Below are 56,232 nucleotides of genomic sequence, written 5' to 3'. Positions count from 1 at the left end.
GACGGCCCGTCCCATCCGCGAGCACGCGCCGGGCGCTGGCTGGCGTGGTGCAATTGACCGGATGGCCGAAGCTTTTCGTATGGCGGGCGCGGCAATATGGGCGCACAAGATGCGCTCGCTTCTGACCATGCTCGGCATCATCATCGGTATCGCCTCAGTGGCGGCTATCTCGGCACTGGGAGCCGGTTCGCAGCAACAAATCCTGAGTAGTATCAGTTCGCTTGGCACCAACACGATCGAGTTGCGGGCCGGTAAAGGCTTCGGCGATCTGGAAGCGGACAAGATACGGACCCTGGTTCCCGCCGATGCAGAAGCGCTGGTGAACCAGCCCTATGTCGACAGCGTGACACCAGCCGTCACGACGAGCGTAACTGTCAAGCGCGCCGCCGTGGCCGTCAATGCGTCAGTCACCGGCGTTGGCGCCGACTTCTTTCGTGTACGGGGTCTTGAGCTGGCGCATGGACAACTGTTCGACGCCCAGGACGTTACTGCCTACAGCCAGAATGTAGTGATCGATGCAAACGCCGCGCGAGACCTGTTTCCAGACCGGGTAAACCCGGTGGGGCAGGTCATCCTTCTGGGCACAATGCCGGCGAGGGTCGTAGGTGTGACGAAACGGGAAAATTCCTTCGGCCCGGCGGTTGATACGTTGACCGTTTATGCGCCTTACACAACCGTCATGGGCCGCATGCTGGGTCGTCCGAACGTCGACGGCATAACGGTCCGTATCAGAGACGATGTCGACCCGGGCAATGTCGAGGCCGCAGTTTCACGCCTTATCGAGCGTCGGCATGGCGCGAAAGACTTCTTCCTCACCAACTCGGCGACCATTCGCGAGACTATCGAGACCACCACGCAAACCCTGACGCTGCTGATTTCGTCAGTCGCCGTGATCTCGCTGATTGTCGGCGGCATCGGCGTGATGAATATCATGCTGGTTTCCGTGACCGAGCGCACCAGGGAGATCGGCGTTCGTGTGGCCGTTGGCGCGCGCCGCAGCGACATCCTTTCCCAGTTCCTGATCGAGGCCGTCATGGTCTGCCTTGTCGGCGGCTTCATGGGAGTGATGCTCGCCCTCGGGATCAGCGCTCTTTTTAATTTGCTGAGCCCCGACTTCAAAATGATCTTCTCTTCTGGCTCCATCATTGTGGCCTTCGCCTGCTCCACCCTGATCGGAATTGTCTTCGGCTTCCTTCCCGCCCGCAACGCGGCAAAGCTGGACCCGATAGAAGCCTTGGCACGCGAATGATGGCTGGAAAGCATGTGTGATGGCGTAGTGAAGAATAGCAGTGGGTATTGCCGTTTTGGAATTCCAATTGGAAATCAGCCTCGCAAGCAGCTGGAGAACTGACTGCTTCTGAGTTCACGGCCTGATGATCGGCGGAGTTCACAGTATGATCGAACGACACTTCTGAATCAAACCGCTGCCTCCGATTCATTTCCTTCCCCGGTCAAGATCCGGGTCGGCACGGTCGCATCGCGCTGAGACTGTAGCGGGTGCCAAACCGCAGGCAACGGAGGGTCCTTTCGGTTTGCCATAAATCGTCCGCTTTGGGCTGTCATCGAGAAACCTGCAAAGCAGACGTCCGGCGCGACCTGACCTATTGACCAAGATCAGCCCGAAGTGGCCATTTCATCGATCCGGCGCACGTTCGCTAGGCTGAACCGTCAGATAGCTGGTTGGAGTATGGCTGGTAACCACAGCCGGCCACTCCGGTTCTCTTGGATCGTAAAACAGACGACTGACCGAGTCATAGAGCAGGAAATGGTCCTCATCGACGTGGACGACGGCCACACCTTGAATATCACTCCAATCGCTGGTTCTTATCGGCGTGCCGATAGGCCAGCCGAGCGACCTCATCATAGGTCATGCCAGTGAGCATTTGCAGGACGCGAACCCCACAGCCGTCGTCCCTTGCCAATTGTGAGTGAAAGGGAAATCGAACTTGGCCGGGCTGGCGCAGTGACATGGTTGAACTCCTTCATTCACGAATCTCAGCATATTGCCTCTCGGTCCATGCCCCTTTTTCCTCCAGTCGGAGCAGGCCGAACGTGCAGATCCGCACCCGGCCGACTTTCTCCGTGGTGACGAGGCTCGCTTGCTCTGGACGCCGACGTGCTTTTTTCATGCCCGTGAGGGTAATGTGGAATTTCTCGGCAAGCTCCGTGATCGAAGCGTTGTGACGTCCAAGCTGCTCCAGGATGCCGCCGGGTGGCCTCCCAAAGCGCGGCGAAAGGGCGGCGAGTCCGCCGCTGTGACTCGATTCCCAGCGAGACGGGCCGATCCGCTCTTGAAAGACATGCGACCTACACTCCGTTCGACCACGCTATGATGGGTGCATAGTGGAATGAGAAAGGAGAGCTAGTAGGTGGTATTATCCAGTTAGCTCCCACTCTCCTATGTTTAAATCGTGGACCCGCGGGAGTGTGTTCAGGTCAGCGTGCCGCCATCAACGGTCAGGATGGTTCCGGTGATTTGTCGGGCCGCGCCGGATGCGAGGAAGGTTACCGCAGCCGCGACATCCTCCGGCTCGCCGTACCGGCCGAGCGGTATTAGGGCACGCTGGAAATCTCCGAACTCACCCTCGGCCGGGTTCATTTCCGTGTTGGTTGATCCTGGCTGAATGAGATTGACAGTGATGTCACGGGGGCCAAGTTCTCGCGCCAGACCGCGGGTAAACGATTGAAGTGCCGATTTGGTCATTGAATAAACAGTCGATGGTCCGACAATGCGTTCTGCGCCTGCGGAGCCGATTGTGACGATCCGGCCACCTTTGCCAAGATAAGGCATAGCGGCTTGCGATGCCAGGATCGGGGAGCGAGCGTTGACAGCGAAAAGAGCATCGATCTCGGCAACGGTGAAATCCGCCACATCCTTGTAGATCGCGATAGCCGCATTGTTCACCAAGATGTCGAGGCCACCCAACGCTTGCGCCGCTTGATCAACCGACCGCTTGACCGCCTCTGGGTCCATGCTATCAGCCTGGATAGCCAACGCCTTGCGGCCTTTGCCTTTGATCGTTGCGACAACTTGCGCTGCCCGATCAGCGGCGCGTTCGTACGTGATCGCAACGTCGGCGCCTTGTTCTGCCAGAGCTATCGCTATCGCGGCGCCAATGCCGCGGGACGCTCCAGTCACGAGCGCACGTTTACCTGCTAGTTCACTCATCGATCATTCCTTTCATTATCGATAGGGGAAATGTTCGCCCGGCCGAATTGCGGAGGGCATCGTGCGGCCTGCCGCTGTACGATTATTTTCGGTTCAAGCGATCAGGACCGGCAGACCGCTCAAGCGGCGCTTGTCCATGTCGTCATGCGCTCGGGCTATCTCATTAAACGGATAGCGGGTGGTTTCGAGATCATCGAAAATCCCTGAGCGCAGCGCATCCCATAGCTGGGAAGTTGCGGTTTGGACTGCTGGTCCCCTGACATATTGAGGGGTTCCACCACTACGGACATCTACCCCCCGTCGCACAAGATCGGGGGCCGGCGCTGGCTGACCCGTTGCGGCTCCAATCGCGGCAATCACGCCACCATCCCGGACACTCGACACGCCCAGGGCAAAGGTCGCCCGGCCGACCAAATCATAGACGACGTCGACACCGTCAGGTGCGATCGCACGGATCTTGGCGGCGATGTCTGGCTCGCCAGCGTGGAAGGCATGCGTGGCACCGGCCGCGACCTTGTCGAACTTGTCCGGCGATCCGGCAACGCCGATCACTGTTGCGCCCAGCGACTTTGCCCAGCGAGACAGGATAGCGCCTACGCTTCCCGATGCCCCAAGTACCAGCACCGTCTCGGCGGATTTGAGATCGTGGAGACCACGCATCCCCATCCAGGCCGTCCCGCCCTTCGCCAGGAAGGTCGCCGCAGTCTCGTTCGAGATATCGGCGGGCAGGCGGATGAGCGGCGCTGTCGGAATGATCCTCTCGGTAGCATAGGCGCCTTCCGAAAAGAAGTAAGCGACCCGATCGCCGGCCGACAGCCCTTCGACGCCGGATCCGACTTCGGTAATCGTCCCGGCCGCTTCAAAACCGGGAACCGCAGGCAACGCCATCGGATACTGGCCTTTCCGTATCATCGTGTCGACGAAGTTGAGGCCGATCGCGTCTTGAATGAGCCTAACCTCGCCGGCACGTGGCGCGCGCAGGTCTTTCTCGATAACCTGCAAAACCGACGGTCCGCCCGCCGACTGCATTTGAATGAACCTTGTCACAATATTGTCTCCGGGTTTCAGATGGTGCGCGGCGCTCGATTGCAGACGGATGGAGCGCAGCGATGTTCAGTCGAACTTGACGAGATTGAGAGCGGGCAGGGGACCGCCTGGGAACTGAAGCAGCTGGCTGCCGACCGCAAGCCCCCCGAGATCGATCCCGAAGAAGCCGAGGCGATTAACGATGGCGGCGACCTCAGCCTTCGCCCTCATATCGTCGCCTGAGTAAAACAGGACGCGCCTGCCCCCTTCCGATTGGGGGTCGCCCGACAGTTGCTTTGGCATCAGATGGTTGAACGCCTTGACGACGCGCGCGCCTGGCACAAGGGCGGTGAAAATATCCGTAGAGGTGCGGCCGCCAAGGTCCGCCGGCCTGTAAAGCGGCGCTTCGATGGAGTTGTTGGCGTCGATTACGATCCTGTCGCCGAAGTTCAAACCGGCGAGCGCGCCAGGTATCTTTGACCACGGGACTGCCACGAGAACGATGGCTTGCGCCGCGGCCTCTTGGACGCTTCCAGCCCGGATTGTGCTTCCAAGTTTTGAAACAAGCGCTGTGAGGCTTTCCGGTCCTCGGCTGTTTGCGATCACGGCTTCGATTCCTGCCTTGCCGAGCGCAGTGGCAAATGCGCCCCCGATATTGCCGGCTCCGATAATTCCAACTGTCATCACCCACTCCTTTACGGTTCGTGAGAACTCTGTCTGCGACGATCGGTTTTCCCGCTACATCCTGGGCCTGATGCCGTTGGCGTTGCAGAAATCCGCTTTTGCTGTTGACTGGAATATGGCTGGCAAATACACGCAGCATAAGTCATAGATGAATTGTTTTAGTTTCAATCAATGCTTGAAGGTTACGTTTTATGGAGACACTGGCAAACCTCGAAGCGTTCGTTCGAAGCGCAGAAGCGAGCAGCTTTTCTGGGGCTGCACGGCGTCTCTCGATCACCCCGGCCGCAGTCAGCCGGAATGTTGCAATGCTGGAACGCAACCTCGGTATACGGCTGTTTCACCGCTCAACGCGGAAGTTGACCCTGACCGAGGCGGGGGAGTCGTTTCTGGCAAGCATAGGGGACAGCCTGAACCACCTTCAGGGGGCAATCGACGGGGCATCACAAACGAAGGGCGAGCCCGTCGGCGTTTTGAAGCTCAGCATGAGTTTGTCGTTCGCCATGGGATACGTTCTCCCTGCACTGCCCGACTTTCTGGCCCGTTATCCAGGCGTCAGACCTGACTGGCATTTCGACAGCCGCAAGGTCGATCTTATCGCCGAGGGTTTCGACGCCGCGATCGGCGGTGGTTTCGAACTCAATCCTGGCATCGTTTCCACGACGCTCGCACCCGTGCACGTTATCGCGGTCGCATCGCCCAGCTATTTTGCTGCACGTCGCCGGCCGGCTAGCCCTGCCGATCTGGCCGATCATGCCGGAATCTTGATGCGGTCCTCGAATTCGGGCCGGATCAGGCAGTGGATGATGCGGGACGCTCAAGGACGTGAAGAGCGCGCGCTCCTCAACGAGACGATTGTGATGAGCGACGCCGCGCCCATGGTGCAGGCGGCAATCGCGGGGTTGGGCATTGCATTGTTGGCCGTACCCGATGTGCTGCCGCATATGGAACGTGGCGCGCTCGAACGTATCCTTCCGAAGTGGTATGCCGATGCCGGATCTATCTCGCTCTACTACTCTGGCCGAGTGCTCCAACCGCTAAAAACACGCGCTTTCATCGACTTCTATACTGAATATTTCCGTCGCGAGCGCCTCAGTGCCCGGTTTGCAGGCAGTCTCGGCTAATGTCCACACGTTCCGTTAGCTTCTTTGAAAACCGTGGTCGTTTGACTGCATCGAATACCCCATATTCAACACATGCTTGAAGATGATCCAACCGATATGATGCTAATATTCTAAGACAGGGATGGGCAAATATATCACTCCACAGACACGTAAAAGGAGTGAAAAAATGACTGAATTAACCTCGTCTCGATATCTTCAACTGAGCGGAAAGATCGCACTTGTCACCGGTGGATCGCGATCTATCGGCGCATCAATCGCCCAGCGTCTCGCAGCGGATGGCGCTCAGGTTGCCTTCACCTATCGTGGATCACCTGCGAAGGCTGAGGAAGTTGCTGTTGCCATAGAAAAAACGGGCGCGCGCGCGCTGGCTATTGCCGCGGATGCCGCTGATCCGGACGCGATACGCGCTGCCGTTGCCGCGACGGTCGATAAGTTCGGCGGCCTCGACATTTTGGTGAACAATGCCGGTATTGCCTTTGCCGGTCCGATCGACGAAATCGCCTTCAATGACTATCAGGCAATGCTCGCAATCAACGTAACTGGCGTTTTCGTTGCCACGCAGGAGGCCGTACGCCATATGAAGGATGGCGGCCGGATCATACATATTGGCAGTTCGATCACGAAATATGCCGGGGTGCCTGGGCTGTCAGCATACGGCCTCACCAAAGGAGCCGTCGCCGGTTTCAACCGGAGTTTGGCTCATGACCTCGGGCCACGCGGCATCACAGTCAACACGGTGCATCCAGGCCCAACCGACACTGACATGAACCCTGTTGATGGCGAGTTTGCCGCTATGCAAATCTCGCGTATCGCGGCGGGCCGCTATGGAAAGCCCCAGGAAATTGCGAGCGTGGTCGCATTCCTTGCAAGTCCGGAAGCCTCGTTTGTAACAGGTGCCGACATCCGGGCCGATGGTGGTTTCACATCCTGAAAATGCCGGGGCGAAATGCAAAATTCGCTTCGCCAGCCGCAGCGATTTCGACGCCTCACCAACAATCAACGGCTCAAGGCGGGCTTGACCGACACGGTTGCAAGACGCCGTCGCGGCTCGGCACGATCAAAAACAAGGGGTCGCCTTCGGTAGTTTCACCGTTGCGATCTCGATCTGGAATGCGTGCGCAGCGCCGCCGTTCAAGCCCAAAACCGCACGGTTTCACATGAACTCGTATTCGCGCGCGCATCGGAACCGGACAATAATCACGTATCATCGACGGTGATCGAGGATGTTTTCCAGCCCTTTATCCCAGTAGGGTTGATTGCCGAACCGATTGACAAGCCAGTCGATGAACACTCTCACTTTCGGTGCCAGTTCGCGAGAACTTGGATACAGCGCCCAAAGCGTCTGGGTTGAGATCAGCGGATACTTCGGAAGGACCGGCACCAGCGCGCCGGACTGTAGCTCTTCCGATGCGCACCACGTGGCCATCAGCGCAATGCCCAGCCCGGCGGAAGCGGCATCGCGCACTGCAGTGCCGTCATTGATGCGGAGACTCGGAATAACACGTCGTTCGATCACCACCGAACCTTCCCCTCGAAATGTCCAAAGATCCAGCGTGCCGACGACGAGGCAGGTATGTTCCGCCAGGTCGTCGGGCGTGCTGGGCCGGCCGTGTTTTTCGAGATATTCGGGCGACGCGACCAGCACCCGATTGTCGGGAGCAAGCCGCCGCGCGACAAAGGATGAATCGCTGAGCTCGGTATAACGAACCGCCACATCGAAGGCACCCTCGACCAGATCAACGATGCTGTCCGAAATGCGCAAATCAAGTGCCAAGTCGGGATATTGCCTGCAGAAGTCAGCCAGACCCGGCACAATATGCATTCGCGCGAACGAGGCGGGGGCCGCTATTCGTAATGTGCCGCGAGGCGCCGCCTGCTGTCGCCCAAGTGCCGCTCGGGCGGCCTCCGCAGCGCCGACAATATGTTCCGCATGCGGCAGGAACGCTAGACCGTCTTCAGTCAAAGTTGCTTGCCGTGTGGTGCGATGGACGAGCCTTGCACTGAGTTTTCGCTCGAGAACCAGCAGTTTGGCGCTAGCGCCAGCAGGCGTCAGACCTAAGTCGCGAGCTGCGGCACTGATGCTGCGCAGTTGAGCAATCCGTACGAAGAGATTTAATTCGTCCACGTCCATTAGCCAACTTTCAAATTTTTTTTGAAGGTGATCCTTAATCTTGGCCACTACCGAAAGCAATCGCGATAAATCACATAGGAGCTATCGAAACGGCGGCGGACGCTTCGAGGCCGGGAATGCTCCGACGGCGGAGCATGTTGCTCGTCCCACGCCGACGCCAGCGACCAGAATCATTACCTTCGATAGAAGAGGAGCCTGAAATGAAAGCGATGTCACTCAAATCCTTTGGCGGTCCAGAAGCCTTTGATCTCGTCGAAGTTCCAAAGCCTCTTCCGAAGGCGGGGCAGGTTTTGGTACGGGTCCATGCCACATCGATCAATCCCCTCGACTACCAAGTTCGGCGAGGCGACTATCGCGACCTGGTACCGTTGCCGGCAATTACCGGTCATGACGTATCGGGCGTTGTCGAAGCTACCGGTCCGGGGGTAACAATGTTCGCTCCAGGGGACGAGGTCTGGTACACGCCACAGATCTTCGACGGGCCAGGCAGTTATGCCGAATACCACGTTGCCAACGAAAACATCATCGGGCGCAAACCCAGCTCGCTGACCCATCTTGAGGCTGCGAGCCTCAGCCTGGTTGGCGGAACCGCCTGGGAAGCGCTTGTTTCGCGTGCTGCCCTGAGGGTGGGAGAAAGCATATTGATCCATGGCGGCGCGGGAGGGGTAGGGCATGTGGCTATCCAAGTTGCGAAAGCCATCGGAGCAAAGGTCTACACGACCGTCCGCGAAGAAAACTTCGAGTTTGCGCGAAGTGTCGGAGCTGACGTCGTCATTGATTACAGGAAAGAGGATTATGTCGCCGCCATCATGCGGGAGACTGAAGGCCTCGGAGTAGACGTCGTGTTTGACACCCTCGGAGGTGAAACATTGTCCCAAAGCACGAAGGCGCTTGCACAACTCGGTCGCGTCGTCTCAATCGTGGACATCGCACAGCCGCAGAATCTCATTGAGGCATGGGGCAAGAATGCGAGCTACCACTTCGTCTTCACGAGGCAGAACCAAGGCAAGCTCAACGAGCTGAGCATTTTGGTGGAACGCGGTCAACTGAGGCCGCACGTGGGAGCCGTCTATTCGCTCGCCGACCTTCCGCTTGCCCATGCACTGCTCGAGAAACCAAACAACGGTTTGCGCGGTAAGATCGCGATTGCCATTGACCCGCAGGCCGACACAAAGGTGCAATCATGATTTATGAGATCGCTATGCTGCCTGTCCAAAAGGACAAGATCAGCGAGTTCAGGCAAGCGTTCGGAGACGTTGTTCCTCTGCTCACGCGTGCGCGGGGTTATCGCGGTCATGTCCTCGCCCAGGGGATCGAAACGCCGGAGGTATTCAATCTGATCGTGCGATGGCGGTCGCTTGACGATCATACTCCGGGTTTCGAAGCAAGCGAAGATCACGAGCCGTTCATGGGAGGCATACAGGAATACTTGTCTGGGGAACCGAGGGTCTATCATCTCGAGGGCGACAACACCGGCTGGCGTGACTATCGTCGTGGGAAAAGCGGCGCGGGTTAGAGCGCACAACGGCAAGGGTTCCGCTAATAGCAACGCCGGGTTTCTCTGACGCCGACTTCCGCGATGCCGCCATTTCCCTATTCTCTTGACAACGACAACCAGGAGATCGTGACATGCCTGCAGTCCTCGTCCACGGCGTACCCGACACCCACCGGCTCTGGGACACCGTTCGCTCTCATCTTGAGCGCAGTGACATCATCACGATCGATCTTCCCGGCTTTGGTAATCCGTTGCCGACGGATTTCAGGTCAACAAAGGAAGAGTATCTCGACTGGCTGATCAACCGGATCGATGAGATCGGCGAACCCGTAGATCTGGTCGGTCATGACTGGGGCTGCCTGCTGACAGGCCGTCTGACGTCGATCCGGCCGGATCTGGTGCGGACCTGGACCGGCATCAGTGGGCCGATTGATCCGGAATATCCGTGGCACTATCTCGCCAAGATCTGGCAGACGCCAGGTGAGGGCGAGCAATGGATGAAGGAACTCGACCTCGAGGAATTTGCGGCGAAACTCGTTGAGGCGCAGATGCCGAAAGATGCGGCGGATGAATCGGTTCGGCATCTCGATGCCACTATGCGGGCAAGCATTCTCGCACTTTACCGTTCCGCAATCGAGGTCGGGGCGCAGTGGAAACCGGGTCTGAGCAGCATAACCGCGCCAGCGCTGGTGATCTGGGGCCTGGACGATCCGTTTCTGCCGCACCGCTTCGCCGACGAGCTCGGCAATGCCAGACACGCACGCGCCGTCGTGAAGCTCCGCGCCTCGCATTGGCCGATGATAGAGCGTCCGGCCGATGTCGCGCGCGAACTCGAGGCCCATTGGACACACGCTTAACTCCCTGCGCTTGCGTCACTTGGGCTCAACCCACGCAGCCGCAACGTGAACGGCATGCTTGGTCACTCGCTATGCGCCCAAGCATTTGTCCGGAAACGAAACCATGTGCAGCAAGGCGAGCATTGCCGGGGTGCATCAGACAGGAGTACGCCTACATGACCAATTCACCAAACTCCCGGATCGGCGTCGGCATCGTCGGCGCCAGTGCCGATCGAGGCTGGGGCGGAATTGCGCACGTCCCGGCACTGCGGGCGCTCGATGCGTTCCAGATCCGCGCCGTCAGCACGACGCGTATGGAAAGTGCGAACGCGACCGCTAGCCGACTGGGCGCTGATCTCGCCTTTGACACACATCAGGCACTGGTCGTGCGGCCGGAGGTCGACTTGGTCGTGGTTGCGGTCAAGGTGCCGGATCACAAGCAGATCGTTTCCGACGCGCTCGCCGCGGGCAAGATGGTCTATTGCGAATGGCCGCTCGCGCGAATTCTATCGGAAGTCGAAGCGCTGGAGGGGCTTGCCCGCGAACGGCGGCTGCGCACGGTTATCGGTTTGCAGGGCGGCCTGCACCCGCCGATCCGCTACCTCCGCTACCTCGTCCGGCAGGGCGTGATCGGCATGCCGCTCAGCACGAGCATCCGCGCGCGTCTGAACGACGATATGTGGGTCGGCCGATACGGCCCGCCATTCGAATACATGGCTCGCGCAGAGAATGGCGCGACGCTTCAAAGCATCATGCTCGGCCACGCGCTCCAACCACTGGCGCACGTACTCGGCGCATTCGAGAGCCTGTCCGCCATCGTCGCCAATCAGCGCGGCGACGGCGTCCGCCTCTCGGATGGCTCGTCCCTCCCGAAGGATGCGCCGGACGAGATCATCGTCGCCGGCGTTCTCGAAGGCGGGATCGTCACTTCGCTGCATTACAGTGCCGGACAGTCCGCCGGCTTGGTGTGGGAGATCCAGGGTACGGAAGGCAGTCTGCGCGTGGAGACGGCGTCGGGCTACATCCACTTCGGTGATATGACCATCACGTTGCGCCGCGGCAGCGAACCTGTCCAGCAGCTACAGGTCCCAACAGCATACGCGGCTCCCGACCTGCAACTCGAAGCGCCCGCCGCGGGTGTCGCCCGGCTCTACGCCCAACTCGCCGCCGACCTCCGCGACGGAACCGCAGATGCGCCAGACTTCGCGGTCGCGCTCGATCGTCACCGGGTGCTCGAGGCGATCACACAGGCCAATTTAACGGGTCATCGCCAGCATCTGTCCCTCCGCGATATAGGCAACCCCAATCCCTAAAAACCCAGGAAGGGCTCTAGCTCGCGTGCTGTCGGTCATCTCTGCGCGTGCAACCGAAAGGCCGAGCAACCGCGTAATCACCCGGCCTGCTTTCGCAGTACGCTCCAGGTCGACGTGTTGGACGCCCCGGCAATGCAATCGAAGTCTGACTTCGGTACAGTTGTGTGGTCGGGTTCCAGCGTGTGTCTGGCGTTAGAAAGCGGCTTCAACACGTCGCGGGCCTTTATGGAATACGAAGATCAGATCCAATTGAGGCACCGTTTTCCGATATTGTGGCTTCGACCAGATCCGGTTTACATAAAGGGGCGCATCATTGGTGAGAGGCTGGGCGCAAACGTCTCCGCTCGAGCCTCACACCGAATTCGGAACTAGTCTCGTCGTCTCTCTCTTCTCATACGCTCATGCTGCCGGCGTGCATCTTCTGCCATGATCTGGCTTAGCCTTGCTGACTCAAGGGTCCGTAGTTGCGCGTCGTCACGACGCTGCTGCTGCTGGAGCATGCATGCGGTATGAGACGATGATCCGTATCGTGCGCCCATTCCCGAGCAGGTGTCGAGATCGGCGTAGCGTTCCTGTTCCGGTGTCTGGCAACCGGTCAGGATAAGGAGGCCTGCGAACATTGTTCCGGCAAACAGGCGTCGGATGACGATGTGAACTTGGGAGGCTTTGCTCATTTGATGTACCTTCTTTTTAGACAAGTCATTCAATTGCGAGAGCGAAGCGCGATCCCGCCAAAGTGATATGGAATCTCACAGTTACGCAGAAATTACGTGATTCCGGACCAAGCTGGCTTTCACGGTTGACCCCGACGCGACGTCATAGTTCAGGCAGTGTGTCGATATTGTTGGAGTGTGGTGGCCCGCGATGGCGCCGTCGACGATGCGAGGTTCGACATGACTGCAACTGATCTCATCCCGATTGAAACGCTTTTTGGAATGCCAGAATTTTCGCGGGCGCATATTTCGCCCGATGGCCGGCTGGTGGCCTATCTGGCGCCTTGGCGTGGGCGGTTGAATATCTGGGTGCGGCCAGTCGGACAAGGCACGGCGCGGCGACTGACGGCCGATGACACGCGCAATATCGACGGCTTTAGTTGGACGCGTGATGCTCGCTACATTCTCTTCGTACAAGACACCCAGGGCGACGAGAACTGGCACCTTCATCGTGTGGAGGTGGACGGGGCAGAGACGGTGGGCGGGAAGGCTAGGACAGTCGACTTGACGCCTTATTCCGGCGTGCGGGTAATGGGACTGGACTTGTCCGCCGCGTTTCCAGGTAAGGCTTTCGTGCAGATGAACCTTAGAAGTCCGGGTCTGATTGACCTGTACGAGGTCGATATCGAAAGCGCTGAAACCAGGGTCGCTGCCTTGAATCCTGGTCGGTTCGTACGCTGGATCGTTACGCCGAACGGACCGATGCATGCCTTCATCATCAACGACGCGGGCGACCACGAACTGGCTCGTTACGAGAATGGTGTTTTCACCACGTTGGCGAACCTGAGCGGACGCGACCAGCCAATCGGGCCGATGCCGCTGATGGTTGCGGCGGATGGAAAGAGCGTCTTGGTTGGCTGCAACGCGGGCAGCGACCACACCTATCTTGCTGCCATTGACCTTGCGACGGGCAAGCACAGGGTAGTCGACAGCCAGCCCGATTACAGCCTCGATACGCCGCGGCCAGAGGCCGATCCGCGCTTTCCCTCCAGCCTGATCAGCAATCCTGTGACAGGCGAGCTGCTGGGACTACGTTATCTTGGCAAAAGACAGCAGATACGGCCTCTGAACCCGCATTTTGCCGCCGTGCTAGACAGCTTACAGCGGCTGTCAGACGGTGAAATAGGGTACATTTCCTGCGATGCCGATGGGCGACAATGGGTGGCAGAATTTTGGGATGACCGGCATCCCGGCACGACATGGTTTTACGAACATGAGAGCGGCGAAGCGTACGTGCTTGGCGAGCGATTTTCTCAGCTCTCAGCCGAGCGGCTGGCGAGCGTGCGACCCATCGATGTGATGTCGCGCGACGGATTGACCTTGCCGTGCCATGTGACGCTGCCCATCGGGTTCGATGCCAAGGATGAGCCGCGTGCGCTGCCGACCGTGCTTCTGGTACATGGCGGGCCGTGGTATCGCGACGCCTGCTTTTATGATCCTGAAGTGCAGTTCCTCGCCAACCGCGGCTATGCCGTGCTGCAGGTGAATTTTCGCGGCTCGACCGGCTATGGCAAGGCGTTCATGCAAGCCGCGATAGGGGAGTTCTCCGGGCGTATGCATGACGACCTGATCGATGGGCTCGACTGGCTAATACGTCAGGGTATTGCCGACCCGGCGCGGGTAGCGATCTACGGTTGCTCCTATGGCGGTTACGCCGCGCTGGTGGGCGCCAGCTTCACGCCGGAGCGCTTCGCCGCCACCATCTCCTACTCCGGCATGTCCGATCTCCGGCTGCTGGTGGATGGAGTCGTCTCGTTCATACGGCCTGCATTAATCAACACCTACCTTTCTTACATGGGCGATCCAGACATCGAGACGCAGGCCCGGGACATGCTTGCGCGCTCGCCGGCAAGCCGGCTTGATTGCATTTCCAAACCGCTTTTGGTGGTTCACGGCGCGAACGATGTGCGTGTTGCAAAGGCACAGGCGGATCTGGTGGTGGAAAGGGTGCGTGCGAATGGTGTGGAGGTCGACTATCTTCTCAACGACCGCGAAGGACACTGGTTCATCAACGAGGATAGCAATATTGAGCTTTATCGGAAGATCGAGCGCTTTCTTGCACGGCATTTGAGGGGCGAGTAATGAGGGCGGCGCATGCGCAGTAAGGAGATTGCAGGACTGGCGGGCATGAGCATCCGCACGCTGCGGCACTACCACCAGATCGGACTTTTGCCGGAGCCGCCAAGACAGAACAATGGGTATCGCATTTACAGCGTGCCGCATTTGATCCGACTGCTGCGTATCGGTCAATTGACAGCGCTCGGTTTCTCGCTCTCGCAAATCCCAGCGTTTCTCGACGGTCGTGCCGAGATGAGCGAGGACAGTTTGGACGCTCTTCTTGAGGGGCTCACGCGGCAGATCGAACTTCTGGAGCGTCAACGCCGGACTGTTACAGCCCTGCGTGACGGCAAAGGACCGCCCGACATGGCGCCGGAATTTGCTGCGTCTCTGATGGCGCTGGAGTCGGGGCGAGAGCCTAAAGCGGTGCGAGCCGGTCGGGAGCAATCTGTACTCCTATCACACCTTTTGGATGAAGAGCAGCGCGCAGAACTGGCCCGGCTCTATGACCAACTCGCGGATCTCGAATATGGTGCTACCGTGCGAGAGCTGGGGGATCGTTTCGATGCGTTGGGGCCAGATAGTGACGACGTCGAGATTTCAGCGCTTGCCGAAGATTACATCGCTCATCTTGGATCATGGATGAGAGACTTCGACAACGCGTTGAGCGGCGGTAGGAAGCACCAGGCAGCAACGCTGCTCTGGCTTCATGCCCTGGAGAATACGAACAACCAGCAGAAGCGCCTGCTGATGGAGATCAACAGCGGGCTGGCGTCCGAGCGGTGATCGTTGGTTTGCGTCGGGCCGCTCGAAAAATGATTGATCGATTGCGAGGGGTGAGCCCAGTCGGGTCGGCGAGGTTAAAATTTGCGCTATCCTTTACCCAGACATCATCAAGCCATATTCTAAACCATTGGTTATGACTTGATTCAATTATAATCAAGAGTAATATGATGGATATCAACGTTGCTTTAAAAGCCTTCATCCGCACCGTCGAGAAGGGGTCGATTACTGCTGCGGCACGGGACCTTGGGGTAACGCAGCCGGCGGTTACGAAGCATATTTCGAACCTCGAACGGCACGTTCAAGCCAGGCTTCTGGAGCGCTCGTCGAAAATCGTTCGCCCGACGGCGCATGGACTCGAATTATACGAAGCCAGCCGCATTGCGATCGCATCGATCGACGCGGCGCTGGAAGGCGTCCGCATCAACACAGGTGAAATCGAAGGCAATCTAAGAATTCACGCCCCATCTTGCATTGGTGTCGGTCATCTCGAACGTATAGTCGGGGAATTTCAAGATGACTATTGCGGGATTTCCGTCGAACTGGCTCTCGATGAGCGCACAGTCGACTTGGTCTATGATAATTTCGATTTGTCACTTCACTACGGGAAAATCGAAGATCAGGATGTCATCGCACGCCGCATCGGGTGGGTGGAGCGATTTCTCGTCGCGTCCCCTCGTTACCTGAAACAGGTGGGGGAGATTGAAGACACACAACGGTTTTCGGAGCTTGAAGTCATTGGTACTCCAAAGATGCTCGCTCAGCGCAATACTATTTCCCTGTTGGGACCTGGCGCGCGCGCCGAAGACGTCACCGTCAGGCCAATACTCATAACGAACAATGCGCATGTCATGATTGCAGCACTTTTACGGGGACGGGGTGTGGGACTGGTGCAGAAGAACCTCGTATTGGACTTGTTGGCCAGCGGCGAGCTTGTAAGGGTGCTTCCCGAATATTGGCTGCGATCTACCGAAGCTTTTCTTGCTTATCCGTCCACAAAGTTCATGCGACCGGTCGTCCGGGCATTTACGGACTTCGTTATGCCGCGGCTCAGGGACATTGACGGGATCTCCCCGGAGCAGCGGTAGCCCCAATGGCATAGCCAACGGTTATGACGGCTATCACTCATACAGATATGGAATATTCCGTCTGTTGGAGGATACCGTGCGATTCAAGCACGTGTGCCAGCCACAACCCGAAGGTCGCCTTCCATGATGCAGAACCGAAATAGTTTCATATCCCGTCGTACGTTCATAGTCGGCTCTTTAGCCGCGCCGGCCATACTCGGCGGATGCACAACAGTCCCAGAAAGATCGGCACCAGGCTCATCCCAGCCCATTGTTACTCCGCAGCCTTCACCGGTCGACCCAGATCTTGCTTCCCGTTACGCTGCATTTGAAGACGGTGGACATTTCGTTCCTGCAGTTCCTTTTGAGCGAATGAACCCGGAATATCTCAGGCAGCGCGTTGGTGACCCGACCGGGGAGGCGCCGGGAACTGTTGTCGTCGATACGCCAAGGCGATTTCTCTATCTGGTGGAAAACGGCGGAACTGCGTTACGATATGGCGTTGGCATCGGGCGCGACGGATTTTCATGGGAAGGGAACGGATATATCCACTGGCGTCAGCATTGGCCAAGATGGAAGCCGCCAAGCGAGATGATTGCAAGGCAACCCGAACTGGAAAAATACTCTGTCGCAAACGGAGGGATGGATCCTGGTCTCCATAATCCGCTCGGCGCTCGGGCCCTTTATATTTTCCAGAACGGAGAAGATACGCTGTATCGTCTCCACGGCAATCCCGAATGGCAATCCATCGGCAAGGCTGTTTCATCCGGCTGCGTCCGCCTAATGAACCAGGACATCGTTCACCTTTACGACCGCGTTCCGTTCCATGCGCCAATCGTCGTGCATCAGACGCCGATGGCCGTGTGATGGCAAATTGAGCGTTACGCGTTCTAAGCTGCTTGCCGCGATACAATGGCCGCCTAGTAATACTGTGGGGCAAGATCGCTGCAGATATTTTCTGAAGAGAGCCACACGTGGGGAAACGCGGCGAGCAGGCCGTTTCTCAGCCATTGCTGGGCCGGGTGCCCGTCATTGCGACGATGCCAGGACAGCACGAATGGTACCGGGTTTAGAGGGAGCGGGAAATCGAAGACTGCAAGACGCTCTGCAAAGCCTGAATGAGCAACCACGCTTTCGATGACGGTCGCGACCATATCCGACGATGCAACCAATGCCGGTGCGGCGTGCATATGGGGAATGGTCACGGCCGCCCGCCTCTTGAAATTCTTCGAAGCCAGTGCGGCATCGGCAACATCCAGACCCTCATTATCGGGCGCGACCAGGATATGCGTCAGAGACAGAAACGTCTCGCGATCGAAAGGGCGGCCGAGGATTGGATGATCCTTCTTAAGGATACAAACGAACCGCTCCTGGAAAAGCCGGGCACTCAGGATGCGGCTCGTGGGCGTGGGGGGAATGCCGACTGTCAGATCGACGCCGCCGCTGTCAAGCAGGGAAACCGCGTCATCACGGCTGCTATAATCCCTGACCTTGATATCAATCCCGGGAGCTTTTTCCTCAAGCAGTGACAGGAGGCGCGGCAATATGACTGAACCTGCATGTGCCGAAACGGCAATGGAAAAAGATACGGTCGATTTGCCGGGATCAAAACCCTGCGTGAATTGCAATGTCCGCTGAATTTCCCGCAGAGCAAGTGAGATCGGTTCGGCAAGTTCTACCGCTCGCGGTGTAGGTTGAAGTCCGTTCGGCCCGCGAACAAATAATTCGTCACGCAGCAGAAACCGCAATCTCGACAAAGCCGCGCTCATGGCCGGCTGGGTCCGGCCAATACGGCTTCCGGCACGTGTCACATTACGCTCGGAATTGAGGGCATCAAAGGCAACGAGAAGATTGAGATCGATACCGTGTAAATTCATGGAATGGATAATTAAACTCATCCTGCATCGATCTCAAGCATCTTTTCCGTGTCAGCGCGAGTGTCCGTTTCCGTCATTCAGCAACCAACCCGGATACTCGACGGGTAGACGACTGACCTCATCGAGCTTCGCCATGTCGTTATCGTCCAGCTCAATCGATGCGGACCGAATGTTTTCCTGCAATTGCTCGATGCGCTTTGCACCGACGATTACGGTGGAGACGACGCTTTGCTTCAGCAACCAGGCAATCGCGATCTGCGCCGGGCTGGAGCCGTGTTTCTCCGCGACAGCTTTAAGGACCGCGATCAGGGGCTCTCCCCGGATGCGATCGATGGGTGGAAAATCCAATTCCGTTTGTCTGCCGCCTGCAGGATTGCCACCTGCGGAATACTTTCCGGTGAGATAGCCGCCGGCAAGCGGACTCCAGACCATGAGGCCAACACGTTCCGACGAGAGCAGCGGGCCGATCTCGCGCTCCAGATCGCGCCCGACAAGCGTGTAATATGCCTGCAGTGACGTGACGGGCGCGAGGGCTCTGGCGCGTGTTATCCCGATCGCCTTCATGATCTGCCACGCGGCCCAGTTCGAAAGGCCGATGTAGCGGACGTCCCCCGCCCGGACGAGTGTGTCGAGCGCCTCCAGCGTTTCCTCGATCGGTGTCGCGGAATCGAATGCGTGGATTTGGTATAGATCGATGTGGTCCAGACCCAGCCGGCCGAGGCTTGCCCGGCATTCGGAGATTATATGACCACGCGAAGCGCCGCGATGGTTCGGTCCGTCACCCATGGCGGAGGCGACTTTGGTGGCGATCATGACATCCCTGCGCGACACACCAAGGTTCTTCAGCGAGCGTCCCAGTATTTCTTCGCTGCGTCCGTGCGCATAGACATTTGCTGTATCGAACAGGTTTATGCCGGCGTCGAGAGCGGCCTTGACCAGTGCATCGGCATCCTCCTGGTCAAGTCTCCCCACTTTTCCCCATAGCCCGTCCGTTCCCCCGAATGTCATGGCGCCGAAGCACAACTCCGACACGAACAACCCGCTTTCACCCAGCTTGCGCATTTGCATGATGTCGTCCTTGTTTTTAAAATTTCCGAGATTGGCCGGCGGCAGTAGCTTTTGTTGAGCGTATTTCCGCACTGATTGCGCTCACGGCCGGCCCGACATTCGTTGCGAATGCCGAGCCTTCCTGCGACGTCTCACACGATGTGTTGCCGTTCGCCAGTTCTTGCCGCAAGCTCGACGGCCGCGATCAAGCGGCTGTTATGGCGGGCATGGTCGAAACCGGGAGTGATGTAGGTACCATTCGTAAGATCGCTCCCCAGGGACGCATAGACCTCCCCGACATTGATGGCGGCGCCGGACCAGAATTCGGCTGCGGTCGGGCCGACGCCATTGGCGACCGGCCTATCGGGCGCAGCAAATTCGAGGCTCGATGAAATTGAAATGTCTCCGACCTGTACGCCTGCCAGATGATTGCCGGTCAGCTTCAACCAGCCCTGCGAACCACGGATATCGAAAACGAAACTCGCGTCATCTGCAGGTACGCCGGCCAGAATCTGCACGGATACAGGCGCACCACTTGCCGTCTTTGCGATCAGATCGAGATGATCCGGAATCTCTCGCTTCGAAGTCTCACCTGTATCGACGATCTCGATCTCCGGCCAGAGCAACTCCGTGCGTGCATCGACCTCGACAATGTTGCCGAGCACCGCCTCGATGACGTCGAGCACATGGCCTGCCGTAATCGTCATGAAGCTGGCGCCGGAAGCGGCCTTGTTGAAATAGTCGTACATGCTCGGAGATTGCGGCCCGTAGCCGAATGTGGTTGCGCCGACACGCGCGGACATCACGCGACCGAGTTTTCCTGACGCGACCAGTTCCGCCGCACGTCTGACGGCAGGATTATGCCGGCCTTGCAGGCCGATCGCGGTATGCAAAGACCCCACTGCCCCAGCCATCTCGTTTGTTTCCGACAGCGTTGCGCCCAGAGGCGCTTCGCAGTAGACGGATTTGCCCGCTTGCAGGGCGGCCATCACGAGATCCTTGTGCGCCGGCACTTTTACGGCGACCGTGATGACGTCAATGCTCTCATCTCTTATCATCGCGTAGGGATCGGCAAACCAGAGTTCTGCGCCGAATGCTTTGGCCGCCGCCTTGGCGCTTTCCTCGCGTCGGGTCGCGACTGCCGCCAGCGTCAGGTGAGGTTGTGACGCCAGGGCTGGCACATGCGATGCGCCCGCCCAACTTGCGTGAGTGTCTGCTCCAACAATACCCACACGAAATTTCTTATCCGACATCTGCAATGCTCCAAATCACGTTACCGAACGCTACCCGGCGTCCTGAGCAAGATGTAATCGACCCCCGGCACTGCGACGAAATCGATAAATGGTATGAGCAAACATCCACGCCATGGATATCGCCTACCGCTCCTGCGGCCACACTGCCACCAAAAAAAGTATTGCCCCGGTTGTCGCGATAGCGCTCAAGACCACCCGCGCCTGAAACGAAAGGGTCGGCGGGTGCCAAGGCATTCCTGACTGCCGCTTGGTCGTACCAACCGGATCGAAAGGGGCAGCACCGTTAGTGGACACCTGCTTATCACGGCGAATTTCCGCCAGCTTATGGCGAATACGAATTGCGAGGAGCACAGCCAGATAGGCCGCAGTTAAGAAAGCCAACACCGCCGCCAAGCGCAAGGCGTTCTGTTGGGCAGCGACCCAATCTTGCGAAGCAGTCGCGATGCCGTCGATATAGGCGCCGAACAATGTCTGGCCGGTGAGAGCGCCCATCGAATTGATTGCCGCAAACAGGACGGTAAAACTCAAGAGTTCTCGGCTGCCTTTCCGCAGTGCGCTCGTGATGCCTAATACCAGCGCCGGCCCAAGAAAAAACATGGCCGCGAATGAGATCACCGGTTGGGACAAGTAAAACCAGGGCAGATGGCCAAGGCTCGCGGCGGAGCTGTCGGCAAGTGTCGCGGCAGCGATTGCGGTGACCGCCAGCGTCATGGGCATCGCCAGTTTTTCGAGATTCACCGTGATTGCGCTCACGATCACACCGGCAACAGCGCTGACAAAGGTGACGATCGAAAGTGCTCTGAGGTGTTCGTCGCTGCCTCCTAGCGCCGTCAAAAATCCGGTTGCAACATTCTGTTCGGCAAGGACGATCCTGGCCATGAGAATTGCAAAAGCAAAGCGGACGATATCACCGCTCCCGAGCCAGCGCAGGTTGAGGAGAGGTGTGGTCCGGCCGTTCTCGAGTATCAGCGCGGTCGTGATCATTGGAAGCGCGAGCGACAGAAACCAGATTATCCAAGATGCCTCGAACCATCCTTCCAGTCGTCCGAGCCCCAACACTGCCGCAATCATGGCGAGGCTACCACCCAAAAGCAGAAAGGTGAGGAAATCCAAAGGTTCGAACGCTCGCTCTCGCTCGGCGGGTGGCAGCCGGAATGCCCCGACGGCGGCGAAGGAGAGAAATGCAAGCCCGGCTTCGAGCAGAAATATCGACTGCCAATGTGAGCTGACAGACAGCCATGGCGAGATGACGCTTGCGAGCGGGAACGCGCATTGCGAGATACCAAGGCCAAGTATGAGCCCCCGGACGCGACAACGGCCCGGAAGGGCCTGCATCATGTAGAACAAAGACAACGGCGTTAACGCCGCCGCAACAAAGCCGCTTGCAGCCCGGATGGCGAGTGTGAGCCAGTGATCTGCGGTCAACAGATAGGTAAGGGAGAGGAGGGCATACAGGCCGAGGGCAACCTGCGTGAATACACGCAGGCCATATTGCTGCCGGAACTTGATCAGCAGCAGGTTGGCAGAAATATTGGTCATGGCATAGGCCGTTGGCAGCCAGGCCGCTTGAACGGAGCTCAACGCCAAGCCTGCTTGTAGTTCCGTGATGTTGACCATGACCAGTACGTTGCCCAGTCCGCCTGTCAGACCGACCAGAATTGCGACGAGGGCATAGGCGATCCGCAGCGTCAGGGCATGCTCTGGTGTCGCCGGCGACCCAGCGACCACTGGTCTTTCATGCTCGGGAAAGTCCCATGCTCCCTCATGGAAAAAGCTGCGAATACGCTGCGTCAGTTTCATCATCGTGCTCTCGTTGCTGGCTTGTGGGCATCAATCCGCAGCAGCGTAACGCAACTCCGGTGACCTGAGGCGTTGCTGGTTTGGCAACATAGGGTTCGGGGGATCGTGACTTGTTGCGAGCGGTGCCTCGTTCAAAATCACCGCACATTCGTTGACAGGGCGGACAGGTTTCACCTCTCAACTTCACGAGGGCAGCAAAGATGTTTCAAAGGTCCATCGACAGCATTACAACCACACCGCCTCTCGGCCCCGGCTTTGCGGGCGAGAGGCACAAAGCAGCGCTCGTCGTCGCACCGGGAAATTTTTCCGCGACCGACCCGTTCTTCCTGATGGCGGACGATCATGTGACCGGCGAGGGGCAATTCGGCGGGGCCCACCCTCATGCCGGCCTGGAGACCGTTACATTCATGCTTCATGGCACCATGGAAGATGCCGGCGGACGCATGGTCGAAGGCGACGTGGAATGGATGACAGCCGGAAGCGGCATCGTTCATTCGGAAGATACCCAAGTTTCTGCTGGTATGCGTCTGTTTCAGCTATGGCTCGTTCTTCCCGAGCGGGAGCGCAACATGGCGCCGAGGGTGCAGATCCTGAGACGTGATGAAATGCCGATACATCGCGGTAACGGCTTCGCGGCGACCGTCTACAGCGGTCGTTCGGCAGGGATCATCGCGCCAGCGAAGAACGCCGTGCCGGTGACCTTAGTCGATATCCGCCTTGAGACGGAAGCTGAGTTCGAGCAGGTGTTGCCGTCGTCCTACAACGGTTTCGTCGTGGTCATCGCCGGCGAGATCGAGGCGGGTGCAGGAAGGACAGTTCTCGCCGAGGACAAAGTCGGCTGGACCAGTCCGTTGGCGATTCACGGTGACAGTTTTATTAGGCTCAAGGCGGGGAAGGACGGTGCTCGGGTGCTTTTGTATGCAGGCCAACCGCAAAATATCCATGTCGTGGCACAAGGCCCATTTATCGCAGGCTCCAAAGAGGAACTTGCCGGCTACTATGCCGCCTACCGCCAAGGCAAATTCCCGAGTGCCGGAGAGATGCGACCTGTCTGATCTAACTGTCCACCTGCCATGAAGCCACAAAGGGTTTCATTATCAGCAACCCGACGTTCCGCCATTGCTGTCTTTAGCCGTTCGACAGCATGGATATGTTCGCGAACAGCGGGCCCGCAAACGGGCTGAGAAAACCAGCCGCTTCACCACCGCTCGTCCAAAACTCACGCGGATCGGATCGAGCCTTTCCGAACATGGATCGCCGCCGGTCCGTGAGCCGAATCCACTCGTCCTAGTATCCGAAATCAGCCCATGGAGGAAAAGATGACCCAATCCGCCACCGCAGCCGTACTGGAAGAAAAAAATGGACCCTTCATCCTTCGTGAAGTGAAGTTTGAGGCACCACGCCCCGACGAAGTGCTTATCCGCATGGTTGCTACGGGTATTTGCGCGACCGATGCGCATGTCAGGCAACAGCTCATGCCAACTCCACTGCCGGCGATCTTGGGCCATGAAGGCGCCGGCATCGTCGAACGTGTCGGATCGACCGTATCGCATCTCAAACCCGGCGATCATGTCGTTCTTTCCTATCACTCCTGCGGCCACTGCAAACCCTGCATGTCTTCCCATGCCGCCTACTGCGACCACGTCTGGGAAACGAATTTCGCCGGCTCCAGGCTCGATGGAACGATTGGCGTTACAACGCCCGACGGGAAGAGGCTCCATGCGCATTTCTTCGGTCAATCCTCATTCTCCACATATGCGCTCGCTCACCCGCGCAATACCGTCAAGGTCCCGGACGACGTGCCGCTTGAACTGCTTGGGCCGCTCGGTTGCGGCTTTCAGACCGGTGCCGGCTCCGTCTTGAAGGCGCTCAAAGTGCCGGTAGGCGCATCTATCGCCATCTTCGGTGCAGGGGCAGTCGGGCTGGCGGCGATCATGGCTGCAAAGGTTGCCGATGCGGCCGTCGTTATCGCCATCGATGTCAATACCGAACGGCTGAAACTCGCTTTGGACCTCGGCGCGACGCATTGCGTCAACCCGCGTGAGCAAATTGATGTTGCGTCGGCGATCAGGGATATCGCTTCTCGCGGCGTCGAATACGTCCTCGACACGAGCGGCCGGAAGGAGAACCTCGACGCCGGCATAGGCGCTCTGGCACCGATGGGGCAGTTTGGTTTCGTCGCCTTCAACGGCCATTCGGGCGCGGTTGTCGACGCATCCCGGCTCGCGGTAGGGCAAAGCCTCATCGGGATTATCCAGGGCGATGCCATTTCCGGCCTGATGATCCCGGAACTGGTCGGTCTCTATCGAAACGGTCGTTTCCCCTTCGACAGGCTGCTCACCTTCTACGACTTCGCCGACATTAACGAGGCATTTGACGATGTCGCGGCGGGGCGCGTGATCAAGGCCGTCCTGCGCTTTCCCCCGCAAGCCGCGTAACTACCCACTTTTCTTTCGATATCGCAAACATCATGGAGAATTGATCACATGTGCGACCGACACCAGAAGTTGATCAGAGCGTCCGACGAGCCAAACTTTTTCGGGATCGACCATTACGGTTTTCCGGAAGCCGGGGAGCACCCGGCTGATCCGCCGGGATACTATCCTGAGTACTTCTCCTCCGAACGCTTCCAGCGGCTCGGTTACCATGTCGAGGAGCTTCGCGGCGGCTTCTACTGGGTCACCAGTGGAGGCTATGACGCGGCCTTCGTCGTGACCAGCGACGGCGTCGTCGCCATCGACGCACCGCCGACGATCGGTGAAAACATGCTGGCTGCCATCGAAGACGTCACCGACAAGCCGGTAACGCATTTGATCTATAGCCATTGGCACACGGATCATATCGGTGCCGCTTCGGTTTTCGGGCCGGATGTTAAGATCGTCGCGCACGACATAACCAGGGAATTGCTAGAGCGGTTCCCCGATCCGAACCGACCGGTGCCAACCCTGACATTCGACAAGGATCATCTGCTTGTCGTCGGCGGGGTGACGCTCGAACTGTCCTACAAGGGCGAGAACCACTGCCCCGGCAACATCTTTATCTATGCGCCAGCGCAAAAGGTGCTGACCGTCATCGACATCGTCAGTCCAGGCAGCGCCACGTTCATGCATTGCGACGCATCGCAGAATATTACCGGCTGGTACGAAGCACAGAAGCAACTGATGGAATATGACTTCGATTTCCTCGTGGCTGGCCATCATATGAAGTACGGGACGCCAGATACTGTCGCAGCTTCAATCGAATATTTCCAGGACGTCCTCGACGGAGCACAGGCGGCCGTGGATCGATTCAGCCGGTCGGATGCGCTCGTCAGCATCCTGGAGGGCGCCGGCTGGGACAGAGTGTTTTCCGGCACCGAGAACTGGATCAATTCGATGGCCAATTTTGCCACGAAATACGTCCTGGAAAAGAAGAGCAGCAATGGCCAGCTCTGGTCCGAGCGGCTCGCCGGCGTGACGACCCAGACGAAGTACCACGCCTATACCGTGCTGGAGTCGATCCGCCTGGAAAGGCCGCGGCCGAATTATCGCTTGCGGGGCGAAAATCCGCCACCGTTCCTGACCTGACCGGGATCGTCCTCCACCTCAACCCGGAATCGGGCGGGCAAGCCTACCCCGGTATGTGCGGAGGTCGCCACTCATAAGGGCGGGCCGGATCTCGCGCGCCCTTGCAACATCAGAAAGGCAAGTCAATGACGACGTTTTCCGCAAATAACTGGATCGACGGCACCTTTGTCTCGTCTTCCAAACGCGGCCGCTCCATCGATCCAGCGACATATGAGACGATCGGAGATTATCCGGACGATGGCGGAGCGGCCGCACATTCTGCCATCGAAGCCGCAAAACGCGCATTCCGCGAAACCGCCTGGCGCGACGATGCCGAGCTTCGTGCAAGGGTGCTCGATCAGGTGGCATCGGCAATCGAGCGAAATCGCAAGCGCCTGATCGACATCCTCTCGCTTGAAAACGGTAAACTGCTCGGCGAGGCGGCGCTGGAGATCGACGGCAGTCCGAGCAAGCTTCGATATTGGGCTGCGATGGCTCGTACGGAGGCGGGGCGAGCGACATTGCCGAAGCCCGGCAGCCTCTCCGTGATTCTGCGCCAGCCGATAGGAGTGGCGGGGATTATCGTTCCCTGGAATTCTCCTGTCATTCTTGCGGTCCGCTCCTTCGCTCCAGCACTTGCTGCCGGCTGCGCGGTCGTCGTTAAGATGCCCGGCCAGGCGGCGCAAATCGCCAGCGTCCTGGCCAAGATCCTCGCGGAAGCTAAAGACCTGCCGGGCGGTATCTTGAACATGTTCATCGAGAGCGGTTCGGAGGGCGCAGCGCTTCTGGTTGAAAGCCCCGATGTGCCGACGATCAGCTTCACGGGAAGCACGCAAACCGGCCGTACCATCGGTGCCGTCGGTGCGAAGAGGATGAAGCGGTTCGGGCTGGAACTCGGTGGCAAGGCTCCGATGATCGTATTTGACGACGCTGATATCGACGCCATGCTGCCCGTGCTGGAAAAGGCCCTGACCATCTTTGCCGGCCAGTTCTGTATGACGGGCTCGCGGCTGCTCGTACAGAGTTCAATCTACGAACGGGTCCGCCACGGCCTCGCCGAAAGGCTGCGTGCTGTCAAAGTCGGACCGGCATCCGACCCGGCGAGCGATATGGGGCCACTGATCGACAAGGAGAACGTCGCCCGTGTCGACAACGTGGTGAAAAATGCGCTGTCAACGGGTGCAACTGCGGTCGTTCGAGGAGGGCCCGTGACAGAAGGCCCTTTGGCGAAAGGTGCTTTTTTCCGTCCTTCGATGCTGGAGGTCTCCGACAACAGCCTGCCGGTCGTGCAGCAGGAAACATTCGGTCCTGTGATAACAATCCAGCGGTTCTCCGATGAACGGGAAGCAGTCGTGCTGGCAAACGATAACGATTATGGCCTGTCTGCCTCTATCTGGACGCGAGACCTGGATCGATCGTTAAGGGTCGCGCAAGCGCTTGAAGCGGGCAGTGTGTTCATCAACGATTGGGCCAAGGTGTATGACGGGACGGAGGAGGGTGGATTTAAGCAATCCGGTCTCGGGAGGCTAAACGGAGTTGCCGCCATCGAGGACTTTATCGAATACAAGCACATCGCCCTTAAACCTGGCTTGCTTCGATAAGCTGCGTCAGTTGCTCAGGAAGTGTGCCTCCTCGACTCGGCCTTTGAGTGCTGGAACTTCAATGGAAATTCGTACTCGGTTGTGTTGCGTAATTTCCACTCAATGTTGCCGATGCAATTTTGCAGATCGATGGAGACGTCTCACCAACCTGGTTGACATCTCCTCAAATTGCGTACGGGACTTTCGAAAGGATAAAAATTTGCAGGACAAAGTTGACACCTTGAAGCAGGCGGAAAGAGTAATGATGGATACGATACATGCAGCTATCAGCCGAGCGGCGGTGGAAACGGAAGCTGCATTCCAGTCAGTTGGACCGCAGACCACCGCCCAAAATTATTTCTCGGACGTCGCCATGCGTCGGCTGTTTTTGCACCTGTGCGGTGCGGACGAGGATACCGCCAAGGGTGGTGATCCAGAGCACGCGTGGGACATACTCTATGTGGGGCGCGGTACAGCCCGGTATTGGGAAAAAGAACACGGAATTAGGTCTAGGCGCCGCAAGGCAGAGAGCCATGCGGAACTCGAAAGGGAAAGACGCGAGAAATCTGCTCTTACGCAAAGTGCTCAGAAGCTCGCAACTGACGTCGCCATCCGCGCGCTGATCGACCATGCGAGCATTTCCGACCCAGACCTGCGTGATCGCCTGTTGGCGACGGTTGAAGCCCGTGCCAGCGTCACCGATCCACTTTCGCAAGTCGAGCAGGATTTCGCCGATTCGGCGAAAGTCTCGATCGCCCGCCTTATTGGCACGGTCACTTGAAAGCCATCCGCAATACGGAGCCGTCGCCCGTTATCCGGTCAAGAGCACCTGGTACTGCGGTTCTCATCGCAGGTCGTGACCTTCAAAGGACATTAGGATTACGGCGACTTGGTTTCTGAGACTTGGAGTGGTTGGTCCTAAAGGTGCCGTGTCTTGAAATCCCGGGGCGGTTATCGAACTCGACGAGCGGCAGTCATTACACCTCACGTTCGAATTTCTCATACAGGAAGTTCACCAGCGCGCGCACTCGAGCGATGCCTGCGCGCGCTGGTGGCATCAATATGTGCAAATCTGCCCCCGCGTGACTATAGCCTGGGACTACGACTTCGAGCTCACCTTTGGCAAGCGACTCTTGAACCATGAAGAGGGGCAGTACCACGATACCAAGTCCGCCGCGCGCGGCGGCAAGCATCATTTGACCATTGTCTGTGCGAAATTGTGAGTTCACGCGGACTTGTTCCCATCCATCCGGACCTTGAAAACGCCAGCTGACCGTATCGAAGGAGTAGAGTATGGCGTTGTGCGCAGCCAGTTCAGCGGGCTTTGAGGGGCGCCCTCTGGCTTCCAGATAGGATGGACTGGCCGCGACAGCCCAACGTACCTTTGCAAGTTTTCTCGTAATCAGCACGGAATCCGGGATGCTTCCGATCCTTACCGCCAAGTCATACGCTTCGGCGACAAGATCCGGCTGACGGTCTTCAAAGCGGACGTCGAAATGGATCCTTGGGTGGAGGAGGGCGAACTCTGCCAGCAGCGGAGCGAGACAGAACTCTCCGAAAGCTACGGGAACCGAAACTCTAACCTGACCAGACGCTTCGGTCGTCGACCTTACAACCATCTCCTGCGCTGATTCCAGTTCGGCCAACCCAGATGCTGCTCGTACATGATACTCACGGCCGACGTCTGTAAGGGTTGTTCCCTTTTGGGAACGTGTGAGGAGCGTTGCGCCTAGAAAATTCTCCAAGCGACTGACGCGGCGACTGACGATCGATTTAGCGATCCCCAAACGACTAGCCGCACCAGCGATGCTACCAGTTTCGGCCACCTGAATGAAGGAGATCAAGTCCAAGATCTCGACAGTCTCAGGTTCCGCCATTAGCAACTCTGCACTCCAGTGAATGCGGTTACTGCAACACTGAGTGTGCGGATTGTCAAGTCTCCCAATTCGTTCGGCGCTCACACTGACGTCCTACAGCGACCCCTACAGGTCGAGCTGAATAAACGAACCAAGCAAGTTCCAATGCTTGGTAAAAATCGCTGTCCGCCGCCGCCCCGCATCGACCTCACCTCGCCGGATCGCATAACGCTGCATAGGGTGCTGGCATCGTTCTCTTTTCCGCAACAATGGGTTTCGCCTTGGCAGCCTATTGCTCCAACGATCCAGGTCGCATGATTGAATCGATAGAAAAGCCAGGAGATTAAATTGGACTTTCCAACCGAAAATCCGGATGGCCGCGGTGTGACGGTGCAACTTCTTGCAAAACGTCGGACACAGTATTTTCTCGGCAAAAACATCGCGTTCTCTGACGAAGAGATTGATGCACTTATTCGCGAGGCGGTTCGCCTGTCACCCTCAGCCTTTAATTCGCAAAGTTCGCGCGTTGTGATCCTGCACCGCGATGAAAATCAGAAACTCTGGAACATCGTGAAATCGGAGTTGAGCCATATCGTTGAAGGAGAGGCGAAGATGCACTCCCTCAGAAAAATCGATAGCTTCGCTGCTGGAGCAGGTGCTGTTCTTTTCTTCGAGGATCGAAATGTGGTCAGGCTCTTACAAGATCAGTGGCCTTTGTACGCTGATCATTTTCCAGATTGGTCCGAGCAAGCGTCTGGGATGGCGCAACTTTCGGTCTGGATTGCGCTTGCCGGCGTGGGAATTGGTGCCAGTCTCCAGCATTATAACCCGCTGGTTGACGCAAAGATCAAAAGGCATTGGGACATACCGGAGACATGGAGGTTACGCGCGCAAATGCCGTTCGGCTCCAACGAGGCACCTTTTCCCGCAAAGACGACTATCTCCGATGGTGACCGCTTTCGAAGCTTCTTTCGCTAGGCCTGCGGCGGTGCAGATCGTGCGGCCTTCATGGCCACACTGATTATGACGGCAAAGCTCAACGACATCGATCCGCAGGTGTGGCTGGCCGACGTTCTTGCCCGCATCGCTGACACGCCGATTACCAGGCTGTAGCAGTTGCTTCCGTGGAATTGGACGCCGCCGACCGTCAACGCTCAAGCGGCCCGACCTGCGGCCTTCACCGGAGGCTTACTGAGCTTGACTGGGCGGCCGCGCTGAGCCTGCGGCTTCCCTCAAGCAAATGATGCTGCAAAACTGCACTCGCAGCGTCGACGTTCCGATCTCTGCAAGCCTCAAGCAAAGCACGATGCTCCTCCTGCGATTGCTGCTCATAGTCCAGGTTTGAAAGCAACAACCTCACATAGCGGTCGGCCGCATCATGGTGGGTAGCAATGAGGCCGATAAGCCGCTCATTTTGGCAGGCACCGTAAAGTGTCATGTGGAACTGCTTATTCAGCGTCCCCCAACCCCCCACATCCGTCTCAGCGTCGATCTGTGCGAGAAGTGTTGCAGCCCTGTCCAGATCGGCCGTCGTTACGTGGAACCGAAGTTGACCTTGAGACCCCGGGGCGAAATCATCGCGAAGAAGGTTCACTATCGAGGATCCTCTCTTCAGCCACGTGACATGTTCGATATCGCGTGCATCGCCAAGGCACTCGGCGATGGATACGTTCTCGAAGCTCTCTTGCCATTCAAGACCAGAGCCGCCGCTGCATTGGCAGTGGCCGAGAGAATCGATGCAGGCCTCGCTAGCACAGTCATGGGGAAGCTTCAGTGTAGAGAAGGATATGCGGATGTTTCGAAAACTGCTCAAGCGACGACAATCTCGCTTTTGAAAGCAGTGTGCGACCATAAGCCAGCGTAATCCGCAGCACCTTCCTGTCCGTCTCCGCGCTGATTTCTCGGCAACTTGGTGGCCTTGGCTATGCCGCTGTTCGGCCGATTATTCTTTCGATGGGCGTCATTCTTATTAGCCAGCAAAACCAAATTGCGGCGGCGTCTGCGGCTGTGAATGAATTGTGTTGCAAATGTTTAGCCAATCCCAAGCGCGGGGTCGGCGGTTCACATCCCTTCAAGAGCATTTATCTCGGGTAAATCCGACTTCGCGGAAAGGGAGCCTTTGCAACAGTTATGTCCTTTGGAACTTTCAATAGTGTCCGGACGCTACCACCATTCGGATATATCCGGGACCTCTTGATCGATGACCTTTTTTAGCTCGATGCCGTTCGTTGAACAGGCTATATCCACATCACGTAACATCGCGAAGAAGTCCCTTTTTCGTCCGCATTCGCAGCTTGAGAAACCGGAAACCTCGCGCGATTGTTGAGCACCTCGAAGGGACTGCCGATTATCGGTTCCCGTGCCACCCCGACCTGCAACTAATAGATGAAATTCGGAATAAAAAAAACTAATCGTTGACTTCAACTCGCTGGTGCTTTATTTATCTGTCATCGATCTTTTGCTTGCCAAGCTTGTCTATCGTGCGATTGGCACCGCGCTCTAAGCGAACTTCTCTTTCAAAAATAGTCGGTTTTTTCCGCGTCGCATTCGTTGCGCGATATGTCACTCTATGCTTGGAAAGGGTTCATCGTGACCACTGGCACAGTAAAATGGTTTAATTCCACAAAGGGCTTTGGCTTCATTCAGCCTGACAATGGCGGCGCAGATGCGTTTGTTCATATCTCCGCTGTCGAGCGTGCAGGAATGCGCGAACTCGTAGAAGGCCAGAAGATTGGTTTCGAACTTGAGCGCGACAACAAGTCGGGCAAAATGTCTGCGACCAATCTGCAATCCGCATAAGTGAGATCCGCTTCCCTTTGACCACGGATGTACTGGCACTGCCGGGAGCAATTTCATCGAGGCCAGGCGTTTCGCCTGGCCTTTTTTTTCGGCCGTGGGCCGACAGCTAGGTACTTCATGACACAACAACACACCAGATCCCGCCAACAGGCAGAGATCGCGTTCAGCAAGCTTCAGGCTCCTGTCATCGCAAAGGATCTTGCAGAGCACGAGCGGAAAGCTGCGGTTGAGGCGCGAGATGAAAAAACAGCACGGCTTAGAGTTGCACGCCTCGCAAAAGAACTTGCGGACCGAACATCTGCGACAGCAGCACTCATCGCAAAGCGATCCGCGACGTTTTCGACCACTCGCTCGACCGATTGAGTGGACCCGGATCGCACTGGCGCCAGTTTCCAATCCAGCCGTAAGAGCTCTAGGTCAACGATGACGTGGGCATTTGAACACCGAAGGACGACAAATGTCATCGACAACAAATGAGTTGAACACGATTAACACCGCTTGGCAGATTGCCATCCAGGAAATCCTGAGGATGGTTATTCGCGATCTTTACCGAGGTGAAGGCGAAGCGCAGTTCAAGGAGCATATTGAACGCATTGAGGCCGCAGCTGTTGACAGTATCCAGACGGACCTGAGGTTTCGGGGAACAGACGAGTGGACGGAGCTACTCGTCAAGGAAAAGGCCAGCAATTTCGTCACGACCTTGCTGACGTCATTTACCTTCGACCGAGCATGATTACGCTGCACTAGTACGGTTGCGATCAATAGACTGCGGTCGCGCGCATGCGGCTTTCAGAGTAACACGAGAGGGCATCGTCATGGCGGACTTCAAACAATTTGCTGCGAGTTCGAACGGTGACAATTGGTATCTTGGGACGCGAGACGATGCGACATCGGTCGTCCGTCACAAGGGCAATCCAGCGTCGGGCGGACACGAGACAGAGATGCGTATCGAGGAGTTTCTGCTTCTAAGGCCGTTCAGTCCCGAGCAGGCGGCGCTGATTGAATTCCTTGATGCAGGCGTTGATCAACAGGACCAATCAAGTCTCGACAGCTCTTCTTTATAAATCTCCGCAGGCTGGGATTCCCTTCTAGGCCTTCCGGCGGCGCAGGCTGACGTGCCTTTATTGACAATAACTCCATTTTTCACAACTGCATATAATGTCGAACGAGTTGATGTTTTGAGAAAGACAAATATTGATGCAAGTGTGATCTGACTGCAGTGACATTTCCTCCGATTTCAGCGCGCGTGGCCAGCGGAAGGTGAATATGCCAAAACCGAAAATGCCCTCTGTCGTCAGGACCGGTATCGCGGGGCTTGACGAAATTCTTCGCGGTGGTCTTCCAGCATCCAATCTCTACATTTTGCAGGGCGCTCCAGGATCGGGCAAAACCACCGCCGCCCTTCAGTTCCTGCGAGCCGGTGTTGCCGCCGGCGAAAGCTGCATTTACGTGACGCTCTCGCAGACGGCTGCCGAGCTGAAGGCGATTGCTGTCTCGCACGGCTGGACACTCGACGGTATTCGTATTGAGGAGCTGGCAACATCCGGCTCTGTAAACGAGGCCGATGATCAAAGCATATTCATGACATCCGACCTGCGGCTTGACGAGACACGCAAGGCGATCGAGGCCGCGATAGAGAAACATAAACCGCGCCGCCTCGTCTATGATTCGCTTCTTGAAATCCGATTGATAACTGGAGATTCTCCCCGGTTCCGCCGGGAGTTGATCGCGTTCAAGGCTTTCCTGGCTAAACAGGACGTCGTGGCGCTACTGCTTGACACTCAGTCGTCAGACTTTGATCGGAGCGGCGAGGAGGTGGAGGGACTGGCCCACGGGGTAATTCGCTTCGACAAGTCGCTGGAGGAGTACGGCGGCGTTCGCCGCCGAGTCGAGATATCCAAAATGCGCAGCGTGCCGATCGCTGACGGCTATCATGACATGGCGATTAGGGAAGGCGAAGGCGTGGTGATATTCCCCCGAATTATGCCAAGCGCCGCATCGGACACCGGAAAGCCACAACTGATCAAATCCGGTGTAGCCGAACTCGACGAGATGTTCGGCGGAGGTCAGGAAGCCGGAACCACAACCCTCGTCATCGGTCAGGCCGGGACCGGAAAATCGACGATGTCATCACTCTATGCAACGGCGGCGCTTGAACGTGGAGAAAACGTAGCACTCTTTCTGTTCGAGGAGCGACTGGAAACCTTCTTTCGCCGATCTGAAGGTCTCGGCATGCAACTCAGGCAGTTTCATAAGGACGGCAGACTGATACTTCGCGACTTCAATCCCAACGAGATCTCACCGGGTGAATTCGGCCAGATCGTTCAGGATGCCGTGACGCAGAACAAGTCGAAAGTCGTCGTCATCGACAGTCTGACCGGTTACCTCAACTCTTTACCACACCGGGACAAAGCGGTGCGCGACATCCAGTCCCTGTTAAAGTACCTGGCGCGCTCCGGGGTGTTGACCATGCTTATTGTGGCTCAGCATGGGCTCCTCGGGCAGAATGTCGGGATCGACGTGGATGTGAGCTTCCTCGGCGATACAGTCCTACTGTTGCGGATCATGGAGCATGAAGGGCGCCTCCGTCGGAATATTACTGTAGTAAAGAAGCGCCACGGCCCGCATGATCTGGACGTGCGGGAACTGATTATCGAAAGCGGTAACGTCAGCGTGGTGGCCTACAACCCCCTTCCCGATCCAAAATGAACGGGCTGTCAAGGGAAAATGAGCTGGACTGGGTGCTGGTCCTTGCTCCGTTTCGAAAAGATGCTGATTACATTGCCGCTCTTTTGCAGGACCAAAAGGTGAGGGTGGTCTCGGCCAAGGTCGATGATGATCTTGAAGGTCTTCTTTGTTCGTCACCGGACATCATCATCGTTACGCACGAAGCGCTCACTCCCTCTGTCTTGACGAAGCTCTCCGATCACTTGAAAGCTCAACCGGATTGGTCAGAGATACCGATCATCGTCCTTCTTGAGAAGGCCGCACCGGTGCAAGGCATTCGCGACCGATTACAGGCGGCATGGCCAAAATCCCGACTTCTGTTCCATTTGCGTCCGATCGCGCCGTTGGAGTTGGTCAACGCCGTTCAGTTGAATCTTCTGGTGAGATTGCGGCAGCGACAAGTCCGGGATTCAATCGAACGGGAGAGAGAACTGCGTTTGGAACTCAACCATCGCGTCAAGAACATCCTTGCCACCGTCGCCTCCATTTTCCAGATGACGCGAAGAGGCGCTGCATCCATGGACGAACTGGCGGGTGATTTTGGCGCGCGGCTTCAGGCCCTTTCCGGCGTTCATTCCGCCGTCTTCGAGGCGGGCGGGGAAGAGGTTGGCCTCTCTTTGATCGTGGCGACGACCGTAGCTCCCTACAACGGTGATGGCTGTAGTCGAATTGCCGTTTCCGGTCCGGACATTGTTGTGAGTCGGGATGCCGGGACGACCATCGCTCTTTGTGTTCATGAGCTGACGACGAATGCTATCAAATATGGCGCGCTTTCTGTTCCTGAGGGTTACGTAGAGGTGGTTTGGGAGATATCCGATGGTAACGATCCCCTGTTCAGCATGAATTGGGTTGAACGAGGCGGCCCGCCTGCGGTCGCGCCCAGCCGCCAAGGGTACGGTACACGCTATATTCGTTCGGCTTTGGGGTCGTTATTTGGCACAGCGCCTGAACTGCAGTTTGACACCCAGGGATTTCGCTGTCGCATTGCCGGACCAGTTTCGCAGTTGCGGCCCGAAAAGGAGCCCGGCTAGTGATTGTTTTTACCGATGTGTGAACCACGACGTCCAAATGGTAACCGTAAGGAGTGAGCTATCCGCGTCGCGGTCGCTCAGGAAAGCAGTTAGCGCCTCGGTGCTGAGACGATCCCAGCTTTTGCCCCGGTCTGGACCGGCCGGCACCCGTGGTAGCAGGCCGGGCTGCGAACTCCAGAGCAGAAGCTCATCCAGCGAGCGGTATTCAGCTCATAGCGCAGATGGCGGGCGGTGACATAGGCATCAGGCATAGCCCGATGGGCGGGAAGGCCGATCTCGTGTATCAAACCTTCCGGCCTTCGCCGATAACGCAGCATATGGTTCGAAAACCTTGACAGCTCCGGCCAGACACGCAATGCACATTTCCAGGTGCAGATCCATGGAGCACCAGCGGCCAGTCTCGGCGTGCAATAGCGTTGCTCGAACGCGGCGCGGTGGGCGGCAAGGGCGATGATCGGGTGCGGTGGCCGCAAGATGCTTGGCGCTGCTTCTTTCCAGAGCGGCGCGCCAGTGACCTCCCAATCCTGGATATGATGTATTGCCATCGTGTCGGGCGAAATCGGCCTCCAAGTTGACCAGAACCGCGCGGCGCTCCCCAGCAACTTCCCACCTGCCATCCTCGCCTTGAACGACATCCTGCCACCCGATCTCGCAGACATCGCTCGGCCCGTTGCCAGCGGTTTCCAGGTCGATAACTCGAATACAGTGTGGGAACATTGCGGCTTTGACCCTTGATCTGCTCCAGCTTCCTCTGATCAGAAACCCAACCCGAGCTGCGGTTGTTCCTCGTTTTTGGCCGCCTCCTTGTCATTGGTGAGTGACGACAGTGTTACACCAAGAAGCCGGACCGGGAGCTTGAACGGATAGACACCCGCCAGCAGGGCATTGGCCGCACCGAGAATATCGCCGACACCTGCATAAGGGAGGGCAGTTGTCCTGCTCCGCGTCGCTTGGGTGAAATCGGAGTACTTTATCTTCACAGTCACCGTCTTGCCGCTGAAGCCCTTTGCCTGACAATAGGACCAGACTTTTTCCGCAAGTGGCCGGAGTTCGTTTGTCGCAAGGTCGAGGTCGCTGATATCGACGGCAAATGTGTCCTCGGCGCCGACTGACTTCCGCACACGGTCCGGCTGGACCTGCCGCTCATCGATGCCTCGGGCAATGCCATAGAAGTACGGCCCAGACTTCCCGAAATGCTCGATGAGAAACTTTAGGGACTTTGCCCTTAGATCCGCACCGGTCTCGATACCCAGGCGGAGCATTTTGTCCGCCGTGGCCGGGCCGACGCCATGGAACTTCTTTACGGCAAGTTGCTCGACGAAAGCTGGCCCGTTCTTCGGCGTGATGACTGCTTGGCCGTTGGGCTTGTTGAGGTCGGACGCCATCTTGGCGAGGAACTTGTTGTAGGAGATACCGGCGGAAGCATTCAGTCCGGTGACCGCCATTATTCTGGCACGGATTTCCAGCGCGATGTCGGTGGCGACCGACATGCCCTTGAGGTTTTCGGTGACGTCGAGATAGGCTTCGTCGAGCGACAGGGGTTCGATGATGGGCGTGTACTCCGCAAAAATCTCGCGGATCTGCTGGGAGACAGCACGGTAGACTTCGAACCTCGGCTTCACAAAGATTAGTGCGGGGCACTTCCGTGCCGCCGTGACTGACGGCATTGCCGAGCGAACGCCAAATTCCCGCGCCTCATAACTTGCTGCTGCAACAACGCCCCGTGCAGCCGCTCCGCCAACAGCCAAGGGTTTGCCACGCAGTTCCGGATTGTCGCGCTGCTCGACCGACGCGTAGAAGGCATCCATGTCGACATGGATGATTTTTCTGACGGTTGAGACGGTGGTTCGATCCATGGCAGGTGTCACTGGCGGAAACAAAGCAGGAACATAGCAGCTGCCGGCGACGCATCCAAGTCCTAACCCGCATGCTGCATCTGCCGAGGGAAACTCCTCGCTTGTTCAAGCGTTTGATTAATAACCCTGGCGAAGTGGAGATTGACCCATGGCCGACGACAGCACCTTGACCATAAGCAGTTTTCGAAACGCGTGAGACTGCCGACCTTGCGGAGGGCGCGCAGCGATGCTCCGCTCGAAGGAGACGAAGTTTCCGCGGATATCAATTCCAGCATGATCCCCACGGTTCAGCGGACGTCTGGTGACGTTGGCGCGATCCGGGTCTCCCGACGCTGATCTCCAGCGTTTTGAGTCGTCGCCATGCTCTGGCAATTTTCGCCCACAGGTTCATCGCCGCCGAACGCAGTTCGCGATGATGGCTTAAGATGTCGTGGCGCGGGGTTGTGAAACAGGTTGGCAATCGGGTCATGGATAGAGACGAAACGTTGTAGATGTCGCGGTGACTTGAATTGCTTCATGATCCGCTCTCGCCGCCGGATTGGCTGGTGGGAATTCTCTGCCCGATTGTTCAACCCATTGTGGGAACGATGCTCGACACCGGGCATGATCCCACGCTTCGCCGCGGCGTAGGATCGAAGCTTATCGGTGATCATCACCCGCGGCGCTCGCCCCCTCCTCGGCGACAAGGATATCCTGTTTATTAAAAACCACGGCGTCATGGTCCGTGCACCCAACATCGCCGAAGCCTGGCACGATCTCCACTACCTCGAGCGGGCCGCCGAAGTTCAGTTGAAGACGATGGGCTCGGGCTGCAAACTCCTGCCGGTCCTGCCTGCTGTCGCGGCTGATGCGGCGCGGCAGATGCGGGAGGGGGACCCGAAAAGTGCCAGGATGCATCTGGAAAGTATCCGCCGGGTGCTCGACCGGCAGGCGCCCGACTATCGAGACTGATCGGATAGGAAAGGTGAGGCGTTTCTAAACTCCACTTTCCCAATAATCCTCAGGTCAGGTCGTCCCATTCAGCAACGGCTGATCACCCAATGTGACAACCATATGTTCGATGAAGGCGCGGACACGATGGGGCAGGGGACCACCGCCAACATAGATGGCATGAACCAGTTCGAGGTCGCCTGGGTTGTAGTCGTCGAGGAGGACTATCAACCGCCCTGTTGCAATCTCGTCCGCCACATGAAAGAGGCCCACCCGGGCAATGCCGGCGCCCGCCAGCACCATCTGCTTCATCGTCTCGCCGTTGTTGACGACGATGCTGCCTTTGACTGGTTGCGCGATGTCACGGTCATGGTCACGAAACGGCCATGACGGCCGTGCGCGCCGGAAATTGAACGTCAGGCAGTCGTGTTCTCCGAGATCCGCTGGAGATTGCGGCGAACCCCTGCGCTTGAGGTAGTCGGGTGAAGCGCAGACTACGCGCCGACTCTGCCCGAGCTTTCGGGCAATCAGCCCGCTGTCCGGCAGGTTGCCCATCCGGATGGCGACGTCGGTCTTTTCCGCCACCAGATCGACAATGCCGTCGGTGAAGGAGAGATCGACGATCAGATCGGGGTTGCGCGCAATGAAGTCGGGGATTGCCGGTGCGACGAACATCGTGCCGAACGGTATCGTCGTGTTGATCCGCAGCCGCCCACGGACGGCGCCTCCTGCGGCTTCTTCGTCCGCCTCATTCAGTTCCTGCAGAATCCTGAGCGCTGCATGATGATAGGCTTCGCCTTCTTCTGTCAGTGTCAGGGCGCGGGTCGTTCGTACCAGAAGGCGTGTGCCAAGCCTTGTTTCCAGACGCGCGATCAACTTGCTGACCGCTGATGGCGTGATGTCGAGATTACGGGCGGCGGCAGAGAAACCCCCATCCTGAACGACGCGGGCAAACACCTCCATTTCGCCGGAACGTTCCATCAGGATGCGTGGCATTGATGATCCTCATTCACAGGTGCATGTCTCCTGCAGGCAATAGTATCTCTGAGGCTTAGATCATAAATTGTTTCCGGCAACAATCTGGAGACACGTCATGGATCTTCAACTGAACGGAAAGACCGCCCTTGTAACCGGCGCCACCGCCGGCATCGGCCTCGAAATCGCCCGATCTCTCGCACTAGAAGGGGCGCGCGTCGTGATCACCGGACGCGACCGCGCCAAGCTCGACAGCGCGATTGCTGTTATCAAGTCATCCGGCGGATTGGACATCACTGGCGTTCTGGCAGACGCCGCCAGCGCCGAGGGTGCCGCGATTATCGCGAAGGCCGAACCGTCTGTCGATATCCTCGTCAACAATCTCGGCATCTACGAGAGCAAGGCCTTCGGCGACATCACCGACGCCGATTGGAGCCATCTGTTCGACATCAATGTCATGAGCGGCGTGCGTCTGTCGCGCACCTATCTTCCCGGCATGCTGGAGCGCAACTGGGGCCGGATCATCTTCATTTCCAGCGAGTCAGGTGTGGCCATCCCTGAAGACATGATCCACTACGCAACGACCAAGACGGCACAACTGTCGATCTCGCGCGGATTGGCGCAACTGACCCGCGGCACCAATGTCACGGTCAATTCCGTGCTTCCGGGACCGACCCGCTCGGAAGGCATCGAATCCTTCCTGCGCAGCCAGGCAAGCGATCCGTCCGCACCGATCAAAGAGATCGAGGCCGAATTCTTCGCCACCGCCCGCGCGGCTTCGATCCTGCAGCGCATGGTGGAGGCGGAAGAGGTGGCAAACCTCGTTGCCTATCTCGCCAGCCCCCGTTCATCGGCCACGAACGGTGCAGCCCTTCGTGCCGAAGGCGGTCTCGTCAACACCATCGCCTGAGAAAGGCACTACCCATGTCAAACACGCCTCTGACCATCATCGCCATCACCACCGCCAAGCCCGGCAAGGAGGCGGCGCTTGGCGCTGCCCAGGAAAAGCTGGTCGCCGAGACTTTGGCCGAAGACGGCTGCCTCCGGTACGAGTTGCACCAGTCGCTCGATGATGGACGCGTGCGCATCTTTGTCGAAACCTGGCAAAGTGAAGCCCAATGGCGCGCCCATATGCAGGGCGCCGCCCTGCAGCGCTTTCAGGCGAGCGGCGTTGGCGACTATTTCGCCGACTTTGCGCTGCACCGGCTCACCAAGGTCGCTGGCTGAGAAGCAACCGCGTTTCCCTTCCCCACCATATTTCTAACTTTTGGAGCTAGACCCATGAAACTTCTGCGCAGCCTCGCCGTCGCTCTTGCGCTCGGCGCCAGCACCCTAAGCGCCCATGCCGGAAACGTCCTGATCGTGCTTTCCGATTCCGAACGCCTCGACCTCAAGGACGGCAAGGTGTTCAAGACCGGTTTCTACCTCAATGAGCTGATGCAGCCGGTGCAGGCGCTGCTCGATGCCGGCCATGAGATCACTTTCGCCACGCCGAAAGGTATGGCACCGTCCGTCGACACCACATCCATCGATAAGATGTATTTCGGTGGTGATGAAGCGGCGATGAAAGCCAGCGAGGCGCAGTTGTCGGAACTGGGCCTGATATCGAGCGACAGGTCGCCGGTCGTCAGCCTCGCACGGGTCGAGCAGATCGGCTACGACCATTTCGATGCGGTCTATGTGCCGGGCGGTCACGCACCCATGCAGGATCTTCTGGTCAGTTCAGAACTCGGTAAGCTGCTCACCTGGTTCCATGAGAATGGCAAGACGACCGCATTAGCATGCCATGGCCCGATCGCGCTGCTTTCCACGCTGCCGGACGCAGAAGGTTTCGTGACCCAGTTCGAAACGGCGGGAACGGCAAAGGCACAGGCGGGTTGGGTCTATGCAGGCTACAGGTTCACCGTCTTCAGCAACCAGGAAGAGGAAATGGCCAAGGGACTGCTGGGTGGCGGCGAGATGAAATTCTATCCGCAGGATGCGCTCACCCAAGCAGGCGGCCAGTTCAGCCAAGCCGAAGCCGCTTTCTCGGCACATGTGGTGACCGATCGGGAACTGATTACGGGCCAGAACCCCGCTTCCGCCCCGGCCGTCGCCAGAGAGCTACTGGCCCGATTGAAATAGCGTCTGCCGATGTCGCGCACGGGGCGACATCGGCCGCAGCTAAGCGGCGAATGTGGATCGGGGCCATGTTTGCCGCGCGCTACCATGCATCATGTTTTCGTGTGTGTGAAATCAAAGAGAGAGTACGCCGTAACATCTTTTCCACCTGGCGCTCAGCTTCAAATCCTATCCAGACTTTTGGCTTCGAAATAACGTGGTCGTCGGTTCCGCTCCCATCAAGAGCAGAGGCATTGAAAACCCACGCCGGCAGTCATGGACCGCCAAGTCCGCAAGATCCGCCGCGCTTGCATCTGGCGTTATAGACGCCCGATCCGGTTCACAAACTCACCTAGCTTCGTCCACCTGCCGCTAGGAAGACGCCAGTTTGTATGCACGAACGTGATCAATGAGTGCGCGCAGCTTGGGCGCCATATTGCGGCGGTTGGGGAAGTAAAGGAAGAACCCTGGAAATGGGAGCAAATATTCGTCCAACGTTGTGACCAACTCGCCCCGATCGATATGTAAACGAAACGTCTCTTCCAGCGCAAATGTGATACCGCCTCCAGCGAGCGCGGTCCGTACCATCAAATGCAGATCGTTTGTGGTGACTTGCGGCTCAACGGCTACGTCGATAGGAACTCCATTCTCCTCGAACTCCCACTGGTACGGCGCAGCACTGGGAGACGGACGCCAACCGATACAGCGATGCCTTACCAGGTCCCGAGGGTGACGAGGCGTTCCGTGCAATTCGAAATATCGCGGCGTCGCGACGACCACTTCTCTCTCTTCTTTGGTCAGTGGAACCGCGACCATATCCTGCTCGATCACCTCACCCAGCCGAACCCCCGCATCGAAGCCGGCAGCCACGATGTCAAAGACATCGTCTGTCACAGTGACGTCGATAGTGATGCCCGGATGGGTCTCGGCGAAGGACGCGATCAGTGGGCCAGACAAGAACTGTTCTGCAATCGATGTAACCGCAATCCGCAGCAAACCGCTCGGTCTGGCGTCACCCGCTACATTCTCGAACGCAGATTTGATCTCGGCCATTGGTTGCGACAGCACCTCGCGGAAGCGGTTGCCGGCTTCGGTGAGTCGCACGCTACGGGTCGTGCGGTTCACGAGCGCGATTCCACAGATATCCTCGAGCCGGCGGATGCCTTGGCTTACGGCCGAGCGAGTAACCCCTAGTCGGTCAGCCGCGGCCCTGAAGTTGCCCTCTTCGGCGACAGCCAGAAACACTGGCACAAGATTAAGGTCGATTGTCATTGTCGCGTCCGGCTAACCAATGTCGTTAGTGGAAAGGGAATACAAGCGACAATCGAATTTGTCTACCTTCTGTCCGTGGCCGACAGTCGCATCGCGCACAGCACGGCAGGCAATAACAACGATTTCGAAGGAGATATTCCAATGACGTACATAAAGATCAGACTCGCAGCAGCATTCGCTCTAGGGGTCTGCGCAGGTCCTGTCGCTGCACAGGCTGGCGCGTGCCCGCGGGACGGCGCCGAGGCTCCCCTCGCACTCCATGCCGACTGGATCATGAAAGGTTGGGAGCGTCAGGAAGGCGATGGCAAGTTCGTGTTCGCAGAAAAGCTGAACAAGTATTACGACCTCGAAAATACCAAGGGTGTTTTCTACGACAATTTTGCGCCTGGTAGCACACAGCTCTTTGATAACTCTGCTCGCTACGGCGCCAACTGGGAGGCGTTGCAGAACGCTGCTCGATCAGTGCGCCACGGACTGACTGGAGGCCACGACGCGATCGTCGGCGACACAGTTGCCTCGACGACACTTGGCTTCGTTGGCCGTATCAATCGCCTTGACGGCAAAGTGATCGCTTTCGATGGCCGCTCGCAGCTGGGCTGGGAATGTACTGCGGGCAAATGGAAAATCCGCCATGAACTGAACTACGCCTGGGTTGTCGAGCCCGAGACCATTCAATCTTTCCTGGGCAACCCGGAGGTGGCACAATGACGACCCAAACGCCCTCACATCCTTATGTCGGCATGTGGGAGACCGCAGACGGCCGCATCCGGCACCAGTTGCTCCCGAATGGCCGCTACGACGAGGCGCGTGGCCGACACGAAAGTGCATATCAGGGACGATACGAGGTGTCGGGAAGCCACATCGAGTACTGGGACGATACCGGCTTTACCGCCGACGGCGATTTTGTCGATGACGTGCTGTACCACGCGGGAATGGTTCTTTATCGCAAGCAGTAGCCAGAACCACGCCGGTGTATCTATTGCCGGCGTGGTTCAATTCTTTCGCTAGATGCGATGCTTCGTGACCATGAAAACCAGATCGAAAAGAAAGCTATGACAATAAGCAATATCGAAGAGGAGCACGAGAATCTGGCTTTGCCGGAAGACAGACAAAAACACCTCTGTGGTCTTCGCAAACAAACCAACGATGGTGTGGATCATGTTCAGCGGTGCAGGGGTCACGTTCATTCGAGCACTGCCGGGAAAGAACGCTACTTTGCATTCGCTCCTTGAAAACGACGCTTCCGTAAGCCTGTCGTATAGTAAGACCAGCCTGGAAGTCCTTACGTGTGCGGTGGACCCGGATTTCATCTGCCTCAGAGAGGCAGAAGAAACTGGCTTTATTTTCCTATCGGACGAAACCAGATGCTGCATTGCATCATTGGTGATGGTTATGGGCGGAGATGTGAACCGAGACATGTTTTATTGACGCCTGAGGCAATCCACGCAGCTTTGCTCGTTTATAGAGAGGGTCCGCATTGGCAAACATCGAACCAGTCCAAGAAAACACTCTGCCCCCGATCCCGGCCGTTACCGGACAACCTATTTACCCATCGGCCCTCGTGCCTGAACTGGATGAGATGACTGAAATGCCCGAGCGGACGTCCCCGCTCGGTCTTGAACGGTACATAGCTGGTCGCACGCTTATCAGTGGTGATAGCCCGGCCTGGAATGACATGTTCGTTAAGGTCTATTCCCGTCTCAACAAGCAGGAGCCCTTTCTCGTTCCTGCTGTCGCCGAACCACTGATCGTCTGGGTGATGTCAGGCGAGGCGGTGGTTGAGGAGCGTGACCTCGACGGAGAATGGGTAGCAAACAACGTCACCGTCGGTGATTTCTTTCTGACCCGCTCCCCCACCCCTTACGAAATGCGCTGGCGCGCAATCGGAGGAGCGCCCTTCCAGGTCATGCATCTTTATCTCTCGGTTTCCCTTTTCGAGCGCGTCGCCTACGACGTGCTGGGCTGCGCCGCTCCTCCTGCGCTGCGCGACATTTCCGGGGGTAAGGACACGCAACTGTCGCACCTCCTTTCACTGATTCACCAGGAGCTAAGGTCTGAAGGGAAGGGGAGTCAGCTGTTTATTCAGGGCCTTGCCCAGACACTAGCCGTGCATCTCATCCGAAATTATGCCGCCAGTGAAGCTTCCGATGATCGTCAGAACGCACTTCCCGGCCTCAAGCTACGCCGTGCTGTCGCTCACCTCGAGCAAAATCTGGCAGAGCCGTTCAATCTTGCCCAGCTTGCTGAAACGGTGGGCATGAGCGAATTCCACTTCAGTCGCCTGTTCAAAAAGGCAACGGGTCTCTCGCCTTCACGCTACTTTATCCGTCAGCGGATAGTCCGCGCGCAGCTTCTCCTGCAGGAGACCGATACGAGCATCATCGAGATCGGCATGTCTGTCGGGTATTCGAGCCCTAGCCATTTCGCCCAGGTCTTCCGTCGCGAAACCGGTCTGCCGCCGAGCCACTATCGGCGAGGCTGAATTTACGACCTGTTGCGATCAAAGAAGATACCGACAGCGCCCGTAAAGGTGCGAGTGATCGTTTCCGCAAATGCGAAAGACGATGTGCCACGGCTTCGGTATGGGCCCGGGTCGTTCGGTAGAGCCAGATACTAAAGTGCTTGTTTTCGGAAAGCCCGGCCCGCACAGTAAGTCACTGACAACGTTGCGCGGAAGTTCCAGAGACATGATTAACGAAGACATTGAGAGGATTTCCGCCTGGGTAGCGCAGCAGGGACTTCGGGGAGCAAGCGAGTCGATTTTGCTAGGTGGCTTTTGTGCAGCATGTCGCGACGCCGGTCTACCACTTGACCGCAGTCTTGCGCTCATTGACACGCTTCACCCGGTTCACGAGGGGCGCGCCTTTCGATGGGATAGTCAGCAGTTGGTGGAGACAGAATTCGCGTATGGTCCCAGCAGTTCCGGAGACGCGCTGGAAAACTGGAAACGCTCAGCTTTTTATCACCTGTGGGCCGGGAAAGAGTCCGAGATCCGACGTCGTATCGGACTGGGCGATCCGGCCGACTTTGCGACGCTGGACGATATGCGTACCTCTGGCCACACGGACTTTGTGGCTTTCATCCATCGGTTTGAGAAGCAGGGGACCATTGGGGAGATGGATTGCTTCTTCTCTCACTTCGTGACCCGGGACCCCGGTGGTTTTTCTGATGTCCATCTTCAGAACCTTCGCAAACTTTTGCCAGTTCTGGCACTGGCGATTAAAAGCGCCGCGCTTGCGCGGATCGCAAGGACAATTGCCGAAGTCTATCTTGGGCGCGATGCTGCACGAAAAGTATTCGAAGGCAAAATCAACCGGGGCGCATCCGAACGCATATCCGCAGCCCTGTGGTTCTCGGACCTCGCAAATTATACAAAAATTTCCGCAACAGTAGCGCCTGAAGAGATCATCCCTCTCCTGAATGATTACAGCGATGCGGTGATCTCGGCAGTCCATGAGGCCGGAGGCACGGTTCTAAAACTAATGGGGGATGGCGTCCTTGCAATTTTCAGAGCGGATCGACAGGTCGATGCCTGTGAAGCCGCTTTGCAAGCCGAAAACCTCCTTCGCCTGAGGCTAAAATCCCTTAATACCAGGAGGACATTGGAAGCCCGTTCCATAACGGAAGTCTGTCTCGGGCTACATGTCGGTGATGTCTTCTACGGGAACATCGGGAGCGAGGACCGGCTCGATTTCACTGTGATAGGTCCCGCCGTGAACGAGGTAAGCCGCATCGTTTCAATGTGTCGGTCGCTTGATGTAAACTTGCTGGCTTCGTCGAATTTCGCAGAGGGTATAGAGGGGCCTAATCGCCAACGTCTCGCGTGCGTAGGCAGGTTCGCATTAAAGGGCGTAGAGGGCGCGCAAATGCTTTACACGCTTGATGCTTCCTATCAAGCCCTGGCGTGAGAGAGCGTGTCCGCTCCCGGACAGCTCCAGTTGGCACGTTCCCATCCGCAGTTCCAGCTATAGACGTGTGGACCCGTCGCAGTCAGCGATGACTTCCGGCTGGCCCGGCTTGTCCTCGCGAAACTGGGCCCTTCCGTCTTAGGGGCTGAATTTGACCTCTCGCGTTTTCGAGCAAGATCGCGACAGGTCGAGCAAGAGCCCGTGAGAAGGGCGCCGATGACCGGCCTAAATTCCTTCTTGTCAAACCGAAACGCCCACCGCGGTGGTGGGCTCCAGGACAAGGAGTAAGAACAATGACCAACCTCAACGGAAAGATCGCACTGGTCACCGGCGCATCGAGCGGCATCGGCGCTGCTACCGCCGTCAAACTTGCTGAAGCCGGCGCAAAGGTCGGTATCGCAGCCCGCCGTACCGACAAGCTCGGGGATCTGAAGAAGCAGATCGAAGCCAAGGGTGGCGAAGCTCTTGTGATCGAAATGGACGTCGTCGATTCGGCTTCGGTCGACGCGGGTGTCAAAAAGCTTATCGACGCCTACGGCTCGATTGACATCCTGGTCAACAATGCCGGCCTGATGCCGCTCTCCGATATCGACCAGTTCAAGGTCGACGAGTGGCAGCGGATGGTGGACGTGAACGTGAAGGGCCTGCTCAACACGACGGCCGCCGTTTTGCCCCAGATGATCAAGCAGCATTCGGGCCATGTCTTCAACATGTCCTCAATCGCTGGTCGCAAGGTCTTCAAGGGTCTTTCGGTCTACTGCGCGACAAAACATGCGGTAACGGCTTTCTCTGATGGCCTGCGTATGGAAGTCGGCCAGAAACACGGCATCCGCGTGACCTGCATCCAGCCGGGCGCCGTTGCCACCGAGCTCTACGACCACATCACCGATCCGGGCTACCGCAAGCAGATGGACGAGCTGGCGAGCCAGATGACCTTCCTCCAGGGCGAGGATATCGGCGACACCATCGTCTTCGCCGCCCAGGCCCCGGCTCATGTGGACGTCGCCGAGCTGTTCGTCCTGCCAGTAGAACAGGGTTGGTAACAGACCGACCCTGAAGGGTCCCTGCCTCGATGCAGGGACCTCTCAAGGGAGATTGTCATGAAGGAATTACCCGCATCTCAAGCTTATCGCGTTCTGGAACCTGGCCCGATCGTCATGGTCTCCACGAGCGATAACGGCAAGCCCAATGTGATGACAATGGGCTTCCATATGATGATCCAGCATGACCCGCCGCTGATCGGTTGTGTCATCGGGCCGTGGGATCACAGCTATCAGGCTCTCCGAAAAACCGGAGAATGTGTCATCGCAGTCCCCGGTCTGGATCTCGCCGAAACGGTTGTCGACGTCGGGAATTGTTCGGGCGATCGGGTGAACAAATTCCAGAGGTACGGCCTCAAGACGCGACCTGCCAAGGACGTGGCAGCACCGCTCTTGTCCGACTGCCTGGTCAATATTGAATGTCGGGTCGTCGATACCAGGCTTTCGGATCCCTACAACCTCTTCATCCTTGAAGCGACGAGGATCTGGATCAACGAGACCCGAAAAGAGCGTCGAATGATGCATCACCGCGGCGACGGCACGTTCACCGTCGACGGCGGCACGCTCGACCTCAAAGACCGCATGGTCAAATGGCGCCATCTCCCCTGACAGCGCCATGAGCCCCAGAAGCTACAAACTCAACAGGAAAGGAAAAGACCTATGTCTGCTTATCTTATCGTCGATCTCGACATCCACGACATGAAGTCTATCGAAGATTACAGGTCAAAGGCATTGCCGCTCGTCGCCAAAGCCGGCGGCAAGCTCATCGCAATCGATGAAACACCACTGGAGCTGGAGGGCTGGACCGCCACCAACATGCTTATCATCGAGTTCCCGGACAGGCAAGCGATCCGTGAGCTCTTCGCATCCCCCGAATACGCGCCCTTGGCCGCTCAGCGGCAGGCTGCGGCCGCATCGCGCATCATCGCGATCAACGGCGTCTGAAATCAGCAAGATCACGACAGCTCCCGCAAAAGCGCGGCAGATCTTTTCCAGGCACGCCGTCACTATGCGGGTGTTGCCCCAACCTGAGAGGAGACCTGAAATGGCTGATCTTACAAATGTGGCCTACTTCACCGCAAAGCCGGGCCGCTCAGGAGATCTGGGTGACGAACTGCTTCAGCTCGTCGCTCCGTCCCGAAACGAGGAAGGCTGCCTCCGCTACGAGATCCACCAGTCCACTGACGTTCCCGACGTATGGATGGTGCTCGAAGACTGGCGGCACACCTCCGACTTCAAACTGCATATGAGCACGCCTTACGTCGAAGCCTTCATGGCGAAGGTCCCGGAGCTTTGTGTCGAAGACGTGGAAATCTGCGGCTACCAGCAACGGTCCCCGCAGGCCTGAAACAGAAAGGAGTATATGAAATGAGCACGCAAAACCCTAGAGTCTGGCTCGTAACCGGATGCTCTACAGGATTCGGTCGCTACATCGCAGAACACCTGCTGGAAGCCGGTGAAAAGGTCGTGGTGACGGCTCGCAAGACTGACAAAATCGCGGATCTTGAGCAGAAGGGCGATGCCCTGATCCTCCCGCTCGACGTCATCGATCGGGATCAGTGCCAAAAGGTTGTTGACGCTGCAGAAGCGCACTTCGGCCAGATCGACGTCCTGATCAACAACGCCGGGATCGGTTTCTTTGGCGCTATTGAGGAAACAGCAGAAGCCGACGCTCGCCGCCTGTTTGATGTCAATTTCTTCGGTACTGCCAACACCATCCATTCGGTGCTCCCGCATATGCGAGCCCGTCGCAGTGGTACGATCGTCAATCTGACATCAATCGGCGGCCTGGTCGGCTACACGGGCGTCGGCTACTACTGCGCCACCAAATTTGCCGTGGAAGGCCTGTCGGATACGCTCCGAAAAGAAGTCGCCCCGCTCGGGATCAACGTCATGACCGTCGAGCCAAGCGCGTTCCGGACGGAATGGGCAGGCTCGTCGAACGAGGTCTCCGCGTCCATTGATGATTACGGCGCGACAGCGGGCGAGGCGCGTCGTGCTTACCACGCATCGGTCGGAAAGCAGGCCGGTGACCCCGCGCGCGCGGCGAAGGCGATCCGGGAAGCCGTGCTGGCGCAGCAGCCTCCGCACCATCTTCCGCTCGGCAATGATGCCGTGGACGCAGCCCTGAAGAAGGCTGACGATCTCAAGGCAACCGTCCTCGCCTAGGAAGCTTTGTCTCGTTCCGCCGACTTCCCGACAAACTGAACCAATCCAGTCAGACCCAAACACGAAACCAACACTGCCGCGGCCTTCGCCACGGAGAATGAAGGAGTGTGTCATGTCAAAGCGATTTGATGGAAAAGTAGCAATCGTAACGGGCGGGGGTTCCGGTATCGGCGCCGCCATTGCCAACCGGCTTCTTGAGGAAGGAGCGTCCGTGATGATCTCCGGGAGAACCGAGAAGCGGTTGTCGGAAGCTGCCTCGAAAATGCCGGCCGACCGCAGTGGCATCTTTGTCGCAAATGTTTCCTCCCGGCCGGACTGCGACGCGCTTGTCGCTGCCACGGTTGAACGGTTTGGCCGCATCGACACTGTCGTCAATGCTGCGGGCATGAATCTTGTCGGCACCATCGAGGAGACGAGCGATCAGGATTGGGACGAATGCATTGCCTCGGACCTTTCCGGCGTCTTTTACATGAGCCGAGCCGCGGTTCCGCATCTCAAGGAGACCAGGGGTTCGATCGTCAACATCGGCTCCGTTTCATCCCTTGGTGGCGGCTGGAGCCATGCAGCCTATAACGCTGCAAAGGGTGGGGTTGCGAATTTGACCCGCTCAGCAGCCTGTGACCTCGGCAAGTTCGGTGTCAGAGCAAACACAGTGGCACCCGGGCTTACTGTCACGGGAATGGTGGATGCTATCATGGATGACGACGCGCTTCTCGATAAGGCGTGGGACCGGATCCCGTTGCGACGGGCAGGCCAACCTGAAGAGATTGCCTCGGCGGTTGCTTTTCTTGCCAGTGATGAAGCTGCCTGGATCACCGGAATTGTCCTGCCGGTCGATGGGGGGCAGACCTGCACGGATGGTGGCCCGGAATGGGGAAAGTAAAAACACGAGAAGCCCGGACAATGGTCCGGGCTTTTCCTTTGATCGTGTGCTTCGCTTACCGGCGGGCGTCGAGGCTGTAACGACCCGCGCCGAACGCCACGACCTGCAGCAGACCGCCGGCCATTGCGATGTTCTTGAAGAAGTGGATGAACTGGTTCAGGTCGCTGAGATTGTTGTGGAACGTCAGTGCCGTCGCAACGCTGAACAGGGCAAGGATCAGGGCGACGATGCGGGTCTGGAAGCCGAGGATCAGGGCAATGCTGCCCAGGAGTTCAGTCGCGACGGCTGCGCCGTAGGACAGCGGCGGGAAGGGCAGGCCAACCATATTGATATAGCCGATCGTCCCAGCCGGATCAGAGATCTTGCTGATACCGGACAGAAGGAAGATTGCCGCCAACAGGACACGGGCGGTGAGAGGCGTGACGCCGTTGATGAGGGCCGACTGGGAAAGCGTTTCAACGCGGTGAGCGATTGCATCGGAATAAGACATGGACGTTCTCCTTAAGTTTGGGGCGTAGCCACCGTGGCTGCGTCGTGAGGAGAAATTGCCATCATCCGTTCAAACGAAAAAGCTGGATAATATCGCAGATTATCGTCGATAAAATCGAATGATGAAGACAAAGAAAAACCCGCGCTTTTGAGGGCGCGGGTCCGACTGGAGGGTCGAGAAATCAGATAACGGAGAGCAACCCTCCATCCACCAGGAGCGCGGTGCCCGACACATAGCTCGACAGGTCCGAGCCAAGGAAAGCCACAGCATCTCCGACTTCCGCCGGTTTGCCAAGCCGGCGAAGCGGCGTCCTCTGGCGAAAGCCCTCGGAGGCCTGGGTGATACCGGGGCTCGTGCGAAGAAGCTCCGTGTCTATGGTGCCGGGTGCGACTGCATTGACGCGGATACCGTCGGGGCCAAGAGCGTCGGCCAATGATTTGGCCATCAGCACAACGCCGCCCTTGCTGGTCGAGTAGGCGACAGTGATGCCGGCGCCAGAGATCCCGCCCATGCTTGCCATGAGGACAATGCTTCCCTGCTTGTTGAGCGCTTTCATCTGGCGCGCAGCTGCCTGCGCGCCAAACAGCGGGCCATCGAGATTGACAGACATCAGGCGGCGGTAATCGTCTTCCGGAACCTCAGCCCCGTCTGTCTTCAGCGTAATGCCTGCATTTGCGACCATGACATCGACGCCGCCGTATTCTTCTGCCGCCGCAACCAGGGCGTCGTTGTCAGCCTTGCGGCTGACGTCTGCTTTCACGAAAACGGATTGCGCCCCCAGCTTGCGGATCTCGGCGGCAGTCGGTTCCCCGCCTTCGCGCGGTGCTTCCACGACGTCCGAAACGATAACTGCTTTGGCGCCATGTTCGGCAGCCCGGATGGCGATCGCACGCCCAATGCCGCTCGATGCGCCGGTTACGACGACGACCTTGCCGTCGAGAATGTTACTGATGCTCATTGTGGTGATCCTTAATGTTCCGGCACTTTGGGGGCCGAGGAGGGCAGGGCGTCTAATTGCTGCAAAAGATAATAGAGGTTGGCGACACCCCAGTGTTCGGTGATTTTGCCGTTGCGAATGCGCATGGCGTCGACAGTTTCGAACTTAATCCGGCGGCCTGTTGGCGCGATCCCAAGGACGACGCCCTGATGCGTGCCGTGATAGGTCTTGAAAGTCGTCACGATGTCGCCATCGACCGCTTGCCAGTGAATTTCGGCGTGGAAGTCCGGGAAGGCTTCCCGCAGCGCGTGGTAAAGGCGACGCGCTCCTTCCTTGTCTGGCGTCCCGCCTGGCTGCGGTGTGTGGTCCAGAAAGTCGTCGGCGAAAAGCTCGTCAAAAACTTCGAAGTTGCCGCCAGATTGCACTTCGAGTGTGTTGCGGCGGACGACTGCTTTCAATGCTTCAGCTTGGTCTGACATGGGATTTTCCTTTCAAGGTTCGGTGTCAGAGTTCAAAACCACCGATTGTCATGCCGCCGTCGACGGTCAGCATGTGTCCGGTGACATAGGAGGCGGCGTCGGAGGCAAGCCAGATTGCCGCGGCCGCGATTTCCTCCGGCCTGCCGCCGCGTTTGGCGGGAATGGCATTTTGAGCGAGTGCCGCAAAAGCCGGGTTCTGCCGGCTGTTTGCCGCGACCATGGGCGTTTCCGTCCAGCCGGGCGCGATCGCGTTGACGCGGATGCCGTGCGCTGCATTCTCCATTGCGACAACCCGGGTCAGCCCGTGCACGCCGTGCTTGGAAGCAGCGTAGGCACTCATGCCTCCCGGTCCCGTCAAAGCGGCGACGGAAGCCGTGTTCACGATTGAGCCACCACCACTACGCGTGATCAGAGGGATCTGGTATTTCATCCCGAGAAAGACGCTCTGCAGATTGACGGCGATGACCCGCTGAAAGTCTTCCAATGGGTAATCTTCAATCCGCTTTGCAGGGCCGGTTATCCCGGCATTGTTGAAGGCCGCGTCGAGCCGACCGGATGCAGCGTCGATCTGTTCGATCCATCCGACGACCTGAAGTTCGCTCGCGACGTCCAGTTCGGTTATGATCGCACGGCCATCTTCGGCGCGGATGAGATCTGCCGTTTGGGTGAGCCCGTCGGTATCGCGATCAGCCAGATGCACTGTCGCGCCGTGGCGCGCGAGCCCAAGTGCTATCGCCCGACCGATCCCGGAGCCTGCACCGGTGACCGCGACGACCTTGTTTGAGAAAAGCGAGGACATGACCTCTCCTTGCCAGCCGATCGCAATCGGCTGGTCTGGTTGGAGCTGAGTTTTAAGAGTGAGTTAGGCGGGTTTAGTTGCGGGCAGCGACGAGAGCAGCTGCAGTGCGGGCGACGATCTCGCCCTGATGGAAGGCACCGGCGAGATCGATCTGCGAAGGCTGGCGCGACCCGTCGCCACCGGCAACTGTCGTTGCCCCATAAGGAGCGCCACCAACAATTTCTTCACTGCTCATCTGGCCCTGGTGGCTATAGGGCAGGCCGACAATGATCATGCCAAAGTGCATGAGGTTGGTGATGATCGAGAACAGGGTGGTTTCCTGTCCGCCGTGCTGAGTGCCCGTCGATGCAAATGCTGCGCCCACCTTGCCGTTGAGAGCACCCCGTGCCCAAAGGCCACCGGCCTGGTCGAGGAAGGCCGCCATCTGCGACGACATCCGGCCGAAGCGTGTGCCGGTACCGACGATGATCGCGTCATAATCCGCCAGCTCCGCTACCGTCGCGATCGGTGCGTCCTGGTTGATCTTGAAGTGAGCCTTTTCGGCGATGTCGAGCGGGACTGTTTCCGGGACACGCTTGATTGTTACCTCCGCGCCGGCGCTTCTTGCGCCTTCTGCGATCGAGCCTGCCATTGTCTCGATGTGGCCGTAGGACGAGTAGTAGAGGACGAGGACCTTGGTCATTCGCTTTGCTCCATTAGGATGGTTGAATTCGATGAGGCAACATGTGTTTTTTCATCATTCGATAAAAGCTGCATAATTCTGTCTGTTATGTTCGATTTTATCGATCGATTGCGGCGCCAGAGATCCAATGTTGCTTTCCCCGTGTTCGCTCTCTGTGGAACGATTTCAGTCCTTCAGCAGGTTGAGCGCGACCAGTGCCTGCCCGAAATGCTGAACTGAACCGGAGGCTTTGAAACTACCAAGGTCGGACGGCGCAAAGCCCAAAAGAGCGATCAGGTCTGCGACCTTCTTGCTGGCCTCTGGAAAGTTACCTGATAGGAAGAGAACGCGCTTTCCACTCGCTTTCACCGGATCAGCAGCCAGAACGGCGGCCGGGAGGGTGTTGAACGCCTTCACGAGCTGAGCGCCTGGGAAGAGATCGGAGACGATTTCCGAAGACAGCCGGCCACCCAGGTCACGTGGTTTGAAAGCAGGAAAGTCGATAGCATTTGTCGCATCGACTATGGTGTGGCCAACCCAGGCTGCCTTTCTGCTGGCGACTTCCGGCACGGCGTCGTAAGGCACGGCCAGGATGAGGACGTCCGACTGAAGAGCCTGATCAAGCTCGACCGCTTTCACTTTGGCGCCAAACTTGTCGCTGATTGTCCGAAGCGATGCCGGACCGCGGGTGTTGGCGATAACGGCATCCACGCTCGCGGCATAAAAACGTTCAGCAAGTGCAGAGCCGATCGCACCAGAGCCGATGATTGCATAGGTCGTCATGGTAGTTCTCCTTGATTGTATTGGGTTTCAGTTGAAGTTGTCGGGTAGGGGAATAAATTCGTCGTCGCCCGGCACGCCGGGGAATTGCCGCTCGCGCCACAGGTTGGCCGCATGGCGAATGCGCTCCTGGTCCGTGGCTACGAAATTCCAGCGGATGAACCGTTCTTCAGGGAGCGGTTCGCCTCCGAAGGCGAGAAACCGGGCTGGCTCGTTCGCCTTCACTACGATCTCCGCGCCTGGTTTGAACACGATAAGACGATCCGGCCCGTAGGTACCGTCCTGCCCGATGATCTCGATTGCACCGCTGACGACGAAGATCGCTCGCTCGATATACTCACCGTCGATCCTGTAGCGTGCTCCAGCCTCTAGCTGGATTTCTGCAGAGAAGAGGTCAGAGAAGGTGCTGGCAGGTGATCGACGTCCGTGCAGCTCGCCGGCGAGAAGCTTCATATTGATACCCTCACCATCGCTCGTTGGCAGTTCATGGGCGCCAAGGTGCTGGAAGAGCGGTGCAGTCTCTTCCGATTGCTTGGGAAGAGCGATCCAGCTCTGCAAACCCGTGAGTTTACCCCCTTCGTTGCGGACATGTTCCGGCGTCCTCTCGGAGTGAACAATGCCGGAACCGGCGACCATCAGATTGACTTCCCCGGGGCTGATCGACTGCACGTAGCTTTCGCTGTCACGATGCAGCAGCTCACCTTCGAGAAGGTAAGTGAGTGTTGAAAGGCCGATATGTGGGTGAGGGCGGGTATCAATCCCTTCTCCAGCACCAAACCGCACGGGCCCGAAACTGTCGAGGAATATGAATGGCCCGACCATTTGGCGCATAGCCGCGGGCAGGGCTCTTCGGACGGAGAAGCCTCCTAGGTCTCGGGTCGAGGGCAGAATAACCTGTTCGATGTCAGCGTTAGACAAATAGGACATTGTCAGCTCCGGCGGTTGAATTCGATGGAATGAAGATAGGTCCACTAGACGTTTCGGAGAACTCAGATAATTTCGGCGAAAACGTTCGAGGAATTAGAAATGTCAGACCCCGGCC

At 57.8% G+C, this 56,232-nt stretch carries 56 protein-coding genes and 5 pseudogenes (2 of these 61 only partly in view); 38 read left to right on the top strand and 23 right to left on the bottom strand.

What is annotated here, in order from left to right:
- On the top strand, nt 1-1,249 hold the 3' portion of the coding sequence (locus QRN60_RS24445; protein WP_112212304.1) for a MacB family efflux pump subunit. The gene continues 701 nt to the left of window position 1, outside the view; the window shows 1,249 of its 1,950 coding nt (coding positions 702-1,950); its start codon lies off the left edge, out of view; it ends in the stop codon at nt 1,247-1,249.
- A gap of 556 nt (nt 1,250-1,805) precedes the next feature.
- On the opposite strand, the gene QRN60_RS24440 is transcribed toward QRN60_RS24445, so the two are convergent.
- The 5 genes and pseudogenes from QRN60_RS24440 to QRN60_RS24420 all read right to left on the bottom strand — a co-directional run.
- On the bottom strand, nt 1,806-1,970 hold the full coding sequence (locus QRN60_RS24440) for a hypothetical protein (protein ID WP_162690975.1): 165 nt from the start codon (nt 1,968-1,970) through the stop codon (nt 1,806-1,808).
- Between the two features lie 39 nt (nt 1,971-2,009).
- Nucleotides 2,010-2,271, bottom strand: a pseudogene (locus QRN60_RS24435) (ArsR family transcriptional regulator); the annotation flags it as partial.
- Between the two features lie 160 nt (nt 2,272-2,431).
- Nucleotides 2,432-3,169 carry an SDR family NAD(P)-dependent oxidoreductase gene (locus QRN60_RS24430; RefSeq protein ID WP_111785305.1) on the bottom strand — a complete coding sequence of 246 codons (738 nt, stop codon included), beginning with the start codon at nt 3,167-3,169 and terminating at the stop codon, nt 2,432-2,434.
- 93 nt (nt 3,170-3,262) lie between these two features.
- A complete protein-coding gene (locus tag QRN60_RS24425) occupies nt 3,263-4,216 on the bottom strand; it encodes a zinc-binding dehydrogenase (protein WP_284767126.1) in 954 nt (317 codons plus the stop codon).
- A 66-nt stretch (nt 4,217-4,282) separates the two neighbouring features.
- Nucleotides 4,283-4,891: pseudogene (locus QRN60_RS24420) on the bottom strand (NADPH-dependent F420 reductase); the annotation flags it as partial.
- Between the two features lie 179 nt (nt 4,892-5,070).
- On the opposite strand from QRN60_RS24420, the gene QRN60_RS24415 reads away from it, so the two are divergent.
- The gene (locus tag QRN60_RS24415; protein ID WP_111785308.1) at nt 5,071-6,000 is read left to right on the top strand and encodes a LysR family transcriptional regulator; all 930 of its coding nucleotides are present in this window, start codon (nt 5,071-5,073) and stop codon (nt 5,998-6,000) included.
- Between the two features lie 166 nt (nt 6,001-6,166).
- Nucleotides 6,167-6,931: a 3-oxoacyl-ACP reductase family protein gene (locus tag QRN60_RS24410; RefSeq protein ID WP_111785309.1), complete on the top strand. Its 765-nt coding sequence runs from the start codon at nt 6,167-6,169 to the stop codon at nt 6,929-6,931.
- 273 nt (nt 6,932-7,204) lie between these two features.
- Here QRN60_RS24410 and QRN60_RS24405 read toward each other — a convergent pair whose 3' ends face one another.
- Nucleotides 7,205-8,179 (bottom strand): LysR family transcriptional regulator, encoded by a 975-nt coding sequence (locus QRN60_RS24405; RefSeq protein WP_236731815.1) that lies wholly within the window; start codon nt 8,177-8,179, stop codon nt 7,205-7,207.
- Between the two features lie 152 nt (nt 8,180-8,331).
- Here QRN60_RS24405 and QRN60_RS24400 point away from each other — a divergent pair, with 152 nt between their 5' ends.
- The 8 genes from QRN60_RS24400 (at nt 8,332) to QRN60_RS24365 (ending at nt 17,263) form a co-directional block, all read left to right on the top strand.
- The gene (locus tag QRN60_RS24400) at nt 8,332-9,318 is read left to right on the top strand and encodes a zinc-dependent alcohol dehydrogenase family protein (protein WP_111785310.1); all 987 of its coding nucleotides are present in this window, start codon (nt 8,332-8,334) and stop codon (nt 9,316-9,318) included.
- Nucleotides 9,315-9,647, top strand: coding sequence for an antibiotic biosynthesis monooxygenase family protein (locus tag QRN60_RS24395; RefSeq protein WP_080865241.1), 333 nt, complete (start codon nt 9,315-9,317; stop codon nt 9,645-9,647). The genes QRN60_RS24400 and QRN60_RS24395 overlap by 4 nt, the downstream gene beginning before the upstream one ends.
- 113 nt (nt 9,648-9,760) lie before the next feature.
- On the top strand, nt 9,761-10,483 hold the full coding sequence (locus QRN60_RS24390) for an alpha/beta fold hydrolase (protein ID WP_129567411.1): 723 nt from the start codon (nt 9,761-9,763) through the stop codon (nt 10,481-10,483).
- 155 nt (nt 10,484-10,638) lie between these two features.
- Nucleotides 10,639-11,775 carry a Gfo/Idh/MocA family protein gene (locus QRN60_RS24385; protein WP_060726525.1) on the top strand — a complete coding sequence of 379 codons (1,137 nt, stop codon included), beginning with the start codon at nt 10,639-10,641 and terminating at the stop codon, nt 11,773-11,775.
- 893 nt (nt 11,776-12,668) lie between these two features.
- Nucleotides 12,669-14,570, top strand: coding sequence for a S9 family peptidase (locus QRN60_RS24380; RefSeq protein ID WP_111785329.1), 1,902 nt, complete (start codon nt 12,669-12,671; stop codon nt 14,568-14,570).
- Between the two features lie 12 nt (nt 14,571-14,582).
- Entirely contained in the window at nt 14,583-15,332 is a 750-nt protein-coding gene (locus QRN60_RS24375; protein WP_060726526.1) for a MerR family DNA-binding transcriptional regulator, read from the top strand.
- A 167-nt stretch (nt 15,333-15,499) separates the two neighbouring features.
- Entirely contained in the window at nt 15,500-16,417 is a 918-nt protein-coding gene (locus QRN60_RS24370) for a LysR family transcriptional regulator (protein ID WP_060726657.1), read from the top strand.
- Between the two features lie 126 nt (nt 16,418-16,543).
- Nucleotides 16,544-17,263: a L,D-transpeptidase gene (locus QRN60_RS24365; protein WP_373426378.1), complete on the top strand. Its 720-nt coding sequence runs from the start codon at nt 16,544-16,546 to the stop codon at nt 17,261-17,263.
- 53 nt (nt 17,264-17,316) lie between these two features.
- On the opposite strand, the gene QRN60_RS24360 is transcribed toward QRN60_RS24365, so the two are convergent.
- The 4 genes from QRN60_RS24360 to QRN60_RS24345 form a co-directional block, all read right to left on the bottom strand.
- Nucleotides 17,317-18,294, bottom strand: a complete 978-nt coding sequence (locus QRN60_RS24360; protein ID WP_080865239.1) for a LysR family transcriptional regulator — start codon at nt 18,292-18,294, stop codon at nt 17,317-17,319.
- 30 nt (nt 18,295-18,324) lie between these two features.
- Nucleotides 18,325-19,341, bottom strand: a complete 1,017-nt coding sequence (locus QRN60_RS24355; RefSeq protein ID WP_080865238.1) for an aldo/keto reductase — start codon at nt 19,339-19,341, stop codon at nt 18,325-18,327.
- A 131-nt stretch (nt 19,342-19,472) separates the two neighbouring features.
- Nucleotides 19,473-20,573, bottom strand: coding sequence for a Gfo/Idh/MocA family protein (locus QRN60_RS24350; protein ID WP_060726529.1), 1,101 nt, complete (start codon nt 20,571-20,573; stop codon nt 19,473-19,475).
- A 123-nt stretch (nt 20,574-20,696) separates the two neighbouring features.
- Entirely contained in the window at nt 20,697-22,376 is a 1,680-nt protein-coding gene (locus tag QRN60_RS24345) for an MFS transporter (protein WP_162686305.1), read from the bottom strand.
- Between the two features lie 197 nt (nt 22,377-22,573).
- On the opposite strand from QRN60_RS24345, the gene QRN60_RS24340 reads away from it, so the two are divergent.
- The 5 genes from QRN60_RS24340 to QRN60_RS24320 all read left to right on the top strand — a co-directional run bounded on the left by QRN60_RS24340 (nt 22,574) and on the right by QRN60_RS24320 (nt 28,279).
- Nucleotides 22,574-23,428 carry a pirin family protein gene (locus QRN60_RS24340; protein ID WP_060726531.1) on the top strand — a complete coding sequence of 285 codons (855 nt, stop codon included), beginning with the start codon at nt 22,574-22,576 and terminating at the stop codon, nt 23,426-23,428.
- A gap of 252 nt (nt 23,429-23,680) precedes the next feature.
- The gene (locus QRN60_RS24335; RefSeq protein WP_245369130.1) at nt 23,681-24,811 is read left to right on the top strand and encodes an NAD(P)-dependent alcohol dehydrogenase; all 1,131 of its coding nucleotides are present in this window, start codon (nt 23,681-23,683) and stop codon (nt 24,809-24,811) included.
- Nucleotides 24,812-24,859: 48 nt separating this feature from the next.
- The gene (locus QRN60_RS24330; protein WP_077998836.1) at nt 24,860-25,939 is read left to right on the top strand and encodes an MBL fold metallo-hydrolase; all 1,080 of its coding nucleotides are present in this window, start codon (nt 24,860-24,862) and stop codon (nt 25,937-25,939) included.
- Between the two features lie 125 nt (nt 25,940-26,064).
- Entirely contained in the window at nt 26,065-27,519 is a 1,455-nt protein-coding gene (locus QRN60_RS24325; RefSeq protein WP_129567410.1) for an aldehyde dehydrogenase family protein, read from the top strand.
- 199 nt (nt 27,520-27,718) lie between these two features.
- Nucleotides 27,719-28,279 carry a hypothetical protein gene (locus QRN60_RS24320; RefSeq protein ID WP_236760347.1) on the top strand — a complete coding sequence of 187 codons (561 nt, stop codon included), beginning with the start codon at nt 27,719-27,721 and terminating at the stop codon, nt 28,277-28,279.
- 196 nt (nt 28,280-28,475) lie between these two features.
- On the opposite strand, the gene QRN60_RS24315 is transcribed toward QRN60_RS24320, so the two are convergent.
- Complete coding sequence (locus QRN60_RS24315) at nt 28,476-29,375, bottom strand: LysR family transcriptional regulator (protein WP_284767114.1); 900 nt, start codon at nt 29,373-29,375, stop codon at nt 28,476-28,478.
- A gap of 363 nt (nt 29,376-29,738) precedes the next feature.
- Here QRN60_RS24315 and QRN60_RS24310 point away from each other — a divergent pair, with 363 nt between their 5' ends.
- Nucleotides 29,739-30,332, top strand: a complete 594-nt coding sequence (locus QRN60_RS24310) for a nitroreductase family protein (protein ID WP_111792101.1) — start codon at nt 29,739-29,741, stop codon at nt 30,330-30,332.
- A gap of 9 nt (nt 30,333-30,341) precedes the next feature.
- A pseudogene (locus QRN60_RS24305) lies at nt 30,342-30,467 on the top strand (transposase domain-containing protein); the annotation flags it as partial.
- Between the two features lie 64 nt (nt 30,468-30,531).
- Here QRN60_RS24305 and QRN60_RS24300 read toward each other — a convergent pair.
- Nucleotides 30,532-31,167, bottom strand: a complete 636-nt coding sequence (locus QRN60_RS24300; protein WP_245364782.1) for a GntR family transcriptional regulator — start codon at nt 31,165-31,167, stop codon at nt 30,532-30,534.
- A gap of 776 nt (nt 31,168-31,943) precedes the next feature.
- On the opposite strand from QRN60_RS24300, the gene QRN60_RS24295 reads away from it, so the two are divergent.
- The 5 genes from QRN60_RS24295 to QRN60_RS24270 all read left to right on the top strand — a co-directional run bounded on the left by QRN60_RS24295 (nt 31,944) and on the right by QRN60_RS24270 (nt 35,911).
- Nucleotides 31,944-32,153, top strand: coding sequence for a cold-shock protein (locus tag QRN60_RS24295; protein ID WP_034806062.1), 210 nt, complete (start codon nt 31,944-31,946; stop codon nt 32,151-32,153).
- 457 nt (nt 32,154-32,610) lie between these two features.
- Nucleotides 32,611-32,886 carry a hypothetical protein gene (locus QRN60_RS24285; protein WP_060726545.1) on the top strand — a complete coding sequence of 92 codons (276 nt, stop codon included), beginning with the start codon at nt 32,611-32,613 and terminating at the stop codon, nt 32,884-32,886.
- 82 nt (nt 32,887-32,968) lie between these two features.
- A complete protein-coding gene (locus QRN60_RS24280; RefSeq protein WP_060726546.1) occupies nt 32,969-33,217 on the top strand; it encodes a hypothetical protein in 249 nt (82 codons plus the stop codon).
- Nucleotides 33,218-33,419: 202 nt separating this feature from the next.
- Nucleotides 33,420-34,862: a DUF7125 family protein gene (locus QRN60_RS24275; protein ID WP_129566537.1), complete on the top strand. Its 1,443-nt coding sequence runs from the start codon at nt 33,420-33,422 to the stop codon at nt 34,860-34,862.
- Entirely contained in the window at nt 34,859-35,911 is a 1,053-nt protein-coding gene (locus QRN60_RS24270) for a sensor histidine kinase (protein ID WP_060726548.1), read from the top strand. The genes QRN60_RS24275 and QRN60_RS24270 overlap by 4 nt, the downstream gene beginning before the upstream one ends.
- 755 nt (nt 35,912-36,666) lie before the next feature.
- Here QRN60_RS24270 and dinB read toward each other — a convergent pair.
- On the bottom strand, nt 36,667-37,767 hold the full coding sequence (dinB, locus tag QRN60_RS24265) for a DNA polymerase IV (protein WP_111792096.1): 1,101 nt from the start codon (nt 37,765-37,767) through the stop codon (nt 36,667-36,669).
- Nucleotides 37,768-38,198: 431 nt separating this feature from the next.
- Nucleotides 38,199-38,438 (bottom strand): annotated as a pseudogene (locus tag QRN60_RS26620) (DDE-type integrase/transposase/recombinase); the annotation flags it as partial.
- 1 nt (nt 38,439) lies between these two features.
- On the opposite strand from QRN60_RS26620, the pseudogene QRN60_RS24255 reads away from it, so the two are divergent.
- Nucleotides 38,440-38,718, top strand: a pseudogene (locus QRN60_RS24255) (class II aldolase/adducin family protein); the annotation flags it as partial.
- A 54-nt stretch (nt 38,719-38,772) separates the two neighbouring features.
- Here the strand turns inward: QRN60_RS24255 and QRN60_RS24250 are convergent.
- A complete protein-coding gene (locus QRN60_RS24250; protein WP_060726550.1) occupies nt 38,773-39,693 on the bottom strand; it encodes a LysR family transcriptional regulator in 921 nt (306 codons plus the stop codon).
- Nucleotides 39,694-39,790: 97 nt separating this feature from the next.
- Between QRN60_RS24250 and QRN60_RS24245 the strand changes: the two genes are divergently transcribed.
- From QRN60_RS24245 to QRN60_RS24235, 3 genes are read left to right on the top strand one after another with little or no spacing between them, the layout of a single operon-like run.
- On the top strand, nt 39,791-40,582 hold the full coding sequence (locus QRN60_RS24245) for an SDR family NAD(P)-dependent oxidoreductase (protein ID WP_077998839.1): 792 nt from the start codon (nt 39,791-39,793) through the stop codon (nt 40,580-40,582).
- A 14-nt stretch (nt 40,583-40,596) separates the two neighbouring features.
- On the top strand, nt 40,597-40,899 hold the full coding sequence (locus tag QRN60_RS24240; protein ID WP_060726552.1) for a putative quinol monooxygenase: 303 nt from the start codon (nt 40,597-40,599) through the stop codon (nt 40,897-40,899).
- Between the two features lie 54 nt (nt 40,900-40,953).
- Nucleotides 40,954-41,796, top strand: coding sequence for a type 1 glutamine amidotransferase domain-containing protein (locus tag QRN60_RS24235; protein WP_060726553.1), 843 nt, complete (start codon nt 40,954-40,956; stop codon nt 41,794-41,796).
- A 348-nt stretch (nt 41,797-42,144) separates the two neighbouring features.
- On the opposite strand, the gene QRN60_RS24230 is transcribed toward QRN60_RS24235, so the two are convergent.
- A complete protein-coding gene (locus QRN60_RS24230) occupies nt 42,145-43,044 on the bottom strand; it encodes a LysR family transcriptional regulator (protein ID WP_113100903.1) in 900 nt (299 codons plus the stop codon).
- Nucleotides 43,045-43,185: 141 nt separating this feature from the next.
- Here QRN60_RS24230 and QRN60_RS24225 point away from each other — a divergent pair, with 141 nt between their 5' ends.
- From QRN60_RS24225 to budC, 10 genes are all read left to right on the top strand, one after another.
- Complete coding sequence (locus QRN60_RS24225) at nt 43,186-43,752, top strand: hypothetical protein (protein WP_080865230.1); 567 nt, start codon at nt 43,186-43,188, stop codon at nt 43,750-43,752.
- Complete coding sequence (locus QRN60_RS24220; protein WP_060726556.1) at nt 43,749-44,000, top strand: Atu4866 domain-containing protein; 252 nt, start codon at nt 43,749-43,751, stop codon at nt 43,998-44,000. Before QRN60_RS24225 ends, QRN60_RS24220 begins: the two co-directional genes overlap by 4 nt.
- Before the next feature lie 521 nt (nt 44,001-44,521).
- Nucleotides 44,522-45,526, top strand: coding sequence for a helix-turn-helix domain-containing protein (locus QRN60_RS24215; RefSeq protein ID WP_060726558.1), 1,005 nt, complete (start codon nt 44,522-44,524; stop codon nt 45,524-45,526).
- 205 nt (nt 45,527-45,731) lie between these two features.
- The gene (locus tag QRN60_RS24210; protein WP_080865229.1) at nt 45,732-46,952 is read left to right on the top strand and encodes an adenylate/guanylate cyclase domain-containing protein; all 1,221 of its coding nucleotides are present in this window, start codon (nt 45,732-45,734) and stop codon (nt 46,950-46,952) included.
- Nucleotides 46,953-47,245: 293 nt separating this feature from the next.
- The gene (locus QRN60_RS24205) at nt 47,246-47,995 is read left to right on the top strand and encodes an SDR family oxidoreductase (protein ID WP_080865228.1); all 750 of its coding nucleotides are present in this window, start codon (nt 47,246-47,248) and stop codon (nt 47,993-47,995) included.
- 57 nt (nt 47,996-48,052) lie between these two features.
- Nucleotides 48,053-48,601 (top strand): flavin reductase family protein, encoded by a 549-nt coding sequence (locus QRN60_RS24200; protein ID WP_060726561.1) that lies wholly within the window; start codon nt 48,053-48,055, stop codon nt 48,599-48,601.
- 51 nt (nt 48,602-48,652) lie between these two features.
- Nucleotides 48,653-48,937, top strand: a complete 285-nt coding sequence (locus QRN60_RS24195; RefSeq protein WP_080865226.1) for a DUF1330 domain-containing protein — start codon at nt 48,653-48,655, stop codon at nt 48,935-48,937.
- A gap of 100 nt (nt 48,938-49,037) precedes the next feature.
- On the top strand, nt 49,038-49,340 hold the full coding sequence (locus tag QRN60_RS24190) for a putative quinol monooxygenase (protein ID WP_080865225.1): 303 nt from the start codon (nt 49,038-49,040) through the stop codon (nt 49,338-49,340).
- A 20-nt stretch (nt 49,341-49,360) separates the two neighbouring features.
- Complete coding sequence (locus QRN60_RS24185) at nt 49,361-50,161, top strand: oxidoreductase (RefSeq protein WP_113100901.1); 801 nt, start codon at nt 49,361-49,363, stop codon at nt 50,159-50,161.
- Nucleotides 50,162-50,273: 112 nt separating this feature from the next.
- On the top strand, nt 50,274-51,044 hold the full coding sequence (budC, locus tag QRN60_RS24180; RefSeq protein ID WP_112951126.1) for a meso-2,3-butanediol dehydrogenase: 771 nt from the start codon (nt 50,274-50,276) through the stop codon (nt 51,042-51,044).
- 55 nt (nt 51,045-51,099) lie between these two features.
- Here the strand turns inward: budC and QRN60_RS24175 are convergent, their stop codons facing one another.
- The 7 genes from QRN60_RS24175 to QRN60_RS24145 form a co-directional block, all read right to left on the bottom strand.
- Nucleotides 51,100-51,534 (bottom strand): DoxX family protein, encoded by a 435-nt coding sequence (locus QRN60_RS24175; RefSeq protein WP_060726566.1) that lies wholly within the window; start codon nt 51,532-51,534, stop codon nt 51,100-51,102.
- A 181-nt stretch (nt 51,535-51,715) separates the two neighbouring features.
- Complete coding sequence (locus QRN60_RS24170; protein WP_060726567.1) at nt 51,716-52,492, bottom strand: SDR family oxidoreductase; 777 nt, start codon at nt 52,490-52,492, stop codon at nt 51,716-51,718.
- Nucleotides 52,493-52,503: 11 nt separating this feature from the next.
- Entirely contained in the window at nt 52,504-52,950 is a 447-nt protein-coding gene (locus QRN60_RS24165; RefSeq protein WP_112951125.1) for an ester cyclase, read from the bottom strand.
- Between the two features lie 25 nt (nt 52,951-52,975).
- Nucleotides 52,976-53,749, bottom strand: coding sequence for an SDR family NAD(P)-dependent oxidoreductase (locus tag QRN60_RS24160; RefSeq protein WP_087744425.1), 774 nt, complete (start codon nt 53,747-53,749; stop codon nt 52,976-52,978).
- Between the two features lie 73 nt (nt 53,750-53,822).
- Nucleotides 53,823-54,431: an NAD(P)H:quinone oxidoreductase gene (wrbA, locus tag QRN60_RS24155; protein WP_060726570.1), complete on the bottom strand. Its 609-nt coding sequence runs from the start codon at nt 54,429-54,431 to the stop codon at nt 53,823-53,825.
- 165 nt (nt 54,432-54,596) lie between these two features.
- Complete coding sequence (locus tag QRN60_RS24150) at nt 54,597-55,193, bottom strand: NADPH-dependent F420 reductase (RefSeq protein ID WP_113100900.1); 597 nt, start codon at nt 55,191-55,193, stop codon at nt 54,597-54,599.
- Between the two features lie 27 nt (nt 55,194-55,220).
- On the bottom strand, nt 55,221-56,117 hold the full coding sequence (locus QRN60_RS24145) for a pirin family protein (protein ID WP_113100899.1): 897 nt from the start codon (nt 56,115-56,117) through the stop codon (nt 55,221-55,223).
- A gap of 99 nt (nt 56,118-56,216) precedes the next feature.
- Here QRN60_RS24145 and QRN60_RS24140 point away from each other — a divergent pair, with 99 nt between their 5' ends.
- Nucleotides 56,217-56,232 carry the start of a LysR family transcriptional regulator gene (locus QRN60_RS24140; protein WP_060726573.1) on the top strand. Its footprint extends 899 nt past the window's final position, so 16 of the gene's 915 nt are visible here — the first part of the coding sequence; the start codon lies at nt 56,217-56,219; its stop codon lies beyond the right edge, outside the window.

It is taken from the genome of Agrobacterium sp. CFBP2214 (assembly GCF_030209895.1).
Taxonomy (GTDB): domain Bacteria; phylum Pseudomonadota; class Alphaproteobacteria; order Rhizobiales; family Rhizobiaceae; genus Agrobacterium; species Agrobacterium radiobacter.
This window is presented reverse-complemented; position numbering and strand designations above follow the sequence as displayed.

What these genes read in the sequence shown, in the direction of transcription:
- QRN60_RS24440 (WP_162690975.1), bottom strand. Translation starts at nt 1,970, where the DNA reads ATGTCACTGCGCCAGCCCGGCCAAGTTCGATTTCCCTTTCACTCACAA.
- QRN60_RS24430 (WP_111785305.1), bottom strand. Translation starts at nt 3,169, where the DNA reads ATGAGTGAACTAGCAGGTAAACGTGCGCTCGTGACTGGAGCGTCCCGC.
- QRN60_RS24415 (WP_111785308.1), top strand. Translation starts at nt 5,071, where the DNA reads ATGGAGACACTGGCAAACCTCGAAGCGTTCGTTCGAAGCGCAGAAGCG.
- QRN60_RS24410 (WP_111785309.1), top strand. Translation starts at nt 6,167, where the DNA reads ATGACTGAATTAACCTCGTCTCGATATCTTCAACTGAGCGGAAAGATC.
- QRN60_RS24400 (WP_111785310.1), top strand. Translation starts at nt 8,332, where the DNA reads ATGAAAGCGATGTCACTCAAATCCTTTGGCGGTCCAGAAGCCTTTGAT.
- QRN60_RS24395 (WP_080865241.1), top strand. Translation starts at nt 9,315, where the DNA reads ATGATTTATGAGATCGCTATGCTGCCTGTCCAAAAGGACAAGATCAGC.
- QRN60_RS24390 (WP_129567411.1), top strand. Translation starts at nt 9,761, where the DNA reads ATGCCTGCAGTCCTCGTCCACGGCGTACCCGACACCCACCGGCTCTGG.
- QRN60_RS24385 (WP_060726525.1), top strand. Translation starts at nt 10,639, where the DNA reads ATGACCAATTCACCAAACTCCCGGATCGGCGTCGGCATCGTCGGCGCC.
- QRN60_RS24380 (WP_111785329.1), top strand. Translation starts at nt 12,669, where the DNA reads ATGACTGCAACTGATCTCATCCCGATTGAAACGCTTTTTGGAATGCCA.
- QRN60_RS24375 (WP_060726526.1), top strand. Translation starts at nt 14,583, where the DNA reads ATGCGCAGTAAGGAGATTGCAGGACTGGCGGGCATGAGCATCCGCACG.
- QRN60_RS24370 (WP_060726657.1), top strand. Translation starts at nt 15,500, where the DNA reads ATGGATATCAACGTTGCTTTAAAAGCCTTCATCCGCACCGTCGAGAAG.
- QRN60_RS24365 (WP_373426378.1), top strand. Translation starts at nt 16,544, where the DNA reads ATGCAGAACCGAAATAGTTTCATATCCCGTCGTACGTTCATAGTCGGC.
- QRN60_RS24360 (WP_080865239.1), bottom strand. Translation starts at nt 18,294, where the DNA reads ATGAGTTTAATTATCCATTCCATGAATTTACACGGTATCGATCTCAAT.
- QRN60_RS24355 (WP_080865238.1), bottom strand. Translation starts at nt 19,341, where the DNA reads ATGCAAATGCGCAAGCTGGGTGAAAGCGGGTTGTTCGTGTCGGAGTTG.
- QRN60_RS24350 (WP_060726529.1), bottom strand. Translation starts at nt 20,573, where the DNA reads ATGTCGGATAAGAAATTTCGTGTGGGTATTGTTGGAGCAGACACTCAC.
- QRN60_RS24345 (WP_162686305.1), bottom strand. Translation starts at nt 22,376, where the DNA reads ATGATGAAACTGACGCAGCGTATTCGCAGCTTTTTCCATGAGGGAGCA.
- QRN60_RS24340 (WP_060726531.1), top strand. Translation starts at nt 22,574, where the DNA reads ATGTTTCAAAGGTCCATCGACAGCATTACAACCACACCGCCTCTCGGC.
- QRN60_RS24335 (WP_245369130.1), top strand. Translation starts at nt 23,681, where the DNA reads ATGGAGGAAAAGATGACCCAATCCGCCACCGCAGCCGTACTGGAAGAA.
- QRN60_RS24330 (WP_077998836.1), top strand. Translation starts at nt 24,860, where the DNA reads ATGTGCGACCGACACCAGAAGTTGATCAGAGCGTCCGACGAGCCAAAC.
- QRN60_RS24325 (WP_129567410.1), top strand. Translation starts at nt 26,065, where the DNA reads ATGACGACGTTTTCCGCAAATAACTGGATCGACGGCACCTTTGTCTCG.
- QRN60_RS24315 (WP_284767114.1), bottom strand. Translation starts at nt 29,375, where the DNA reads ATGGCGGAACCTGAGACTGTCGAGATCTTGGACTTGATCTCCTTCATT.
- QRN60_RS24285 (WP_060726545.1), top strand. Translation starts at nt 32,611, where the DNA reads ATGTCATCGACAACAAATGAGTTGAACACGATTAACACCGCTTGGCAG.
- QRN60_RS24280 (WP_060726546.1), top strand. Translation starts at nt 32,969, where the DNA reads ATGGCGGACTTCAAACAATTTGCTGCGAGTTCGAACGGTGACAATTGG.
- QRN60_RS24275 (WP_129566537.1), top strand. Translation starts at nt 33,420, where the DNA reads ATGCCAAAACCGAAAATGCCCTCTGTCGTCAGGACCGGTATCGCGGGG.
- QRN60_RS24270 (WP_060726548.1), top strand. Translation starts at nt 34,859, where the DNA reads ATGAACGGGCTGTCAAGGGAAAATGAGCTGGACTGGGTGCTGGTCCTT.
- dinB (WP_111792096.1), bottom strand. Translation starts at nt 37,767, where the DNA reads ATGGATCGAACCACCGTCTCAACCGTCAGAAAAATCATCCATGTCGAC.
- QRN60_RS24250 (WP_060726550.1), bottom strand. Translation starts at nt 39,693, where the DNA reads ATGCCACGCATCCTGATGGAACGTTCCGGCGAAATGGAGGTGTTTGCC.
- QRN60_RS24245 (WP_077998839.1), top strand. Translation starts at nt 39,791, where the DNA reads ATGGATCTTCAACTGAACGGAAAGACCGCCCTTGTAACCGGCGCCACC.
- QRN60_RS24240 (WP_060726552.1), top strand. Translation starts at nt 40,597, where the DNA reads ATGTCAAACACGCCTCTGACCATCATCGCCATCACCACCGCCAAGCCC.
- QRN60_RS24235 (WP_060726553.1), top strand. Translation starts at nt 40,954, where the DNA reads ATGAAACTTCTGCGCAGCCTCGCCGTCGCTCTTGCGCTCGGCGCCAGC.
- QRN60_RS24230 (WP_113100903.1), bottom strand. Translation starts at nt 43,044, where the DNA reads ATGACAATCGACCTTAATCTTGTGCCAGTGTTTCTGGCTGTCGCCGAA.
- QRN60_RS24225 (WP_080865230.1), top strand. Translation starts at nt 43,186, where the DNA reads ATGACGTACATAAAGATCAGACTCGCAGCAGCATTCGCTCTAGGGGTC.
- QRN60_RS24220 (WP_060726556.1), top strand. Translation starts at nt 43,749, where the DNA reads ATGACGACCCAAACGCCCTCACATCCTTATGTCGGCATGTGGGAGACC.
- QRN60_RS24210 (WP_080865229.1), top strand. Translation starts at nt 45,732, where the DNA reads ATGATTAACGAAGACATTGAGAGGATTTCCGCCTGGGTAGCGCAGCAG.
- QRN60_RS24205 (WP_080865228.1), top strand. Translation starts at nt 47,246, where the DNA reads ATGACCAACCTCAACGGAAAGATCGCACTGGTCACCGGCGCATCGAGC.
- QRN60_RS24200 (WP_060726561.1), top strand. Translation starts at nt 48,053, where the DNA reads ATGAAGGAATTACCCGCATCTCAAGCTTATCGCGTTCTGGAACCTGGC.
- QRN60_RS24195 (WP_080865226.1), top strand. Translation starts at nt 48,653, where the DNA reads ATGTCTGCTTATCTTATCGTCGATCTCGACATCCACGACATGAAGTCT.
- QRN60_RS24190 (WP_080865225.1), top strand. Translation starts at nt 49,038, where the DNA reads ATGGCTGATCTTACAAATGTGGCCTACTTCACCGCAAAGCCGGGCCGC.
- QRN60_RS24185 (WP_113100901.1), top strand. Translation starts at nt 49,361, where the DNA reads ATGAGCACGCAAAACCCTAGAGTCTGGCTCGTAACCGGATGCTCTACA.
- budC (WP_112951126.1), top strand. Translation starts at nt 50,274, where the DNA reads ATGTCAAAGCGATTTGATGGAAAAGTAGCAATCGTAACGGGCGGGGGT.
- QRN60_RS24175 (WP_060726566.1), bottom strand. Translation starts at nt 51,534, where the DNA reads ATGTCTTATTCCGATGCAATCGCTCACCGCGTTGAAACGCTTTCCCAG.
- QRN60_RS24170 (WP_060726567.1), bottom strand. Translation starts at nt 52,492, where the DNA reads ATGAGCATCAGTAACATTCTCGACGGCAAGGTCGTCGTCGTAACCGGC.
- QRN60_RS24165 (WP_112951125.1), bottom strand. Translation starts at nt 52,950, where the DNA reads ATGTCAGACCAAGCTGAAGCATTGAAAGCAGTCGTCCGCCGCAACACA.
- QRN60_RS24160 (WP_087744425.1), bottom strand. Translation starts at nt 53,749, where the DNA reads ATGTCCTCGCTTTTCTCAAACAAGGTCGTCGCGGTCACCGGTGCAGGC.
- wrbA (WP_060726570.1), bottom strand. Translation starts at nt 54,431, where the DNA reads ATGACCAAGGTCCTCGTCCTCTACTACTCGTCCTACGGCCACATCGAG.
- QRN60_RS24150 (WP_113100900.1), bottom strand. Translation starts at nt 55,193, where the DNA reads ATGACGACCTATGCAATCATCGGCTCTGGTGCGATCGGCTCTGCACTT.
- QRN60_RS24145 (WP_113100899.1), bottom strand. Translation starts at nt 56,117, where the DNA reads ATGTCCTATTTGTCTAACGCTGACATCGAACAGGTTATTCTGCCCTCG.